At 37.4% G+C, this 57,671-nt stretch carries 59 protein-coding genes and 1 tRNA gene (1 of these 60 running past the window's edge); 29 read left to right on the top strand and 31 right to left on the bottom strand.

All coding sequences use genetic code 11. The annotated features are described in order from the left end of the window. Positions 1-169, top strand: the 3' portion of a protein-coding gene (locus G525_RS0118190) for an HIT family protein (RefSeq protein WP_027127407.1). 221 nt of this gene lie to the left of the window's left edge; only the last 169 of its 390 coding nucleotides appear in the window; its start codon lies beyond the left edge, outside the window; its stop codon occupies positions 167-169. 9 nt (positions 170-178) lie between these two features. On the opposite strand, the gene G525_RS0118185 is transcribed toward G525_RS0118190, so the two are convergent. Both G525_RS0118185 and G525_RS0118180 read right to left on the bottom strand, forming a co-directional pair. Beyond that, the gene (locus G525_RS0118185) at positions 179-526 is read right to left on the bottom strand and encodes a hypothetical protein (RefSeq protein WP_027127406.1); all 348 of its coding nucleotides are present in this window, start codon (positions 524-526) and stop codon (positions 179-181) included. Between the two features lie 9 nt (positions 527-535). Continuing rightward, positions 536-1,687, bottom strand: a complete 1,152-nt coding sequence (locus G525_RS0118180) for a sensor histidine kinase (RefSeq protein ID WP_027127405.1) — start codon at positions 1,685-1,687, stop codon at positions 536-538. A 181-nt stretch (positions 1,688-1,868) separates the two neighbouring features. Here G525_RS0118180 and G525_RS0118175 point away from each other — a divergent pair, with 181 nt between their 5' ends. From G525_RS0118175 to aat, 3 genes are all read left to right on the top strand, one after another. Beyond that, complete coding sequence (locus G525_RS0118175; protein ID WP_027127404.1) at positions 1,869-2,738, top strand: flavin reductase family protein; 870 nt, start codon at positions 1,869-1,871, stop codon at positions 2,736-2,738. A 50-nt stretch (positions 2,739-2,788) separates the two neighbouring features. After that, entirely contained in the window at positions 2,789-3,163 is a 375-nt protein-coding gene (locus G525_RS0118170; RefSeq protein WP_027127403.1) for a DUF3127 domain-containing protein, read from the top strand. A gap of 130 nt (positions 3,164-3,293) precedes the next feature. Further along, positions 3,294-3,929 carry a leucyl/phenylalanyl-tRNA--protein transferase gene (gene aat / locus G525_RS0118165; protein WP_027127402.1) on the top strand — a complete coding sequence of 212 codons (636 nt, stop codon included), beginning with the start codon at positions 3,294-3,296 and terminating at the stop codon, positions 3,927-3,929. Between the two features lie 71 nt (positions 3,930-4,000). On the opposite strand, the gene G525_RS0118160 is transcribed toward aat, so the two are convergent. Continuing rightward, a complete protein-coding gene (locus G525_RS0118160) occupies positions 4,001-4,585 on the bottom strand; it encodes a DNA-3-methyladenine glycosylase I (protein ID WP_027127401.1) in 585 nt (194 codons plus the stop codon). Positions 4,586-4,675: 90 nt separating this feature from the next. On the opposite strand from G525_RS0118160, the gene G525_RS0118155 reads away from it, so the two are divergent. Beyond that, positions 4,676-5,299 (top strand): thioredoxin family protein, encoded by a 624-nt coding sequence (locus G525_RS0118155; RefSeq protein ID WP_027127400.1) that lies wholly within the window; start codon positions 4,676-4,678, stop codon positions 5,297-5,299. Between the two features lie 49 nt (positions 5,300-5,348). Here the strand turns inward: G525_RS0118155 and G525_RS0118150 are convergent, their stop codons facing one another. The 6 genes from G525_RS0118150 to tyrS form a co-directional block, all read right to left on the bottom strand. After that, on the bottom strand, positions 5,349-6,134 hold the full coding sequence (locus tag G525_RS0118150) for an energy transducer TonB family protein (RefSeq protein WP_051210014.1): 786 nt from the start codon (positions 6,132-6,134) through the stop codon (positions 5,349-5,351). A gap of 68 nt (positions 6,135-6,202) precedes the next feature. Further along, on the bottom strand, positions 6,203-6,745 hold the full coding sequence (locus G525_RS0118145) for a hypothetical protein (RefSeq protein WP_027127398.1): 543 nt from the start codon (positions 6,743-6,745) through the stop codon (positions 6,203-6,205). A gap of 34 nt (positions 6,746-6,779) precedes the next feature. After that, positions 6,780-7,475 carry a tRNA pseudouridine(55) synthase TruB gene (truB, locus tag G525_RS0118140; RefSeq protein ID WP_027127397.1) on the bottom strand — a complete coding sequence of 232 codons (696 nt, stop codon included), beginning with the start codon at positions 7,473-7,475 and terminating at the stop codon, positions 6,780-6,782. Then, complete coding sequence (locus G525_RS0118135; protein ID WP_027127396.1) at positions 7,475-8,287, bottom strand: undecaprenyl-diphosphate phosphatase; 813 nt, start codon at positions 8,285-8,287, stop codon at positions 7,475-7,477. The genes truB and G525_RS0118135 overlap by 1 nt, the downstream gene beginning before the upstream one ends. An 80-nt stretch (positions 8,288-8,367) precedes the next feature. Further along, positions 8,368-8,631, bottom strand: coding sequence for a DUF3098 domain-containing protein (locus G525_RS0118130; RefSeq protein ID WP_027127395.1), 264 nt, complete (start codon positions 8,629-8,631; stop codon positions 8,368-8,370). A gap of 326 nt (positions 8,632-8,957) precedes the next feature. Beyond that, positions 8,958-10,268, bottom strand: coding sequence for a tyrosine--tRNA ligase (gene tyrS, locus G525_RS0118125; RefSeq protein ID WP_027127394.1), 1,311 nt, complete (start codon positions 10,266-10,268; stop codon positions 8,958-8,960). Between the two features lie 91 nt (positions 10,269-10,359). Between tyrS and G525_RS0118120 the strand changes: the two genes are divergently transcribed. Then, a complete protein-coding gene (locus G525_RS0118120; RefSeq protein ID WP_027127393.1) occupies positions 10,360-11,385 on the top strand; it encodes an NAD-dependent epimerase/dehydratase family protein in 1,026 nt (341 codons plus the stop codon). Here the strand turns inward: G525_RS0118120 and G525_RS0118115 are convergent. The 3 genes from G525_RS0118115 to G525_RS0118105 form a co-directional block, all read right to left on the bottom strand. Continuing rightward, complete coding sequence (locus G525_RS0118115; RefSeq protein WP_027127392.1) at positions 11,382-11,816, bottom strand: DUF4296 domain-containing protein; 435 nt, start codon at positions 11,814-11,816, stop codon at positions 11,382-11,384. The genes G525_RS0118120 and G525_RS0118115 overlap by 4 nt on opposite strands. Then, positions 11,813-13,159 carry a dihydroorotase gene (locus tag G525_RS0118110; RefSeq protein WP_027127391.1) on the bottom strand — a complete coding sequence of 449 codons (1,347 nt, stop codon included), beginning with the start codon at positions 13,157-13,159 and terminating at the stop codon, positions 11,813-11,815. The genes G525_RS0118115 and G525_RS0118110 overlap by 4 nt, the downstream gene beginning before the upstream one ends. A gap of 91 nt (positions 13,160-13,250) precedes the next feature. Further along, complete coding sequence (locus G525_RS0118105; protein WP_027127390.1) at positions 13,251-13,973, bottom strand: polyprenol monophosphomannose synthase; 723 nt, start codon at positions 13,971-13,973, stop codon at positions 13,251-13,253. 87 nt (positions 13,974-14,060) lie between these two features. Here G525_RS0118105 and G525_RS0118100 point away from each other — a divergent pair, with 87 nt between their 5' ends. Next, positions 14,061-14,714: a DUF4271 domain-containing protein gene (locus G525_RS0118100; RefSeq protein ID WP_035480175.1), complete on the top strand. Its 654-nt coding sequence runs from the start codon at positions 14,061-14,063 to the stop codon at positions 14,712-14,714. A 15-nt stretch (positions 14,715-14,729) separates the two neighbouring features. After that, positions 14,730-15,479 carry a uroporphyrinogen-III synthase gene (locus G525_RS0118095; RefSeq protein WP_027127388.1) on the top strand — a complete coding sequence of 250 codons (750 nt, stop codon included), beginning with the start codon at positions 14,730-14,732 and terminating at the stop codon, positions 15,477-15,479. A 76-nt stretch (positions 15,480-15,555) separates the two neighbouring features. Here G525_RS0118095 and pckA read toward each other — a convergent pair whose 3' ends face one another. Further along, complete coding sequence (pckA, locus tag G525_RS0118090) at positions 15,556-17,172, bottom strand: phosphoenolpyruvate carboxykinase (ATP) (protein WP_027127387.1); 1,617 nt, start codon at positions 17,170-17,172, stop codon at positions 15,556-15,558. A 63-nt stretch (positions 17,173-17,235) separates the two neighbouring features. Continuing rightward, positions 17,236-17,628: a DUF423 domain-containing protein gene (locus tag G525_RS0118085; RefSeq protein WP_027127386.1), complete on the bottom strand. Its 393-nt coding sequence runs from the start codon at positions 17,626-17,628 to the stop codon at positions 17,236-17,238. A gap of 86 nt (positions 17,629-17,714) precedes the next feature. Here G525_RS0118085 and G525_RS0118080 point away from each other — a divergent pair, with 86 nt between their 5' ends. Continuing rightward, positions 17,715-19,079, top strand: coding sequence for a saccharopine dehydrogenase family protein (locus tag G525_RS0118080; RefSeq protein ID WP_027127385.1), 1,365 nt, complete (start codon positions 17,715-17,717; stop codon positions 19,077-19,079). Between the two features lie 98 nt (positions 19,080-19,177). After that, positions 19,178-19,648, top strand: a complete 471-nt coding sequence (locus G525_RS0118075; RefSeq protein ID WP_027127384.1) for an Lrp/AsnC family transcriptional regulator — start codon at positions 19,178-19,180, stop codon at positions 19,646-19,648. A gap of 138 nt (positions 19,649-19,786) precedes the next feature. Here the strand turns inward: G525_RS0118075 and G525_RS0118070 are convergent, their stop codons facing one another. From G525_RS0118070 to G525_RS0118060, 3 genes are all read right to left on the bottom strand, one after another. Continuing rightward, positions 19,787-20,512 carry a Bax inhibitor-1/YccA family protein gene (locus G525_RS0118070; RefSeq protein ID WP_027127383.1) on the bottom strand — a complete coding sequence of 242 codons (726 nt, stop codon included), beginning with the start codon at positions 20,510-20,512 and terminating at the stop codon, positions 19,787-19,789. A 98-nt stretch (positions 20,513-20,610) separates the two neighbouring features. Then, positions 20,611-21,318 (bottom strand): zinc metallopeptidase, encoded by a 708-nt coding sequence (locus G525_RS0118065; protein WP_245577828.1) that lies wholly within the window; start codon positions 21,316-21,318, stop codon positions 20,611-20,613. A 196-nt stretch (positions 21,319-21,514) separates the two neighbouring features. Continuing rightward, the gene (locus G525_RS0118060; protein ID WP_027127381.1) at positions 21,515-24,526 is read right to left on the bottom strand and encodes a leucine--tRNA ligase; all 3,012 of its coding nucleotides are present in this window, start codon (positions 24,524-24,526) and stop codon (positions 21,515-21,517) included. Positions 24,527-24,726: 200 nt separating this feature from the next. Between G525_RS0118060 and G525_RS0118055 the strand changes: the two genes are divergently transcribed. Continuing rightward, complete coding sequence (locus G525_RS0118055) at positions 24,727-25,605, top strand: cell division protein FtsX (protein WP_027127380.1); 879 nt, start codon at positions 24,727-24,729, stop codon at positions 25,603-25,605. Between the two features lie 515 nt (positions 25,606-26,120). On the opposite strand, the gene G525_RS0118050 is transcribed toward G525_RS0118055, so the two are convergent. After that, entirely contained in the window at positions 26,121-27,101 is a 981-nt protein-coding gene (locus G525_RS0118050) for a LuxE/PaaK family acyltransferase (protein WP_027127379.1), read from the bottom strand. A 199-nt stretch (positions 27,102-27,300) separates the two neighbouring features. Then, positions 27,301-27,633, bottom strand: a complete 333-nt coding sequence (locus G525_RS0118045; protein WP_157491983.1) for a T9SS type A sorting domain-containing protein — start codon at positions 27,631-27,633, stop codon at positions 27,301-27,303. A gap of 195 nt (positions 27,634-27,828) precedes the next feature. Here G525_RS0118045 and G525_RS0118040 point away from each other — a divergent pair, with 195 nt between their 5' ends. Further along, positions 27,829-28,512: a response regulator transcription factor gene (locus tag G525_RS0118040; RefSeq protein WP_027127377.1), complete on the top strand. Its 684-nt coding sequence runs from the start codon at positions 27,829-27,831 to the stop codon at positions 28,510-28,512. Continuing rightward, on the top strand, positions 28,512-29,555 hold the full coding sequence (locus G525_RS0118035; protein WP_027127376.1) for a sensor histidine kinase: 1,044 nt from the start codon (positions 28,512-28,514) through the stop codon (positions 29,553-29,555). Before G525_RS0118040 ends, G525_RS0118035 begins: the two co-directional genes overlap by 1 nt. On the opposite strand, the gene G525_RS0118030 is transcribed toward G525_RS0118035, so the two are convergent. Then, positions 29,529-30,584 (bottom strand): glycosyltransferase, encoded by a 1,056-nt coding sequence (locus G525_RS0118030; protein ID WP_027127375.1) that lies wholly within the window; start codon positions 30,582-30,584, stop codon positions 29,529-29,531. The two genes, G525_RS0118035 and G525_RS0118030, sit on opposite strands and share 27 nt — an antisense overlap. A gap of 261 nt (positions 30,585-30,845) precedes the next feature. Here G525_RS0118030 and trmB point away from each other — a divergent pair, with 261 nt between their 5' ends. From trmB to G525_RS0117995, 7 genes are all read left to right on the top strand, one after another. Then, complete coding sequence (gene trmB, locus G525_RS0118025; RefSeq protein WP_027127374.1) at positions 30,846-31,520, top strand: tRNA (guanosine(46)-N7)-methyltransferase TrmB; 675 nt, start codon at positions 30,846-30,848, stop codon at positions 31,518-31,520. Positions 31,521-31,522: 2 nt separating this feature from the next. After that, positions 31,523-32,152, top strand: a complete 630-nt coding sequence (locus tag G525_RS0118020) for a LysE family translocator (RefSeq protein WP_027127373.1) — start codon at positions 31,523-31,525, stop codon at positions 32,150-32,152. Next, on the top strand, positions 32,149-32,478 hold the full coding sequence (locus G525_RS0118015) for an MGMT family protein (RefSeq protein WP_027127372.1): 330 nt from the start codon (positions 32,149-32,151) through the stop codon (positions 32,476-32,478). Before G525_RS0118020 ends, G525_RS0118015 begins: the two co-directional genes overlap by 4 nt. Positions 32,479-32,772: 294 nt before the next feature. After that, on the top strand, positions 32,773-33,909 hold the full coding sequence (locus G525_RS0118010) for an Mrp/NBP35 family ATP-binding protein (protein WP_027127371.1): 1,137 nt from the start codon (positions 32,773-32,775) through the stop codon (positions 33,907-33,909). Positions 33,910-33,959: 50 nt separating this feature from the next. After that, entirely contained in the window at positions 33,960-34,205 is a 246-nt protein-coding gene (locus G525_RS0118005) for a NifU family protein (RefSeq protein WP_027127370.1), read from the top strand. 200 nt (positions 34,206-34,405) lie between these two features. Continuing rightward, positions 34,406-35,467, top strand: coding sequence for an NAD(P)/FAD-dependent oxidoreductase (locus tag G525_RS0118000; RefSeq protein ID WP_027127369.1), 1,062 nt, complete (start codon positions 34,406-34,408; stop codon positions 35,465-35,467). A gap of 157 nt (positions 35,468-35,624) precedes the next feature. Next, a complete protein-coding gene (locus G525_RS0117995; protein WP_027127368.1) occupies positions 35,625-35,957 on the top strand; it encodes a 2Fe-2S iron-sulfur cluster-binding family protein in 333 nt (110 codons plus the stop codon). 310 nt (positions 35,958-36,267) lie between these two features. On the opposite strand, the gene G525_RS0117990 is transcribed toward G525_RS0117995, so the two are convergent. The 4 genes from G525_RS0117990 to G525_RS0117970 form a co-directional block, all read right to left on the bottom strand. Next, positions 36,268-37,446, bottom strand: a complete 1,179-nt coding sequence (locus G525_RS0117990) for an acyl-CoA dehydrogenase family protein (RefSeq protein ID WP_027127367.1) — start codon at positions 37,444-37,446, stop codon at positions 36,268-36,270. A 111-nt stretch (positions 37,447-37,557) separates the two neighbouring features. Then, a complete protein-coding gene (locus tag G525_RS0117980) occupies positions 37,558-38,271 on the bottom strand; it encodes a tRNA1(Val) (adenine(37)-N6)-methyltransferase (RefSeq protein ID WP_027127366.1) in 714 nt (237 codons plus the stop codon). A 42-nt stretch (positions 38,272-38,313) separates the two neighbouring features. Next, positions 38,314-38,838, bottom strand: a complete 525-nt coding sequence (rimM, locus tag G525_RS0117975) for a ribosome maturation factor RimM (RefSeq protein ID WP_027127365.1) — start codon at positions 38,836-38,838, stop codon at positions 38,314-38,316. A gap of 207 nt (positions 38,839-39,045) precedes the next feature. Then, on the bottom strand, positions 39,046-39,600 hold the full coding sequence (locus G525_RS0117970) for a 30S ribosomal protein S16 (RefSeq protein ID WP_027127364.1): 555 nt from the start codon (positions 39,598-39,600) through the stop codon (positions 39,046-39,048). Positions 39,601-40,012: 412 nt separating this feature from the next. Between G525_RS0117970 and G525_RS0117965 the strand changes: the two genes are divergently transcribed. After that, positions 40,013-40,498: a DUF6252 domain-containing protein gene (locus tag G525_RS0117965; RefSeq protein ID WP_027127363.1), complete on the top strand. Its 486-nt coding sequence runs from the start codon at positions 40,013-40,015 to the stop codon at positions 40,496-40,498. A 133-nt stretch (positions 40,499-40,631) separates the two neighbouring features. Here the strand turns inward: G525_RS0117965 and G525_RS0117960 are convergent, their stop codons facing one another. Beyond that, complete coding sequence (locus G525_RS0117960; protein WP_027127362.1) at positions 40,632-41,696, bottom strand: lactonase family protein; 1,065 nt, start codon at positions 41,694-41,696, stop codon at positions 40,632-40,634. Between the two features lie 497 nt (positions 41,697-42,193). On the opposite strand from G525_RS0117960, the gene dnaE reads away from it, so the two are divergent. The 6 genes from dnaE (at position 42,194) to G525_RS0117925 (ending at position 50,718) form a co-directional block, all read left to right on the top strand. After that, a complete protein-coding gene (gene dnaE, locus G525_RS0117955) occupies positions 42,194-46,582 on the top strand; it encodes a DNA polymerase III subunit alpha (protein ID WP_027127361.1) in 4,389 nt (1,462 codons plus the stop codon). A 339-nt stretch (positions 46,583-46,921) separates the two neighbouring features. Beyond that, a complete protein-coding gene (gene trxA / locus G525_RS0117945; protein WP_027127359.1) occupies positions 46,922-47,239 on the top strand; it encodes a thioredoxin in 318 nt (105 codons plus the stop codon). Between the two features lie 161 nt (positions 47,240-47,400). Further along, positions 47,401-47,946, top strand: coding sequence for a ClpP family protease (locus G525_RS0117940; RefSeq protein WP_027127358.1), 546 nt, complete (start codon positions 47,401-47,403; stop codon positions 47,944-47,946). A gap of 240 nt (positions 47,947-48,186) precedes the next feature. Then, on the top strand, positions 48,187-49,116 hold the full coding sequence (locus G525_RS0117935; protein ID WP_027127357.1) for a DUF58 domain-containing protein: 930 nt from the start codon (positions 48,187-48,189) through the stop codon (positions 49,114-49,116). 80 nt (positions 49,117-49,196) lie between these two features. Beyond that, a tRNA-Asp gene (locus G525_RS0117930) sits at positions 49,197-49,270 on the top strand. Positions 49,271-49,497: 227 nt separating this feature from the next. After that, on the top strand, positions 49,498-50,718 hold the full coding sequence (locus G525_RS0117925; protein WP_027127356.1) for a site-specific integrase: 1,221 nt from the start codon (positions 49,498-49,500) through the stop codon (positions 50,716-50,718). A 575-nt stretch (positions 50,719-51,293) separates the two neighbouring features. Here the strand turns inward: G525_RS0117925 and G525_RS0117920 are convergent. Further along, complete coding sequence (locus G525_RS0117920) at positions 51,294-51,770, bottom strand: DUF6155 family protein (protein ID WP_027127355.1); 477 nt, start codon at positions 51,768-51,770, stop codon at positions 51,294-51,296. A 338-nt stretch (positions 51,771-52,108) separates the two neighbouring features. Here G525_RS0117920 and G525_RS0117915 point away from each other — a divergent pair, with 338 nt between their 5' ends. Beyond that, entirely contained in the window at positions 52,109-52,936 is an 828-nt protein-coding gene (locus tag G525_RS0117915) for a tyrosine-type recombinase/integrase (protein ID WP_245577827.1), read from the top strand. Further along, positions 52,936-54,075, top strand: a complete 1,140-nt coding sequence (locus G525_RS0117910) for an IS91 family transposase (RefSeq protein ID WP_027127353.1) — start codon at positions 52,936-52,938, stop codon at positions 54,073-54,075. The genes G525_RS0117915 and G525_RS0117910 overlap by 1 nt, the downstream gene beginning before the upstream one ends. Positions 54,076-54,381: 306 nt before the next feature. Here the strand turns inward: G525_RS0117910 and G525_RS0117905 are convergent, their stop codons facing one another. From G525_RS0117905 to G525_RS0117885, 5 genes are all read right to left on the bottom strand, one after another. Next, positions 54,382-54,930, bottom strand: coding sequence for a hypothetical protein (locus G525_RS0117905; RefSeq protein WP_027127352.1), 549 nt, complete (start codon positions 54,928-54,930; stop codon positions 54,382-54,384). Then, positions 54,920-55,411: an RNA polymerase sigma factor gene (locus tag G525_RS0117900; RefSeq protein ID WP_027127351.1), complete on the bottom strand. Its 492-nt coding sequence runs from the start codon at positions 55,409-55,411 to the stop codon at positions 54,920-54,922. The genes G525_RS0117905 and G525_RS0117900 overlap by 11 nt, the downstream gene beginning before the upstream one ends. After that, entirely contained in the window at positions 55,408-56,259 is an 852-nt protein-coding gene (locus G525_RS0117895; protein WP_027127350.1) for an alpha/beta fold hydrolase, read from the bottom strand. Before G525_RS0117895 ends, G525_RS0117900 begins: the two co-directional genes overlap by 4 nt. A gap of 150 nt (positions 56,260-56,409) precedes the next feature. Beyond that, positions 56,410-57,261, bottom strand: coding sequence for an IS3 family transposase (locus G525_RS0117890; protein WP_027127251.1), 852 nt, complete (start codon positions 57,259-57,261; stop codon positions 56,410-56,412). Beyond that, entirely contained in the window at positions 57,261-57,632 is a 372-nt protein-coding gene (locus tag G525_RS0117885; protein WP_027127250.1) for a transposase, read from the bottom strand. The genes G525_RS0117890 and G525_RS0117885 overlap by 1 nt, the downstream gene beginning before the upstream one ends. Positions 57,633-57,671 lie beyond the last annotated feature (39 nt).

The following is a 57,671-nucleotide window of genomic DNA, read 5'->3' as shown; positions in this document are numbered from 1 at the left end:
GGTACCTTGCTTACGCGTAGGAATGGCGGTTGTTGGGTTGGAAGTACCTCATGTACATGTGCATCTGATTCCTTTACATACGATGGACGATATCCGATTTACGAGCAAAGTGAAATTAAAAAAGGAAGAATTTGAGGCTATTGCAAAACGGATTTCAGACCGAATGTAATTTTATTTCTTAAAACACATCGAAAACAAATAACATAGAAAATAGAACTAGTGTTATTAAAATTCCAATAAGCATCCACCCTTGTGTTTTTAATTTAAAGGAGGCAGGCCTTGGTGGTGAAGCGCGTTGTTGGTATTTAAAAACTCTTTCTATGTCTTCAGTCCATCGGATGGGGAAGATTTTGGTTTTGCATACGTCACAAAATAAGGAGTGCGCAGTTTCTGCAGTGATGGCTTTATAGAAAAAATTGTCAATAAACCGTTGTTTAAAAGTCAGTTTTAATCCTTGCCTCGAAAAGCATTCGGGACAGTTATTATTTAATTCGACCTCACTTAAAGTGAAAAACCTTTCTTCCATGCTTCAAATTTACGGAATTAATTTTAGTGAAATTTGCATGGTAGTGCCTTTGTCTATTTCTGAATGGAGTACTTTTATTTTACCTTTGTGGTAATCTTCTACAATACGTTTGGCGAGTGAAAGTCCCAATCCCCAACCTCTTTTTTTGCTGGTAAAACCAGGTTCGAAAATTTTAGTGAATAAACTTTTTGGAAGCCCCTTGCCGGAATCTTTCACGGTAATTTTAACCTCTTTGTCACTCTCTATGATGCTCACTTTTAGGTTGCCTTTGCCTTTCATGGCATCAATGGCATTTTTCACGATATTTTCAATCGTCCAGCTGTAGAGTTGTTGGTTTAAATCGACATAAATGGGATGTTCTGGAGCTTCAATGGTAAAGCCTATCAATTTGCTGGAACGCGCTTTTAGATATTCGTAGGAATCGATAGTTTCTTGAACAATATCAACTCTTTTAAGGGTTGGCATGGATCCAATTTTACTAAAACGATCTGTGATGGTCTGCAAACGCGTAATGTCTTTTTCAATTTCCAAAAGATAGGAGCGATCGACATCTTCAGAACGTAAGATTTCTGTCCAACCTATCAAAGAGGATAGCGGCGTGCCAATTTGATGGGCAGTTTCTTTGGCCATGCCCGTCCAAAGTTTGTTTTGTGCTGCAATTTTTGAACTGCGATAGAAAAAATAAACCACAGCAGCAAAAAGTACGATAATGAGAAGCAAAGCTAAAGGGTAATATTTGAGCTTATTGATCAAGGGAGAATTACCGTAATAAATGGTATAATAAATTTCCTTGTCATAATATACTTCAATGGGCCTGTTTTCGCTCTCGAATTTAGCCATGAGGTTTTTGACTGAGATAGGATTACTGACTTTCTTTTTATCAATATTTTTAAAGGTGCCTAAACTGCCATCTTTAGTAATGGCTATCATGGGTGTCGTGTGGTTGCTTTCTAAAATTTTAAGGGTAAGCTCCACATTCTCATCAGCATCAGATTTTAATAGTTCAGATTGGGCAAATGACCAATTTTGCATTTTGATGCGCTCTTCTGCTTTGAAATTCTGAAAGAAGATGTATGTATTCCATAAAATTAAAGAGATAATAATAAAAGAAGAAGCAATAATGATCCACCGTAAAATATTTCGGTTCATAGCGTAAGGCATCAATACATTTGTAATTTTAAATATACTTAAAGAAATCAGCAAATAGGAAATCTTTTTTGCTATAATTTATTAGCACTACTTAACTAATGCTGTTATGTTGATATTATTGTTTGATTCTTGCTCTAATTCATTTTTATAGGTATAACAATATGTTTACATTTGCATCTAACAAATTTTTAAGATGGTAAGTTTTGAGCCTAAAGACCTGTCTACGGGCAAATTACATGGATATTTGCTAAGTGCAGTGGCGCCACGTCCCATTGCTTTTGCGAGTACTATGGATACTGATGGTAATCCAAATTTATCACCTTTTAGTTTTTTTAATGTGTTTAGTGCAAATCCGCCAATACTCGTTTTTTCACCGGCAAGACGTGTGCGTGACAACAGCGTAAAGCACACCTTGAATAATGTGGAAGCCACTAAAGAAGTAGTAATAAATGTTGTTAATTATGATTTGGTGCACCAAGCGTCTTTAAGTAGTACAGAGTACGACAAAGATGTTAATGAATTTGAAAAAGCTGGTTTGACCATGTTAAAATCAGATCTTGTCAAACCGTTTAGGGTTGCAGAGTCTCCAGTTCAAATAGAGTGTAAGGTCAACGAAATTATTAAATTGGGAACAGAGGGTGGTGCTGGAAATTTGGTGATTTGTGAAGTGGTAAAAATCCATATCACAGAAGAAGTTTTGGATGACGATCAAATTATCATTCAAGAAAAGCTGGATTTGGTAGCCAGAGCAGGTGGCGATTATTACAGCCGAGCAAAAAATGGTTTCTTTGAGGTGCCAAAACCTTTAAGAACACGTGGGATTGGTGTAGACGCTATGCCAGATGCGGTTAAAAACAGTATGATCTTTACAGGCAGTGATCTCGGGATGTTAGGTAATATTGAAGCGTTGCCAACAACCGCGGCTATTGCTGATTTTGCAAAGACCATTGGAGAACATCATGCAGACATTACTGAAATGAGTCATCGTGAAAAACATAAAATGGCCAGAAATTACTTAAGTTATGGCGATATTGACAGTGCATGGAAGTTGTTACTGTCTTAAATTTAGAGAAAAATAGTATTAAATAATAGAGAACACTAAAAATTAGTCAAATGGAAGTACAAGGAAAAATCAAAATGGTAGGAGAAACTCAAACTTTTGGAAGTAATGGGTTCAGAAAAAGAGAGGTGGTAGTGACTACAGAAGAGCAGTATCCTCAGCATATTATGGTTGAGTTCGTACAGGACAAGACCGATTTGTTGAACAATTATCAAGTTGGTCAAAATGTAAAGGTGAGCATCAATTTGAGAGGAAGAGAATGGGTAAACCCACAAGGTGAAACTAAATATTTTAACTCTATCCAAGGATGGCGTATTGAGAGTTTGCAAGAAGGTTCAGCTCCAGGGATGCCTCCTGTAGCTCCAGCAGAAGCCTTTCAACCAGCAAACGATTTAAACGAAGAAGATCACGACGATTTACCGTTTTAAGTCAATAGAATTTTTCTTCTTTAGAACATTGAGCTTGTCTAAATGTTTATAGCGGAAATCTTATAAAAAGCCTCAATGCTATCAACATTGAGGCTTTTTTGTAATATTTTATTATATATTAAATGCTTTTATGATATTTCTGACCGATAAACTTGAGTTTCCCAATCCCATTGAAGCCGACCCAGATGGGTTGTTGGCAATTGGTGGCGATTTGTCAGTGGAGCGATTGCTTTTGGCTTATAAAACTGGAGTTTTTCCCTGGTTTAATGATGACGAGGATTTGATTTTGTGGTGGTCTCCAGATCCGAGATTTGTTCTATTTCCTGAGCGGTTGAAAGTCTCAAAAAGTATGGCTAAAACACTTCGAAATAAAGATTTCACGGTCACCATCAATAGTGATTTCGAAACAGTGATTTCAGAATGTTCAACTGTTAAAAGATCAGGGCAAGCTGGTACATGGATTACCAATGAAATGATTAAAGCCTATACCAAACTTCATTACTTAGGGTATGCGATGTCTGTTGAGGTATGGCAAGCTGGTGATTTGGTTGGTGGTTTATATGGCCTAGATATGGGCAATGGTGTGTTTTGCGGTGAGAGTATGTTTGCTAAAGTAAGTAATGCAAGTAAAGTGGCCTTCATCACTTTTATCCAAAATATGAACTACAAACTTATTGATTGCCAGGTTTACACACATCATTTTGCCAGTTTAGGTGCTGAAGAGATAGAACGAAGTAAGTTTTTGGAATATTTGAGAGCGCATTAGTTTAAAAATTCCAAAATCAAATTTGAAGTTTATCTAATTCTAACCATTTGACAGCTTTTGTTAATTGTTAATCAAAAATCATGTTTAGGATTATTTATCTCCCCATACCTAAAACAATTTACTTCATGGTCATTCACCATTCCCACGGCTTGCATATAGGCGTACATAACTGTGGATCCTACGAATTTAAAGCCTCGTTTTTTCAAATCTTTACTAATCGCATCACTTTCCACGGTAGTTGGGGGTGCTTCTTTGTAGTTTTCGACTTTATTTGTGATTGGTTTATCATCTACAAATCCCCAAATATATTTTGAGAAAGATCCAAATTCCTTTTGAACCTTTATAAAGGCTTGTGCGTTGCAAACCGTGGCATAAACTTTCAGTTTGTTTCTGACAATGCCGGCATCCTGAAGGAGATGGTCAGTTTTATCTTGATCATATAATGCGATTTTCTTGTAGTCAAACTGATCAAAAGCTGATCTGAAATTTTCCCGCTTCCTTAAAATGGTAATCCAGCTCAATCCCGCCTGGAAGGTTTCCAAAACCAAAAACTCAAATAGTGTGGCGTCATCTTTTACCGGAACACCCCATTCTTTATCGTGATACGTTATATAAAGTTGATCTCCCGCGCACCAGCCACATCTCTGTTTATCCATTGTATAAGATATTTGTGTTTGAACTACTAATGTAACATCTGTTACCCAATATCACATAAAAATGGGCTAAATTTGCAAAAAATTATAGTCATGGAAACTACCACACAAATCGAATTGGCCAACATATTGAACGAAAGCTTGAACAAAAGTATGTCTTATCAGGACTACAGAATGTTAATGGATGAATTGGTGAAAACTCAATCTACAACAGGGTTGGATCAAAGCGTTGCTATGGTTGCTTATACACTTTTGAATGAGCAGCGCATGAAACGTTGGGACAAGACCATTAAAGTTTCTGAGGAGGCTCAAAATAAAATAGCCGCATTTAAAGGAGATGTCACTTGGTTGGTTCTTACGGAAAGCTGGTGTGGCGATGCTGCCCATGTCATTCCAGTGATCAATAAAGTGGCAGAGTTTAATGAAAATATCACTTTGAAATTGGTATTGCGTGATGATAACGATGCACTTATGCAACACTTCTTGACTAATGGTGGAAAATCAATTCCTAAGTTGATTATGCTGGACAATGCCTCTCAAAAAGTACTGAACACTTTTGGTCCGAGACCTGCTGCTGCTACGCAATTGGTTAAAGATTATCTTGCTGAACATGGCACGATTACAGAAGAATTTAAAGAAATTTTACAAGGTTGGTATAATAAAGATAAAGGGCAACACACGATTGGAGATTTAATAACACTTTTAGAACGTTCTTAAAAACTTAAAGCCAAAGTGGATCGTTTGATCTTTTGACTGTCTAGCCAATCTAATATTTCCCTTTAAAAAAGTAGGTAATAGAGCCAATCTGCTTGGTTTTAGAAGCGTCAGGACTAAAGCGTGCCTCATTGGCATACTGGAGTGCACTTTCTATCAAACAGGCATTTTTTGAAGTGGATGAAGAATTGAGATACGCATCTGTGACTTCTCCTGAACTATCTACGGTAATATTAATCACAATTTTTCCACTTTCTTCACAAAGATATACCGGAGGTGGTAAATGTTTGTCCTTTCTGTTGACCAAACTATAAGACACACTACTATTGGTATTCAAAGCAGAATTGTTGGCTAAATTGTTGGTGGAATTATTACCGTTTGATTTGGACGATTGACGCTTTTCGGCAGAACGCATCGCAATGACATCCTTTATTTTACTATAGGACGATAATTCATTTTCATTAATGGAATAATCTTCTGTTGCAGGTGTGTTCTCTCCATCCGTAACTTCTTCAGGGGTTTCAATGTCCTCAGTTTCTGTTTGTTTGGCATTCTTGTCAAAATCATTCGAGTTCACTGATTTGAAATTCCTCATCATCTCTTTAAACTCATTCGTTGAATTGAAGGCTTTATTGGTTTCTGCAACATTAGGATCGTTCATGGCCAATTCTTCAAGCAGTTGCTGTTCTTCAGGGGTAAGAGGTGGTGGGAGCTCATAGTAACTTTCAGCCATCACCTCAGTTTGCTTTTTAATCCCGAGCGCAAACATAGCAAGCACTAAGGTGCTGCTTATTAAAATGGTGATGATTAAAGCTTTATGTTTTTCAATGATTTCCAAAAATGTAATTTTTAAAAGATTTACAATGCCATAGGCATGATTATATAAGTCAAATTAAGCAAAAAAGATTAAAACACCATAAATTCAAAAAAGATAGAAAGGCTTGAAAGCTTTTCCTCTTGTTTATAACCAAAGCGTTTTCTGTTGAAATCAAAACCTATCAGCCACGAATTCCTAAAGTTATCATCAAAGGTCCTGTAGCCAACTCCTAATTTATACATGGTGCCATTTTCAAAATTTTTCCCAGCATCTATAAGTTTACCATATCCAGCCCTTATGAAAAGAACGTCATCAAAATCTAGTATATTATAATTAAAACCTAAATGAACCGGTAAAAAATTAAAAGCTTGTCGCAAATAATGATCATATTCAACATTGAGATCTATGCTTGTACGGTGGTCAAACTGATAACCCAATGAGTTGTTGATAAAGACGCCATTCAAATCAATAAATGTATGGCCTTCATCATTGCCTATAGTATAGTCTTCATTATTGGTCAGCGTAGCCCCCAAGGAAATCTTATAGAATAGGCCGTTAGTTTTTATGGCATCTTGTGCTGATAGGTTAAATAATGTACCACACAACAAACAACTTAGTACAATCGATTTCATAAAGCAGTACTAGGTACTTTAATTTTATCAAAAACTATTCCGTAGGAAGCGCTTTAATAAACTCTTCAACGCTTACGGCATTCTCAACATCAAAATCGCCTATTTTGGTCCGTCTTAAAGCCGATAAATGAGCTCCAGAATTAAGCGCTTTTCCGAAATCATGTGCTAAAGAACGGATGTAGGTTCCTTTGCTGCATATTACCCTGAAATCAACTTCTAAATTGTTGATTTTTGTGATTTCAAATTCCGAAATATGGACTTGACGTGAAGGGATTTCAACTTCTTCACCGGCGCGTGCAAATTCATACAGACGCTTGCCATCTTTTTTAAGTGCAGAAAATACCGGTGGAAATTGCAAAATCTCACCAATGAACTGATCGGTAGTATTCCGGATTAATGCTTCTGTTAAATGTTCGGTAGGATAGGTGTGATCAATCTCGGTTTCTAAATCATAAGATGGCGTAGAACTTCCTAAAACAAACGTACCCGTATATTCTTTGATCTGTGCTTGAAAACTATCAATGTTTTTGGTCATTTTACCGGTGCAGATGACCAATAAACCTGTTGCTAAAGGATCTAATGTTCCGGCGTGTCCAACTTTTATTTTTTTGATATTAAAGGCGCGACGTATTTCCCATCGCAATTTGTTGACCACTTGAAATGAGGTCCAATGCAAGGGTTTGTCGATCAATAAGACTTGGCCAGAAAGATAATCGTCGGTTGAGAGCATTAGATGGTTGTTAGACTGTAAATAAAATAATGAATCACTAATAGTGCTACGCCTAAAACAATTCTGTAGTAACCAAAAAGCTTAAAGCCATGCTTGCTTAAATATTCTATAAAGGATTTAATGGCAATAAATGCGACAATAAATGCAATAATATTTCCTATGATCAGATAGTTTACTTGATCACTGCTCAATTCAAATCCTGCTTTAAAATAATCGTAGGTTTTTTTTGCTGTTGCACCAAACATGGTAGGTACTGCAAGAAAAAATGAAAATTCTGCCGCCGTTTTGCGATTCAGTTTTTGAGTCATCCCACCAACAATGGAAGCGCCACTTCGAGAGGTGCCAGGAATCATTGCCAAACATTGAAAGAATCCAATCTTTAAAGCGGTTGCATAACTGATTTTAGTATGGGCGTCAGGATTGGCCTCGTCATAAACTTCATTAGACTTAAACCATTCGTCAACTTTCAATAAAATAAAACCACCTATAATTAATGAAATCGCAACCGTCACAGGGCTTTCTAATAAATCATCAATAATATCGCTTAAAAGCAACCCTAAAATGACCGCCGGAAGCAGGGCAACCAATAGTTTAAAGTAAAAATCCAAACTTTGAAAAAAGCGTTTCCAGTAGAGTGCTACAACTGCTAAAATGGCCCCCAGTTGGATAACAATGGTAAATAATTTTGTAAAATCATCAGTAGCAATACCCATAAATGAAGAGGCGATGATCATATGACCCGTTGAAGAAACCGGTAAATACTCTGTCAGGCCTTCAATAATGGCTAAAATAATGGCGTCAATTAAATTCATAAGGAGGTCAATTATCTAATTTCAATACCCAGATGTAAATAAAATTAAAAGGGTAAGGATTATAATATGGAAGTTTAATATTAAGAATTTTTTCTTTTGTCTGGATTCAACAAAATAGCATAGACTTGAAATCCAAAGCCAATTAACACCAAAGTGGGCGCCAAATGGATGCGTCTCCAATTAAAAATTTCTGGATTGAAAACATTCGGGTCATCACTCCCGCCACCAGACATTAGGATGAACCCCAATGCAATAATACCCAAACCGATGAGCATGAACGTGTAATTTTTTTTGCCGAAAATAAAATTGTTATTAGCCCTTTCTTTGCGTTTTTTTTCTCCCATGACGATTGTAATAGTAATAGGCTGCAAATTAACGGTTTTATTTAAATCTTTTCGTTAATTGTATCTCAAAACTTCGAAATTGCTAAGCTTTTTGAAAGTTTTACGCCATGAAATTGGAAGTTAAGCAGTTGGTCAAAAGACTGTTTTTATTAATTATAATTCTTTCTCATCACTATAGGGGTTAATCAACTCTTCAAACCCTTAAATAGGCCATCAAACATCTATAAAAAAAATAGAGGCTATCTTAATGTTAGATGGCCTCTATCCATAATAATATAATCTTTAGACAAGTTGATGAAATCAACCGCCAAAGCCAAAAAAGGATATTATGCGTTTACTTTTATGATATATGTGTTTTTCTTTCCTTTATTAAGAATGATGTATTTGCCATTGATGAGGTCTTCCGCACTTAAAAGATAGTCCTCAGCAACTTTTTCCTTATTTACAGAAATTGAGTTCTCTTTTAAGGCGCGACGCGCTTCGCCGTTGGAATTCAAAAAATTTGTTTTTGCGGCGAGTGCGGCAATCATGTCTATACCTTCATCAAATTCAGACTTAGAAAGTTCTGCTAAGGGCACACCTTCAAAAACTTCCAGAAACATGGCTTCATCCAGGGTTCTTATATCTTGTTTAAAAGTGTGGCTAAATAAAATATTTGAGGCACGTTCGGCATTTTCAAAATCTTCTTTGGAATGTACAAATGTAGTCACTTCTTCAGCCAATCGTTTTTGTAAAAGTCTCAAGTGAGGTGCTTCCTTATGTTCGGCAATCAGCTTCTCAATGGTTGTTCTATCTAAGAACGTAAATATTTTGATATATCTATCGGCATCATCATCGCTGGTATTCAGCCAAAATTGGTAGAATTTATAAACTGAAGTTTTATCGGCATCTAACCAGATATTGCCACCTTCGCTTTTGCCAAATTTGGAGCCATCCGCTTTGGTTATCAATGGACAGGTCATGGCGTAAGCCTTTGCTTCTTCGCCAACATTCATACGTCTTACCAACTCTGTTCCTGTGGTAATGTTACCCCATTGGTCACTGCCTCCCATTTGTAAAAGAATATTGTGATGCTTGTGCAGATGATAAAAATCGTAGCCTTGAATCAGTTGGTAGGTAAATTCAGTAAAAGACATGCCAACGTTGCCTTCTTCGCCAGAAAAACGTTTTTTAACGGAGTCTTTTGACATCATATAATTAACCGTAATACGTTTACCAACATCTCTTGCAAATTCGATAAAGGAGAAATCCTTCATCCAGTCATAGTTGTTTACTAAAACGGGCGCATTTTTAGCAGTTGAATTGAAATCCAAAAATCGAGATAACACTGATTTAATTCCAGCTACATTTTTGGCCAATGCAGCCTCGTCAAGTAAATTACGCTCATCACTTTTTCCTGAAGGATCACCAATCATGCCAGTAGCGCCACCCACCAGAGCATAAGGTTTGTGCCCAACTTTTTCGAGGTGTACCAATAGAATAATGGGAACTAAGCTTCCAATATGCAACGAATCAGAGGTAGGATCAAAACCAATATAAGCACTGGTCATTTCTTTACTGAGTTGTTCTTCTGTTCCGGGCATGATATCATGTACCATTCCTCTCCAACGTAAATCTTCTACAAATGCGTTCGTCATGAGCTTAAAGTTAATTTTATAAATTTTCTGCAAAGATAAACATCAAAGAAGAATTAGGAATTAATATCGATTAATTCTTTATTTTAGTGCTATGATATTAGTTACTGGAGGTACAGGATTGGTAGGTTCACATTTGCTTTACAAGTTGTTGCAAACCAACACTTCCGTTAGAGCAATTTACAGAAGAGCACACAAATTGGAGTTGGTAAAAAAGGTCTTTTCTTATTATACCGCAGATGCTGAAGCGCTTTATCAAAAAATTGAATGGATTGAAGCTGATATTACAGACGTGCCATCATTGGTTGTCGCTTTCAAAAATGTAGATCATGTGTACCATTGTGCCGCTTTTGTAAGTTTTGAACCTGACAAATACCACCAATTACGAAAGATTAATATTGAAGGCACGGCCAATGTGGTCAATTTATGCGTATCGCATCGCATAAAAAAACTGGCTTACGTTAGCTCAATTGCGACGATAGGCCATCATCAAAATCCACAAGAATTAATTGTTGAAGACACCAATTGGAATCAAGAAGATGACAATAGCGTGTATGCCATAACCAAATATGGAGCGGAAATTGAAGTTTGGCGAGGTACTCAAGAAGGTGTGGATGCCGTAATTATAAATCCTGGAATAATTATTGGACCAGGATTTTGGAACAGCGGTGGCAGCAGTAGCCTGATTAAGAAAATATACAAAGGCATGCCCTATTATACGCATGGGGTTACCGGTTATGTTGATGTGACTGACGTCGTGGACGCTCTAGTGTTATTGATGCAGAGCGCTATTAAAAATGAACGGTTTATTGTGGTCTCAGAAAATTTATCGTTTAAAAAATTTCAGGAACTAACCACGTCTGCATTAGGAATAAAACCAGCCTCAAAAGAAGCAACACCATTTATATTAGCCATTGGCTGGCGATTGGATTGGGTGTCCCAAATGCTTACGGGCAAACGCAGGCGACTATCAAAACAGATGACAAAAAGCGCCAAAAGCATCACGAAATTTGATGCCTCCAAATTGATAAACACTCTGGATTTTGAATTTAAACCGATGGCAACTTCCATACAGGAAACTTGTCAGTTATTTTTGGAAGATTTGAAGAAGGATTCTTAATTGGGTTGACTCTCTTCAAACACTTTTAGTGAATCTTTTGCTTTCTTCTTATTGGCCGCCTTTTCAGCATCACTTTTTTTTTGGTCTTCATTGTTTAACTTCTCATAAACATCTTTTTCTTTTTGAAGCCTTGCTTCTGTTTTGTCTATAAGGGCAGAGTAGGTCTCGGTGTCATATGCATAATATGTATTGCTTTGAGCAAATTGCAGACTGTCGATGCCATGTTTTTTATAAATATAATCTACAGGCATAATGCCATTGAGTTCCAGCAGTTTTCGATTTACACCCTTGGCTGCATTAAGGATATATAAATCATACATAATGTCTGACATTTTGGCCTTCGTAATTAAGTTTTCTGGTTTCGTAGGTCTATCAACACTGTTGCAGCCCACAAAAGAAATCAGAATAAGGATGTAGAAAAAATGTTTCATCTGTCAAAAGTTAATCGTTTTCCTGCTTTAACGTTTAAAAACTTGAAATTTTTATACACTAAAGCACCATTCACAAAAGTATGGGTGATTCGCGATTTAAATAAAACGTTCTCAAACGGAGACCATCCGCATTTGTATAGAATGTTCTCTTTTTTTACCGTCCATGGACTATTGATGTCCACGATGGCCAAATCCGCATAGTAGCCTGGTCTAATAAATCCACGTTTTTCTATCTGAAATAATATGGCCGGATTATGACACATTTTTTCGGCTATTTTCTCTAAGCTTATTTTTTCCTTATGATATGCTTCAATCATAGCCACTAAAGCGTGTTGAACGAGAGGGCCACCTGAAGGGGCATCAGTATATACGTTTTGTTTTTCTTTTAAGGTATGTGGAGCATGGTCAGTGGCGATGACATCAATGCGATCATCTAAAAGTGCTTTCCAAAGTTCATCTCGGTCGTTGGCTGTCTTTACCGCAGGATTCCACTTGATTAAAGTGCCTTTTTTCTTATAGTCTTCATCGCTGAACCATAAGTGATGAATGCACACTTCAGCCGTGATTTTTTTGTCTTTAAGCGGAATTTTATTCGTGAATAGTTTGGTTTCCTTTCCAGTGGATACATGAAAAATATGTAATCGCGCTCCTGTTTTCTTAGCTAGTTCTATAGCTTTTGAAGATGAGATATAACATGCTTCTTCACTCCTTATTATGGGATGACATTCCATTGGGATATCATTTCCGTATTTTTCAATATGTGCTTCAAGATTTTGTTTGATGGTGGCTTCATCCTCACAATGTACAGAAATCAACAAATCTGTACTTTTGAAGATGTTTTCCAAAACCTCAGTGTTATCAACCAACATATCTCCCGTTGATGATCCTAAAAACAGCTTTAGGCCCGCAACATTTTTGGCGTCAACCTTTAAGATCTCATCGAGATTGGTATTGGTGCCACCAAACATAAACGAGTAATTGGCATAAGAGCTACTTGCCGCAATCTTGAATTTTTCCTCAAGCTTTTCAATAGTAGTGGTTTGCGGAACCGTATTTGGCATCTCAATAAATGAAGTGATGCCACCTGCAACTGCTGCCTTAGACTCTGATTCTATAGTTGCTTTATGGGTCAACCCAGGTTCTCTAAAATGCACCTGATCATCAATCACTCCAGGGAATACGTAAGCGCCTTCCACATCAACAATCATCACATCCGCAGTTTTAGCACTGATAGATTCTGAAATATCCTTGATGAATTCGCCTTCTATTAAAATATCACCTTCAAAAATCTGTCCTTCGTTAACAATTTTGGCATTTTTAATAAGTACCGTTTTTGCTTTCATGTGTTTATTTTTATTGTTTTTTAACGGGCGCATGCTGTTCGCACGTAATTATTCCCACGGAAGGAAAATTTTTTGGCATGCTCGTTTCATATTATTTGCCAAATAGGCTTTTTAACTTCATATTAATAACTCCAAAAATAGCTTCAGAAATAATACCTCCGCTCATTTTTGATTTTCCTTTTGCTCTATCCGTAAAGATCACCGGAACCTCAACAATTTTAAAGCCTGCAAGATGGACTTTAAATTTCATTTCTATTTGAAACGCATAGCCAACAAATTTAATGGCGTCTAGGTCTATGGTCTCTAGTACTTTCTTTTTGTAACATACAAACCCTGCGGTGGTATCCTGAATAGTCATACGCGTAATAAAACGTACATATTTTGAAGCAAAATACGATAAAAGTATTCTGTTCATTGGCCAATTGACTACATTAACACCTGTTATATATCGTGAACCAATGGCAACGTCAGCATCTTCCTTGGCACAGGCCTGATAAAGTTTAATCAAATCGTCAGGATTGTGGGAGAAATCAGCGTCCATTTCAAAAATATACTGATAATTCTTTTCAATACTCCATTTAAATCCGTCAATATAGGCCGTGCCCAAACCCGTTTTGTTCTGTCGTTGGAGTAAAAATAAACGCTCAGGAAACTCAGTTTGTAATGATTTTACTTTTTCAGCCGTTAAATCTGGTGAGTTGTCATCAACTACAAGCACATCAAACGCTTTATCCTGGGCAAAAACCGCAATGATAATCGCTTCAATGTTTTCAATTTCATTGTAGGTTGGAATGATGACAATAGCATCTTTCATTGGTAAAAATTTTAGCAAAAGTAAGTTTTTTTGAAAGATTAAATTTATTGAAATGGAGAGATTAAATTTTCTTTATAATTTAGCGGCATGATGAGAGAGATTATATCTTATGAATGGTTTACCATCTTCATGGTTTTAGGATTGGTTTTCATAACTATTGCTAAAGTTTTGTTTACCAATCGCTTTCTTGATTTCATAGGTGTTTTGGGCAACTCTAAGTATTTGAAAATCTATACAAAAGATCAAAAATTTATTGATTTTTTCGATGCCCTGCTTTTCTTTAACTTGGTCATCTCATTTTCTATTTTCTCTTATCTTGCTTACCTTACTTTAGTACCCACCCAAACTTTTGAACTGGATATATTTTTGAAATTTATTTTAGGCATTACGGCCTTATCACTCATAAAGATTTTAGTAGAGCGCCTAGTGGGGAGCTTATTTGAAATTGACAAAATAATTGATTCTTATCTGTTTCAAAAAACCAGTTATAAAAATTTTAGTGGATTTGTGCTTTTGATGATTAATGCGCTCTTACTCTACACCATAAACCCTTCAAAACCTATTCTTTTAGCAGTAGTTTTAGTGATGGCCTTAATTAATCTTATGGGTTTTATGACTTCCTTTAAAATTCACCAAAAGACTTTGACAAACAACATATTCTATTTTATTTTGTATCTTTGCGCACTTGAAATTGGGCCTTATCTAATTTTATATAAATTAATCGTCGAATATAAAGCATAAAACTATCCAAAGCCTATGAAAGTGAAAACAATTTTAGTGTCTCAACCCGAACCTAAAATCGAAAATTCGCCTTACTTTGATCTCCAGGAAAAACAAAAAGTAAAAATTGACTTTCGTCCATTTATCCATGTTGAAGGTGTTGCTGCCAAAGATGTAAGACAACAAAAAGTTGATTTAAATACATTCACGGCTATTATTTTAACAAGCAGAAACTCAGTAGATCATTTTTTCAGAGTGGCAGATGAAATGCGTTTTAAAGTGCCAGATACTTTGAAATATTTTTGCCAGAGTGAAGCAGTGGCCTTCTATCTGCAAAAATATGTGGTGTATAGAAAACGGAAGATTTATGTTGGAAAGCGGAATTTTGAAGATTTAATACCTTTGATCAAAAAATATAAGGATGAAAATTTCTTATTGCCAACAACTGATAAGTTGAAGGATGAGGTTCCTGAACTTCTTAATTCATTAAATATTAATTGGAAGGAAGCGGTTTTTTATAGAACGGTAATCAGCGATCTATCTGATCTTGCCGATGTGTTTTATGACATTTTAGTATTTTTCAGTCCGTCGGGAATTGAATCGTTATTTCATAATTTTCCAGACTTTAAGCAGAACAAGACTAGAATTGCGGTTTTTGGAAGTACAACGTCAAAGGCTGTTGAAGAGCACGGCTTGAGAGTGGATATTTTGGCTCCAACTCCAGATACTCCATCCATGACCATGGCCTTGGAAAAGTATATTGAAAAAGTGAATAAGGGAAAATAAAATCTTTACTCTCGAATAAATAAAAAAGGCGATTCAAATTTTTGAATCGCCTTTTTTTTTATTATATGAATTTTAATTAAAATGCATAACGCTGCGGTCCACCCCGTCTGATTTCTTCACTGGCAATGCTTTCAAATTTCTTGAAGTTTTCTCTGAATGCATTTGTCAATTTAAAGGCAGTGGTATAATAAGCTTCATCATCGTTCCAAGTCGTTCTTGGGCTTAATACTTCAGAAGGTACCCCAGGACAAGATCTTGGCTGTGCTACTCCAAATACAGAGTGAATATGGTAATGGTCATAGTCATAAAGACCTAAATCGCCATTTAATACGGCATTGATCATTGCTCTTGTATATTTTAATTTCATTCGTGTTCCAACACCGTAAGGACCACCTGTCCAACCCGTATTCACCAACCAAACGTTAACGCCGGTCTCTTTCATTTTTGTGCTCAACATTTCGGCATATTTTGCAGGATGCAAAGGCATAAATGGCGCTCCAAAACATGCAGAAAAGTTTGGTGTAGGTTCTACAATGCCAGCTTCAGTTCCGGCAACTTTTGCAGTATAGCCAGAAATAAAGTGATAAGCCGCCTGTGCCGGTGTCAATTTTGAAATTGGAGGCAAAACACCAAAAGCATCTGCGGTTAAAAAGAAAATGTTCTTGGGGTTTTTACCTATAGAAGGCACTGCAATATTGTCAATATGATCAATAGGATAGCTCACGCGTGTGTTTTGGGTGATGGAAATATCATCAAAATCAACATTGCCATCTTTACCTAAAATGACATTTTCTAAGATGGCACCTTTTTTAATCGCCTTAAAAATATCTGGTTCGTTTTCTTGACAAAGGTTGATTACTTTAGCATAACATCCGCCTTCAAAATTAAATACGGTGTTTTCTTCTGTCCAGCCATGTTCATCATCTCCAATTAACCGTCTGTCCGGATCAGCTGATAAGGTGGTCTTTCCAGTGCCTGAAAGCCCAAAGAAAATAGCCGTGTCATCGTCTTTTCCGATGTTTGCGCTACAATGCATGGGTAAGGTGTTCTTGAAAACTGGAAGGATAAAGTTCAAAGCAGAAAAAATTCCTTTTTTAATTTCTCCAGTATATCCAGTTCCTCCAATAAGTGCTATTTTTCTGGTGAAATCTAAAATAGCAAAGTTATGTTGGCGTGTTTTATCCACTTTAGGATCTGCCATAAAACCAGGGGCATTGACAATCGTCCATTCTGGAGTGAAATTTTCTAATTCTTTTTCGGTTGGTCGCAAAAACATATTGTTGGCAAATTGATTGCTCCAAGAATATTCAGTGATTACTCTAATATTCAGCTTGTAATTTTCATCTGCACATGCAAAGCTATCCCGAACATAAACTTTCTTTCCAGAAAGATAGTCGGTCACTTTCTCATAGAGTTTTTGAAAATCGTTGGGATCAAACGCAATGTTCACATTTCCCCACCAAACACGGTCTTTGGTAACATCATCTTTAACAATAAATCTGTCCAATGGCGAGCGTCCTGTAAATTCTCCAGTGTTAACTGCCAGAGCACCAGAAGATGCTTCAACGCCTTGCCCAGCGGCAATTGCAATATCATGAAGCTTTTCTGGAGATAGTTGGTAATGTACTTCGGCATTTTTAATACCGTACTCATCTAACGAAATCGATTTCGTAGGTTGGGTGTTATTGGCCATAATAATAGTGTGTTGTTTGTTGTGCAAAATTAAACATTATTTTAAAGTGGGCACCTATTTTCGTTAATTATCCCGTTTTTGGTTAAAAAAGTTTATGAACATCACAGCCCAAGCGGTAATGAGTAACAAACCTCCAATAGGGGTTATAAAGCCGATACTTTTGAAGTTAATGCCACTGATTTCCATAGTTGCCAATCCGTATATGGAGCCTGAAAAAAATAAAACACCAACCAGCGTTAAGACAAAAATGGACTTCTTTGATTTTTCAGTGAGAAGCGACGTGCCACCAATAAATAATAACATTAGTGCATGATACATTTGATACCTGACTCCTGTTTCAAAAATTTGCTGTGCCTCAACAGAAATCAACTGCTTTAAGCCATGTGCACCAAAAGCACCAAGTCCAATAGCGATAATGCCTAAAATGGCTGCCGTGATCAAAATTGTTCTACTCATATATTTATGTTTTTTGGCTTCACTAACCGAGAGTTATTTAGTAATTTCGTGTTTTACAACAACAAAACTACTCAACAATTCCCATTATGCGAAAGATTTTAGTCATAGGTTCAGGAAAATCTTCATCTTACCTTATTAAATATTTATTGGATAAATCAACGGAAGAAGATTTACACATTATTGTTGGTGATATTGATATCAGAAATGCCCATAAACTCATCAATGATCACGAAAACGGACAAGCGATTACCTTAGATGTTTTCAACAAACAGTCTCGTAAAAACGCCATTGAAAATGCTGATATTGTCGTATCCATGCTCCCGGCGAGATATCATATAGAAGTGGCAAAGGACTGTATCACGTTTGGTAAAAATATGGTGACGGCATCCTATGTAAGTAAGGAAATGGAAGATCTTGATACTGCCGCCAAAAATAAAGGTTTGGTATTTATGAACGAGATTGGTGTAGACCCAGGTATTGATCATATGAGTGCCATGAAAGTGATTGATAGTATTAGGGCAAAAGGGGGTAAAATGGTGCTTTTTGAATCTTTTGCTGGCGGTTTGGTAGCTCCAGAAAGCGATAATAATTTGTGGAATTATAAATTCACCTGGAACCCTAGAAATGTGGTAGTGGCAGGTCAAGGGAGCGCCGCAAAATTTATTCAGGAAGGCAATTATAAATACATCCCATACCATCGGTTATTCAGAAGGACTGAGTTTTTAGATGTGGATGGGTTCGGACGCTTTGAAGCTTATGCTAATAGAGACTCTTTGAAGTATCAGAGTGTTTACGGTTTGGACCATATTAAAACCCTATATCGGGGCACGATGCGTAGAGTGGGGTTTAGCCGCGCTTGGAACATCTTTGTACAATTGGGAATGACCGATGATAGTTATACTATTGATGATAGTGAAAACATGAGTTACCGCGATTTTGTAAATGCTTTTTTACCTTATAGCCATACCGATTCTGTAGAGCTCAAATTCAGATTGTCGCTCAAAATTGATCAGGATGATATTGTTTGGGAAAAGCTTGAAGAACTTGATCTATTCAATCGGGATAAGATGGTAGGCCTTAAAAAAGCGACACCAGCCGAAATTCTCCAGAAAATATTGATGGATAGTTGGATGTTAGCAGACCATGACAAGGACATGCTGGTTATGTACCATAAGTTTGGTTATGAATTGGATGGTGAGATGCATCAAATAGACTCTACTATGGTAACTATTGGTGAAGATCAGACCTATACTGCCATGGCAAAAACCGTTGGTTTGCCCGTAGCGATGGCAACATTAGCTATTTTGAATGAAAAAATTGTAACTCCAGGGGTTCAGATTCCTATCAATAAAGAGGTCTATGGCCCTATTTTGGATGAATTAGAAGAATTTGATATCAAGTTTACTGAAAAGGAAATGCCTTATTTGGGATATAATCCCTTGAATTTGTGAAAAAACTGGAAGCTAGAAGTTGGAAGCTAGAGGATTGAAGTTGGACGTTTAAAATTAGTATTTAAAGCAATGAGATTCCCGTTCCCGGGGAAGTGCACATGAAAATAGTCAATCAAAATATTCAAATTGATGGTATCGACAAAAAGATACTGCGTGCATTAATGGCTGATGCCAGAACGCCTATTCTGGAAATCGCGAGAAAAGTGGGGATTTCAGGCGCTGCGATACACCAACGTTTAAGAAAGTTGGAAAAATCGGGTTTGATATCGGGATCAAAGTTTGTGATCAATCCCAAGGTGCTTGGGTATACCACCATGGCTTTTGTAGGTATTTATTTGGATAAGGCCATGAGCAACCCCGAGGCCGTGAAGCAACTTCAAAAAATTCCTGAAGTTTTGGAATGCCATTATACTACGGGGAACTGGAGTATTTTGATAAAAATATTATGTAAGGACAATGAGCATTTAATGCATTTGCTCAACAAGGAAATTCAATCCATTTCGGGTGTGTCACGAACGGAAACTTTTATATCCTTAAATCAACAGATTGATAGACAGATTCAAATTTAGTCAACAGTCTTCAGTTGGCAGTCTTTAGTCTTCGGTCAATGCACTTACAGTAAAGGGTTAAACCGAACTATTAGAGGTATTCACCAACAAAAAAGCTTCTGAATTTTCAGAAGCTTTTTTGTTGATAATTTGATGAATTTAATCTCTCGACATAAATATCTGAAGCACATACCAGAACAATAGCATTAAGGATGCAAAAAGTCCTAAGGCGGCCGGAATATAGTCATCCGTTGAATATTTGTTCACCAAATTGGAAGTTTGGTATAAAATTGAACCACCAGCCAAAAGACACATGCCCACAGAAAACCAGAGTCCAAGATTAAATCCGAATAATGTGCCAGCAATAATCAATCCGATGGCTATAAAAAATCCAACGGTCAATCCGGTTTTAAGAAAAGAAAAATCCTTTTTGCTTAAAAATACTACGGCAGATAAACCTGTAAATAACCCTAAAGTGACAATAGCGGCTTGATTTAAGATCTCCGCCCCTGAATCCATATAATAGGCCGCAATATAAATTAGTGGCACAAAAATAAATGCCTGTGCCAAAATATAGAGGCCGAAGGCTAAATACTGTTTGTTCTTATCAGGCGATTTCATAGTCATTCTCTCAGCATAACTGGTAATAAACATAAAGCCCCCCAACATGAGCAGCCATTTGTAGCCCTCAGTCATTGACAACGCAAAACTGACGATGGTCTCACTTTGCAATAATAAGTATTCGAAAATAATAAAAACCAAGACGCCGCCAGCAACGTGTGCGTAGGTTTTTTTATAAAAATCGACGCGCTCTGCATCAGAGCTGTGCACCAATAGTTTTGCGTCAAAACTATTAAAAGGACTTTCAGTAGGTTGTTGTTCCATAGATCTGTTAAATTTAATTAGGAGATAAAAATAGAGAAAAAAACAAACCGAACGACAAAAGTTTGCGTCCGGTCTATCGATATTATAATTATGTAAAATTAATCTCTTCCGCCAAAGACTTGCATTGCCCAATAAAGCAAAGAAGCCAAAGCACCAATGGCAGCAACCAAATAAGTTCTGGCGGCCCATTTAAGTGCGTCCTCTGAGCCTTTATATTCTTCTGGAGTCAGCATATTCTTTCCTTTTAACCATGCTAATGCCCTGTTACTGGCATCATATTCCACTGGCAAGGTAATGAAGCTAAACAGGGTTGCAAAACTCATAAAAACCAATCCAGCAACTGCAATATAGTAGCCAAATCCTGCACCAGCAGCGGCACCAAGAATCAATCCTCCAATGACTAACCATTGTGACATTCCTGAAGTTACACTCACTACAGGCACTAAGGCTGAACGCAGTTTTAATGCGCTATAAGCTTGTGCATGTTGTACGGCATGGCCACATTCGTGGGCAGCAACGGCAGCCGCAGCCGCGTTACGTTGTTCGTAAACTGATTCACTTAAATTAACCGTCTTATTTGCTGGGTTGTAATGGTCAGTCAATTGTCCTTTTACGGAAATGACTTCTACATCAGTAATGCCATTATCGGCCAACATTTTCTCAGCAATTTCTTTTCCGCTCATGCCATTTCTTAAATGGACTTGCGAGTATTTTTTAAACTTTTGTTTTAATTGATTGCTTACCAGCCAGCTTACCAGGGCAATCCCGCCAATTAAAATCCAATAGCCCATACCTATTCCTCCCATGTGTATTCTTATTTTAAATTTGAACTAAAGATAACAAAAAGTACGCCAATTAATTGTTAGGTAATTTTGTCAGTTTTTTAATACTATCTCCCTAAAAGAGCATGTTATAAGCCAGCGCATTGACCATTCGACAGATAGGGCCGCATTTTTTTAAACATATAAAACAATAAATGGAGCCAATTCTTTTTGATAAAGTTTAGCCTACAATATTTACAATTTTTCCTGGAACAATAATGACTTTTTTAGGTGTACGGCCATCAAGTTGTGCGATTGTTTTCTCATGTGCCATCACCGTCTTTTCAATATCCTCTTTACTCATATCCATAGGTAATTCTAAAGTGAACTTCATTTTTCCATTAAAGGAAATTGGATAGTTTTTACTGCTTTCTACCAAATGCTTGGCATCAAATACTGGGAAAGCTGCTGTTGATATCGAGTTGTCATGACCCATCTGATGCCATAATTCTTCGGCAATATGCGGGGCATAAGGGGATAATAAAATCAGCAACGGCTCTAAAATGTCCCTATGATCACATTTTAGAGCTGTCAATTCATTCACTGCAATCATAAACGTGGAAACGGAGGTGTTGAAGGAGAAGCTTTCAATATCTTCTTCAACTTTTTTAATGGTTTTGTGAAGGGTTTTTAATTCCTCCCCTAACCCCTCCGAAGGCGTGGCACTGTTGACGTAAAAACTGCCATTCTCCCCTTGGTGGTATAATTTCCATAGTTTTTTAAGAAACCCGTTAACGCCTGAAATTCCTGCGGTATTCCATGGTTTTGCTTGTTCTAATGGCCCTAGGAACATTTCGTACATACGAAGACTGTCTGCACCATATTGTCCACAAATGGCATCAGGGTTGACGACGTTATATTTGGATTTTGACATTTTTTCGACTTCGCGAGAAACTTTAAAGACCTCTCCTAAATCCTCTCCTGAGGAGAGAACTTTCCCACTTTCACCTATGAAAATGGCGTCTTTGTAGTCTTCACCAAATTCTTTATCGTTTTTCAATCCTTCTATATCCAATTCATCAGAAGAGTTTATATATTGAACTTTGACATGAAGCGGCGAAATTCCTATAAAGAATGGCTTTGAAAAATTTTCTATTTTTTTATCAACGAGATAATACTCTTTAATTTGTTGTTTGATTTTTTTTGCGATTTCAGAACTAGATAGAATTAGTTGAGAATATTTTTCTGAAACAAAAAAATCAGTATGAAATGTGCTAACTTCTTTTGTTTCATTAAAATAACCTGTTGCTACAACTCTATGTGCAATAGCACTCGTCCCCAAAATCATCCCCTGATTGATCAGCTTTTTAAAAGGTTCTTCAATACCTACAAAACCTCTATCTTTCAAAAATTTTACCCAAAAACGTGAGTAAAGTAAATGACCTGTAGCATGTTCACTGCCTCCAATATATAAATCGACGTCTTTCCAATATGCTAAAGCTTCTTCACTGGCAAATGCGTCATTATTTTGAGCGTCCATATATCTGAAGAAATACCACGAACTTCCTGCCCAACCTGGCATAGTGTTTAATTCGAGAGGAAACACAGTTTTATGATCAATCAACTGATTACTGACTACTGAACACTGTTCTACGTCCCAAGCCCAAACATCGGCGCGTCCTAAAGGCGGCTCGCCGGTTTCGGTTGGTAAATATTTTTCTACTTCTGGCAAACGGATCGGCAAATGCACTTTGTCAATCATTTGTGGCATACCGTTTACATAATACACTGGGAAAGGTTCACCCCAATACCGTTGACGTGAGAAAACAGCATCACGTAAGCGATAGTTTGTTTTACCTTGACCTTGATTTAATTTTTCAAGTTCAGAAATGGCTTTTTTGGAGGCTTCTTTATAGGGCAATCCGTTTAAGAAATCAGAATTTGTAATGACAACATTGTCTTTTGAGGCATAGGCTTCTTCAGAAATATCAATGCCTTCAAAAATATTAGGAATCGGAATGTTGAAGTGTTTTGCGAAATCATAATCCCGCTGATCACCACAAGGGACAGACATTACTGCGCCGGTACCATAACCTGCCAATACATAATCGCCAATCCAAACAGGAATGGGCTCTTTTGTAAAAGGATGTTCCGCATAAGTACCTGTAAATGCACCAGTGATGGTCTTTACATCAGACATGCGGTCGCGCTCGCTACGTTTTGCAGTGGCTTTTATATAGGCTTCGACTTCTGGTTTTTGAGCGTCAGTGGTTATTTGCGAAACTAAATCGTGTTCTGGCGCAAGTGTCATAAAAGAAACTCCAAAAATAGTGTCGGGACGAGTCGTAAATACAGGTATTTTGAACTCTGAATTCTGAACTCTGAATTTGACTTCCGCACCAATCGATTTCCCAATCCAGTTACGCTGGCTTTCCTTTAACGACTCTGTCCAATCAATGTCATTCAGGCCTTGCAATAGGCGCTCTGCATAGGCAGAAATCCGCATGCTCCATTGCGTCATTTTTTTTCTGACTACCGGATGGCCGCCACGTTCTGAAACGCCATTAATAATCTCATCATTCGCCAAAACAGTGCCTAAAGCCGGACACCAATTGACTTCAGTTTCGGCCAAATAGGTGAGTCTATATTTTAAAAGAATTTCTTGTTGTTTTTTTGAAGAGAAGGCGTTCCATTCTGATGCAGTAAAAGTTTCCGTATGATCATCACAAACTGCATCCACTTTAGCGTTTCCTACAGAAGTAAAAATGGCAATCAACGTATCGATTCCTTCGGCTTTATTAGAAGTATTGTTATACCAAGAGTCATACAGTTGGATGAAAATCCATTGCGTCCATTTGTAATATGACGGATCAGAAGTCCGAACTTCCCGGCTCCAATCAAATGAAAACCCAATCTGGTCTAACTGACGGCGATAGGTTGTAATGTTTTCTTCAGTAGTGACTGCTGGATGTTGTCCTGTTTGAATGGCATATTGTTCCGCAGGCAATCCAAAACTGTCATAACCTTGAGGATGCAAGACGTTAAAACCTTTGTGACGTTTGTAACGCGTATAAATGTCACTTGCAATATATCCTAATGGGTGGCCCACATGAAGTCCGGCACCACTTGGGTAAGGAAACATGTCTAAAACATAATATTTTGGCAGATCACTATTGTTTTTGGCTTTAAACGTTTGATTTTTAGCCCAATAGTCTTGCCATTTTTTTTCTATCTCGTTGAAATTGTAGTACATAAAACTTAATATCATTGCTCTATCCCAAAACGGAATTGACGGGACGCTAGTATGGAGATAAAAACTTTGCCATGTAGCGTCTTGTTGAGCATTATTCAGATCGCAAATTTAAACTTATTATAACACTATTGAAATTTAAACGTTGTAAACCCTAAGAGAATAGATTTCTTTCATATTTTTACAACTTCAACTAAAATTGTATGAGTTCATCTTTTGACAGGTATCAGAAACGGAAGTTAATTTCGTCCTATTTTTCTGTGGTTATCAGTATTGCATTGGTCCTTTTTTTATTGGGCTGCTTAGGTCTTTTGGTCTTAAATGCTAAAAAGGTGGCGGACCACTTTAAAGAACAGGTGGTAGTGACCATTTATTTGAATGACTCTGCAAAGGAAGTTGAGGCCAATCAGCTTGAGAAAAGTCTGGCCATGGCAGAATATACCAAAAGCACCCAATATGTTTCCAAGGAAGCGGCGGCCGAATCAATGAAAGCAGAAACAGGTGAGGATTTCATGGACTTTGTCGGTTATAATCCACTACAAAACTCTATAGATGTGCATTTGAAAGCCGATTATGTAACTACTGAAACGCTAAATGAAATTACCGAAGAATTATCCAATAAAAAATTTATCGAAGAAATTCGTTACGACAGCGATTTGGTGGAATTGATGCACGACAACGTTAAGAAAATTACGTTTTGGGTACTCGTTATTAGCGGTGTATTTACCCTGATTGCCGTATTACTGATTAATAGTTCTATCAGATTGGCAGTTTATTCCAAAAGATTCATTATTAAAACGATGCAAATGGTGGGCGCCACCAAAACCTTTATCCGCAGACCTTTTGTGTTTAAAAGTGTGCAATTGGGAATCATTGGCGCGATTATAGCCTTGATAGGCATGGGCATTGTGCTCTATTATCTCAACCAAACTTTTGTGGAACTCCAATTGCTTTCCAACCCTATTCTCATTGGTGGTTTGTTTGTTGCCGTTTTCTTGTTGGGAATTCTTATTACTTGGGTCAGTACCTTTATTGCCACCCAGCGTTTCCTGAATTTAAAGACAGAGGCTCTATATTATTAGGTATTGGTGATACAGTTTAACACTTAGGAATTCATTCCTCTATTCGATTTTAGGAAAAGGATGTTATTCGTTGAAAGACATTTCGAAATTTTGAAATGACTATAAGATCGCCTCATTTTCAAGGTGGAGTGAGGGCTACTTCAGTAATGAATCAAACAGACGAGGTCATTCATCAAGTCTTAATTATTGGGTCTTTCAAAACTGCACTTTCTTTATTGACTTTTTAAGTGAAGATGTTTTCAGATGAAGACCCGCTGTTGGGAGGATTAGTTTAGCTACGTAATTTTTATATTATTACAAAGCAACTATGAAAAATTACTGCTTCATTAAAAAAACGCCTGAGGAAGTAAACTTCGCCCAGGCGCTAAAAAACCAACCAATCAACTTAAAAATTTCTCTTTTTCAATTATAGAATACTTTTTTTTTTGGTTTCCCAAAAAGTCAGCTTTATTATACATTGCTTTAGTCGAATAACATCCAGTTAGATTACGGAGATTGTAGACTTTAACACAGTTTTATAATACCATGAGATTACAGCCTCTGATATCAGAATTGTCAAAGCGGCCAATGATTTCAAAACGATTATTGGTTAACGTTTTCCCTAAATCTTGGGTGGCAATAAATGCACAGGAATTAATATTGGCTAAATCAATCACATTAATGCCTCCTGTTTTGTAGTGTGGAAGGATGGTCAATGCATCTTCGGTGTCTCTGGTTAGAATTTGCATCCAGCTAGGGCATTCAAAGACACCATTCCCGTTTGAATAGGCCTGACTCAATAGTTCGGTCATGCCATATTCACTATGAATACTGCTGACTCCAAAACCGTGTTTTAGTTGGTCATGAAGTTCCTCTCTAACCAATTCCTTACGTCTGCCTTTCATGCCGCCAGTTTCCATAATGATGGTGTTTTTAAGATGAAATTGATGTAATTCCACTAAATCCAAGAGCGCAAATGACACACCAATGAGCAGCACTTTACGGCCTTCGGTATCCAATGCGGTCAGAACATCTTTTAATTCGAAAAGATTATGGAGATAAAATCCGCTTTCCTGGTAATGCGATTGCTGGATCAAATCTTCCACCATATAAATTAATGAAGAGCCTTCACGTTCTAAATAGGAAGGTAAAAGAGCTAAAACAACATAATCTTCAATAGCACCATAAAAATGGATAAATGCCCGTCTAAAACTTTCTTCGTAAATTTTTATATCCGTGACTTGATGTTTACTGGTGAGGGCACCCGTAGTTCCTGAACTAGTAAATAATTGTTGGACTGGATCGGTAGTGCTTAAAACAGCATGTGATTTAAAGAACTGAATGGGAAGAAATGGTATATCTGCAATGCATTTAACGTCACTTGGATGGGTGTAAAGTAAATCACAAAACGAACGGTAAATCTGATTGTTCTCAAATTGAAATTTGAATACCTCCAAGCTTGCCTTTTCAAATTCGGCCTGTGTTTGAATGTTGAAAATTGTGTCCATTGCAACCATATCACAAAAATATAGAAAATAAAAAAAGCGTTATCTTATATAGATGGCGCTTTTGGATAATTTCCGAAATAATGATTTATTCAATCATTAATTAATTCAATCATTAATTAAATGATGTTACTATAATATATGAAATTGCATATCTTTATTTTTAGAGGTATATCCTTTAAAACTATGGGATTGAGAATTGAGATAGGAATTACTTGACAACTAATTTTCTCGTGGCAGAATTGCTGCCTTCCTTTATCTTTAAAATATAAATGCCTGAAGTCAATTTTGAAATGTTCAATTCTTTACCAAAGAGAGAGGTGGCAAGAATCTTTTTGCCCAGAACATCATAAATTTCAACATCTTTGGTCAAGTTCTCTTTGGTGGTAATATAGATTTTACCATTACTTACAGGATTTGGATAAATGGAGAGATCAACAATGCCTTCAGCTGCAGATGTCTTAGAAGGATCAATTTGTGCATAACTCGTTGCGCCACAACCCATACCGATTATAAAAAAAAGAATATAAAAGTAGTTTTTCATCAAATAAAAGCATTTTAATAAAGATAATGAATTATTGCAAATCTCGTACCAAAAGTATGTTAAACAAATCAAATTTTCGACAAAAGGTTAAAAGAGTATTTTCCCAAGGTTATTTTAATGTTATCAATGCCAAGTTCCCTTTAACTATTTGGTAATAACCCTATCTTTACAGTATAATATTTTGAAAAACACCTAATGAAGAAAAAGGATATCAAAATTCTATTAGTTGATGATGAGCCAGATATATTGGAGATTATTGGTTACAATCTTTCAGCAGAAGGGTATCAGATTATCACTGCGGAAAATGGAATAAAAGCTATTAAAAAGGCCAAGAAGGAGCATCCGCAACTTATTATTTTAGATGTCATGATGCCTGGAATGGATGGTATTGAAGCTTGCGAACAAATACGTAAGATTCCTGATCTTTCTAATACCATTATTACGTTTTTAACGGCAAGAGGGGAGGATTACTCCCAAATGGCTGGATTTGATGCCGGTGCCGATGATTATATTACAAAACCCATCAAACCAAAAGTCTTGACCAGTAAGGTGAAAGCGCTACTAAGACGTTTGAAAAAAGAGGAAACTTCGGAAGCTGTCCTCGAAATTGGCGACCTGATCATTAATAGAGAAGAGTATAAAGTTCTTAATAATGGCATTGAAATTGTTTTGCCAAGAAAGGAGTTTGAACTGTTATATTTATTGGCAACCACTCCTAATAAGGTGTTTAAACGTGATGAGATTTTAGATAAAGTTTGGGGCAATGAAGTTGTAGTTGGAGGGCGTACCATTGATGTCCATATTAGGAAATTACGAGAAAAGATTGGCGACGATTGCTTTAAAACTGTCAAGGGTGTAGGTTACAAGTTTGTTGACTGATGCAAAATAAAATAAAAAAATCTTACAAATTTGCTACGAAAACCTCAGTGTATATTACTTTGGTTTTAACCGTGTTGATTACTTTATTCTCTCTTCTCAACACTACTTTTAATATTTGGGCAATCTTAGGTTTCCTTACGGTGTCTTATGCCATTTCTTTTTTAATAATCCAATATCGTGTGGAGCGCTTTATTTATAAGCGTGTTAAAAAAATATATGACGATTTGACATTGTTGGAGTCGGCATCCCTTCGCAAACAGCCCATTACCACTGATATGGCTACTTTAACTCAGGAAATCGATAAATTCGCTAAGGATAAAAAACTTGAGATTGAAGCTCTTTTAATAAGAGAGGAATACCGAAAAGAGTTCTTGGGTAATATTTCACACGAATTGAAAACGCCTTTGTTTACCGTTCAAGGCTATATTTTGACCTTATTGGATGGGGCGATGAACGACGAAAATATTAGGGAAAAATATCTTGAGCGTGCAAATAAGGGCGTGGAACGTTTAATTTATATCGTTCAGGATTTGGACATGATTACCAAATTGGAGGTTGGTGATCTGAGCTTAAATATTGAGCCCTTTGATATTGTAGAAGTGGTGGACAGCGTGTTTGATCTCCTAGAAATGAAATCCGCAAAGAAAAAAATTACTCTAACCTTTGATATGGACTATCCAAATCCAATAATGGTCAAAGCGGATAAGGAGCGCATCCGGCAAGTATTGACCAATCTGGTGGTCAATTCCATAAAATACGGACGTATTAAGGGGACGACTGAGATCAGTATCGAAAATCTAATAAAAAACAAAGTCATTGTGCGGGTCACAGATAACGGAGAAGGCATCGCCAAAGCCAATTTTCCGCGGCTTTTTGAGCGCTTTTATCGCATCGATAAAAGTGGTTCCCGTAAAGAAGGAGGGTCAGGACTTGGCCTATCCATTGTCAAACATATTATTGAAGCGCACGACGAAAAGATATACATCGAAAGTGAATTGAGTGTGGGCAGTGAATTCTCATTTACCCTCGAAAAGGTGAAATAAGCTCTTAAAGTCATGGTTGTAGTGAAAGGTCTCTAAACCTTTGAACTCCTCAATTCTTTTGAGTTGCTCTAAGGTAAAATCATCTTGTCTACAAAATGGTGCCGCTTGATCTGCTTCCATTTTTCTTGCCAAATACTCCTGCTCAAATTGTCCAGGTGTGGGAATGAAAAATGCCTTTTTTCCTAATTTAGCCAAATCCATCAGGGTGGTATACCCAGAACGTGCCACAATTAACCGACTTTCATTTAGGGACTTTTCTAATAAATTAGTGGCCATAAAATTGTAGATAGTGAGATTTTTAGAGGTATGAACCGTCTGTTCTTTCTCCATAACACCTCTAACAAAAAGCACCTTGCCTTTAAAGCTTTTAAATTGCTCTAATAGTTTTTTTTCTAAAATTTCGCGTTGTGGCTCGGGGCCAGATAATAAAATCATCACGTCATAGATTGGATCCATAAGAATTTTGTGAAATCTGCTTAACGGCCCAATATATTTAAGGTTTAACCTTGAATTGTCAATATGTCCCATTTCGCCACTTAAATTGGGCTGCCCAAAACTGTCAGGAATCCAACATTCATCAAATCGTCTGATGGTATTTTCATGGATTTTTGTGCTGAACCACGTCGTATTGCCACTTAGAACCTTTAATTGATGGGTGATAAAAACTGAAGGCAGAGTCTCATGGTAAGCGCCAAACCTGCTGTCGGAAATAATCCCATCAATACGCTGTGTTTTTATAAGCGTTCTGACCGCTTTTTGTTCTTCGCCAATTGCTTTCAGGATGTGAGGTGCATCGTTGAGAAGCTTAAGTTTTAGCAACGCTCCCTTCTTGGGGTATCGGATGTTATAAGATGGTAATTCCAGCGCCTCCAAGTCTGGAAATTCTTTGGCCAACAGTAAAAGTGCGTCCCCGTCACTTGCAATGGTTGGGGTGTAGTTGTTTTGTAATAAAGCCTTAATAATCGGGATACAACGTGTGGCATGACCCAAACCCCAGTTTAAAGGCGCAATAAGGATTCTTTTAGTCATAATTTTTTGGGCGTGCCCCTTTGGGTCGGGTTTTTCGCTATATCTTTTTTTGTCATTTATAAGAGTACCATTTTTTGGTCAATTATAGGGCAAAAAAGGATGCCGCTGCAACCCCTCACGCGAATCAGCAGCACATTAAAAAATCTGCTGATATTCAAAGGTAAGAATTTAATAGCTTCCATATATTTCCTTAATTTTGCAAATTCTTAAAAGTCAAGCCCATTTGGCCAGACTCAAACCATAAATTAGAAACAATACAACGTGGGAAGCAAAAATAAACTCAAAAGATTTAAGGAAAATGAAACCTTTTCAAATGTATATCAGCCAACTCGGGATAAGCTGGTCACCGGCGATTTTGAGTTAAAAGGACTTTGGAACACCACTGTTTTTAAGAACGAAAATCCTTTGGTATTGGAACTGGGCTGTGGAAAAGGTGAATACACGCTTGGATTGGCAGAACGCTATCCTAATAAAAATTTCATAGGCGTAGATATCAAGGGCGCGCGCTTTTGGAGAGGTGCAAAAACTGCGGTTGAAGAGGGCACTTCTAACGTTGCATTTTTAAGAACCCAGATTGAGCTGATTGACCATGCTTTTGGTCAAGATGAAGTAGACGAAATTTGGATTACGTTCCCAGATCCGCAAATAAAATACAAGCGTACCAAGCACCGTATGACCAATGCTGATTTTTTGGAACGCTACAAATCCATTCTTAAGCCAGAGGGCATTATGCATTTAAAAACAGATAGTGAGTTCATGCATGGTTACACCTTGGGCTTGCTTCATGGCGCTGGGCATGAAGTACTTTACGCCAACCATAATGTCTATAAGCAAGAAGGAAGTCCTGCTGAAGTAACAGAAATTCAGACGTATTATGAAGGACAGTATTTAGAAAAAGGCAAAGCAATTACTTATATTCGTTTTAAAATCAAATAAACTTGAATATTACTGTCATATTTTTTGTTGGAATGGTGATCGCACTCGTGGGTGTTATTCCTCCAGGCCTGTTAAATATGACTGCCGCAAAAATAAGTTTAAAAGAAGGCCATGTAAGAGGAATTATGTTTTCCATTGGTGTATGCGTTGTTGTTTTTCTACAGACTTATATTGCAGCCATGTTTGCTAGATATTTGAGCAATCACCCTGATGTGGTTGAGATTTTACAACGAGTGGCATTTGTTATTTTTGTGTTGATTACGGTCTATTATCTACTCATCGCTAAAGCTACTTCCAAAACAGAAGTCGAACCGGAATCAAGAAGTAAACACAGTCGTTTTTTTCACGGCATGTTCCTGTCGGCAATCAATGTTTTTCCCATTCCGTATCAAGCTTATATGGCTACTACTTTGGCTTCTTTTGGCTATTTGGAGTTTAATAATACCATGATTGTGACGTATGTCTCAGGAGCAGTGACTGGTACTTTTGTGATGTTATATATGTATATTTTCTTTTTTGATAAAATCAAGAACAAAAACCTGACTTCTCAAAAGAACATGAATTATATTATTGGTACCATTACAGGGGTTATAGCAATCGTCACTTTAGTAAATATCTTGGCAGAGTTATGAAACCTGAAACGCTTAACTTTTTTGAAAAGGTATACGTGGTCGTAAAGAAAATTCCTTATGGGCGTGTCACCAATTATGGCGCTATTGCGAATTATCTAGGCGCAGCGCGAAGTGCAAGAATGGTAGGTTATGCCTTGAATGGTTCCATTAAATCTGAGGTTCCTGCCCATCGTGTGGTCAATAGAAAAGGCTTGCTTACTGGAAAACATCATTTTGAAGGCACCAACTTAATGCAACAATTATTGGAAAGTGAAGGGGTTGAGGTAAAGGACAACCAAGTTCAAAATTTCGATAAATTGTTTTGGGATCCTATTCAGGAACTCTAAAATTCCCAACCTAAAGTTGCCTTGCCATATTTCAGATTATTGCTGTGTTTTCTCAATAGCAATTTAATAGTGGGATATGTTATTTATTGATTTCTGAGCTCTTCAAATGCCACAAAAACTAGTGATAGACCAGTTCAATCCTATCATTAAAAACTTCATGCTTCCAGCTTCCTTCTTCCAGCTATATTATTTATATTTGCACTTTAGAATGATTCTTAATAAAAACAAGAAAATAATAATACTGATGGATTCATTCAGCCATCTTTGTTCTTTTTCTTTTAGTATCTCAAAACAATGAAATTACATAAACAAGATATCCTTAAAGCCTTAGAAAGTATTTCTGCTCCGGGCGAAGGACAAAATATGGTAGAAAGTGGTGCCGTAAAGAATGTTGTCACTTTTGCGGACGAAGTGATCGTCGATATTACCATAAATAATCCGACACTTCAGGCCAAAAAGAAAACTGAAGTAGAAATCATGAAAACCATTCATGATAAAGTCTATGAAAAAGCAAAAATTACAGTCAATGTAAAAGTGGACGCGCCAGCAAAACCTGTGACCAATACGATCAAAGGTAAAGCAATTCCTGGAATTCAGAACATTGTTGCCGTAGCTTCTGGTAAGGGTGGTGTAGGAAAATCTACGGTTACCGCTAACTTGGCCATCACTTTATCCAAAATGGGTTTTAAAGTAGGTATTCTTGATGCTGATATTTATGGACCTTCTATTCCCATCATGTTTGATGTAGAAGCAGAACGGCCAACAACCGTCAACGTGGACGGAAAGTCTAAAATGAGACCCATAGAAAGTTATGGCGTTAAGGTATTATCCATTGGGTTTTTTACACAACCAGGTCAAGCTGTGGTTTGGCGTGGACCAATGGCGGCAAAAGCTTTAAATCAAATGATTTTTGACGCCCATTGGGGTGAATTGGATTTTCTGCTTATTGATTTGCCTCCAGGAACTGGAGATATCCATTTAAGTATCATGCAATCCTTACCAATTACTGGTGCTGTTATTGTGAGTACGCCACAAAAGGTAGCTTTAGCTGATGCCCAAAAAGGAGTAGCAATGTTCCAACAGGACAGCATCAATGTTCCAGTATTGGGAATTATTGAAAACATGGCCTATTTTACCCCTGCTGAATTGCCGGAAAATAAATATTATATTTTTGGGCAAGAGGGCGCCAAACATTTGGCTGAGGATTTGAAAGTGCCGTTTTTAGGCGAAATTCCTTTAGTTCAAAGCATTCGCGAAGCAGGAGATATAGGCCGTCCTGCCGCAATGCAGACTGGAACACCATTGGAACATGCTTTTGAGAAACTGACACAAAATGTAGTTCAAGAGGTGGTCAGACGTAATGATGATTTACCACCAACTGAAGCAATAAAAATCACAACCATGGCTGGATGTTCAGCGGTTAAAAAATAAAAATGGTGCACTGAAAGCGGTGGTATCGAGAATATCTTAAAACAAGTAATATGACCAGTGAAGAACTTAGATTAAATGTTGAAAAAGCACTTGACGAGATCCGTCCGTTCCTTCAGAGTGATGGTGGCGACATTGCCCTATTGTCCATTGAAGACGACAAATTGGTCAAGGTGCAGCTAGAGGGGGCTTGTGTGGGATGTTCAGTCAATCAAATGACATTAAAGTCTGGGGTTGAAATGACCATTAAAAAATATGCGCCTCAAATTGAAGAGGTTATTAATGTTAAGCCAGATTAAGGTTTGACCGCAATCCGAATGGCTATTGGAATTGCTCATTTCTCTCATTTTTATGAAAGCGACCAATAGAGTACGTCGGTCACGCAGCTGACAAATATCATAAAAATTAGATTTTATTATTCGGATTTTTGTGTATTAAAATAAGTTGAAATAATTTAAAAAACACTCTCCTTGCCATAAGACAGGTTGAGACTATTTATATGATTAAAACAGATATACTGATTATCGGTGCAGGACCAACAGGACTTTTTGCTGTTTTTGAAGCCGGATTATTGAAAATGAAATGCCATCTTATTGATGCTTTACCACAGCCAGGAGGACAATGTACGGAGCTTTATCCAAAAAAACCCATCTACGATATCCCTGGCTTTCCTGAAATATTAGCAGGCGATTTAACCACCAATCTTTTGGAGCAATGCAAGCAGTTTGAACCTGGATTTACTTTAGGCGAGCGAGCGGAAACAATTGAAAAACAAGAGGACGGAAGTTTTATTGTCACTACAAATAAAGGTACAAAACATCAAGCGCCAGTCGTCGCTATTGCGGGTGGTTTGGGGAGTTTTGAGCCTCGTAAGCCTTTGATTGCCAATATTGGCTACTTTGAAGATAAAGGGGTGGAGTATTTTATAAAAGACCCAGAAATCTATAGGAATAAACGTGTGGTCATTTCGGGTGGAGGCGATTCAGCATTGGATTGGAGTATTTTTCTTTCCGATATTGCTTCAGAAGTTACTTTGATCCATAGACGTAATGAATTTAGAGGTGCTTTGGATTCTGTGGACAAAGTTCAGGAATTAAAAGATCAAGGAAAAATAACTTTGGTGACACCAGCCGAGGTAATCAATGTGGTGGGCGATCATAAGGTAGACGCTGTAGTGGTTACCCAATCCCATAATATTGAGAAGGAATTTGAAATTGAGTGCGACCATTTTATTCCCTTGTTTGGATTATCTCCTAAGCTCGGGCCAATTGCAAAATGGGGTCTTGAAATTGAAAAGAATGCAATAGTGGTGAACAATGCTTTAGATTATCAGACGAATATTCCTGGTATTTTCGCCATTGGCGATGTGAACACCTATCCCGGAAAATTGAAGTTGATACTTTGTGGTTTCCATGAAGCAACGCTCATGTGTCAAGCAGCGTATCAGATTATCAATCCTGGAAAGCGCTATGTTTTAAAATATACCACTGTTAGCGGGGTTGATGGTTTTGACGGATCAAGAAAAGAAGCGCCAAAACAAGTTGTAAAAGCAATAGATTAAATTGTAGGCATTCAACAGAAGAAAGAAAGCAGTAGCAAGTAGTATTGGCAATTCTTGGGTGGACAGGATTATTCTTAAAGGTTTCCAAAACCTCCTGTAAGGTTTTTAAGGCCCTGGAGGCATAATATATATAGGCATTAGAATTAAAGATGACTTCATGGAACAAGACGTAAAAATTAGAATCACAGATAGAGAAGGAGTTACCCATGAGGTTTTGGCGCCTACTGATATGGCCATGAACTTAATGGAGGTGGTTAGAAGCTATGAGCTTGCTCCGGAAGGAACTATTGGTACCTGTGGAGGAATGGCCATGTGCGCCTCTTGTCAATGTTATGTGGTGAGCGATACAGAGCTTCCAGAAATGCAGGATGATGAAGAAGCCATGTTATCTGAAGCGTTTTATGTCAAAGATAATTCACGATTAGGGTGTCAAATTCATATCACCCATGCTTTGGAAGGATTGGAAGTGGAATTGGCGCCGGAGTCTTAATAAAATTCCTGAGAAGGCTCTAATATACTGCTTTGATTGGTTATTTTTCTTCTAAATGTATTCTCCGTTAGCGTCAAGCAAAAGACATCCCATTAGGTTCAGGTTTTCAAGATGATTTTACTGAAATCGTTTGGCATATCGAATGAGCAGGTTGCTGGTTCTTTGAAACTTCATAAATCCGAGCGTCTTCTTTCAGTTAAAACAACAAAAAAGCGAGCTTTTGTAGCTCGCTTTTTCTATTCGGAAGGAATGACCATATTTTCCTAACTCCTCTATTGTCCGAGTGAAATAATTAAAGGCCACTTAGTGTCTATTTAAAAGCGTTGAGACCAGTAATGTCCAATCCTGTAATTAATAAGTGGATGTCATGTGTGCCTTCATAAGTGATCACACTTTCAAGGTTCATGGAGTGGCGCATAATGCTGTACTCGCCAGTAATGCCCATTCCACCTAACATTTGACGTGCATCACGAGCGATTGTAATGGCCATGTCCACATTATTACGTTTGGCCATTGATATCTGCGCTGAGGTTGCGGTTCCATTTTCACGCATAACGCCAAGTCGCCATGCCAACAACTGCGCTTTGGTGATTTCAGTAATCATTTCTGCCAATTTCTTTTGTTGCAACTGAAACTGTCCAATCGGTTTACCAAATTGCATACGTTCTTTACTGTAGCGTAAAGCAGTGTCATAGCAATCCATGGCAGCGCCAATGGCGCCCCAAGCAATGCCGTAGCGAGCAGAGTCCAAACAACCGAGTGGAGCACCCAATCCCGATTTATTTGGCAATAAATTTTCTTTGGGAACTTTAACATTATCAAAAATAAGCTCTCCTGTTGAAGAGGCTCTCAAAGACCATTTGTTGTGGGTCTCAGGCGTTGAAAAACCTTCCATACCTCGTTCAACAATCAAACCGTGAATACGTCCTTCTTCATTCTTGGCCCAAACCACTGCTATTTGGCAAAAAGGCGCATTTGAAATCCACATTTTGGCCCCATTTAAAAGGTAGTGGTCCCCCTTATCCTTAAAATTGGTGGTCATGCCTGCTGGGTTGCTACCGTGGTCGGGCTCTGTTAGTCCGAAACTTCCCATCCATTCGCCGCTGGCGAGTTTTGGAAGGTATTTTTTGCGTTGTTCTTCGTTGCCGTATTTCCAAATTGGATACATGACTAACGACGATTGCACCGAAGCCGTGCTTCTAACGCCAGAATCGCCACGTTCAATTTCCTGCATAATTAAACCATAAGAAATCTGATCAAGACCAGCGCCTCCATATTCAGCGGGAATATAGGGTCCGAAAGCCCCTATTTCAGCAAGTCCATCGATGATTTGTTTAGGGAACTCTGCTTTTTGGGCATATTCTTCAATTATAGGCGAGACTTCGCGCTTTACCCATTCTCTTGCCGCATCGCGTACAAGACGGTGCTCGTCATTAAGTAACTCGTCTATATTATAATAATCTGGTGCTTGGAACAAATCTGGCTTCATGCTTTTTGATTTAATGTTTGACTTTCCCCTTCCATAAGCTTAGGAATCAGTCCTGCAAGCTCGGGGTTCAATGCAAAAGTAACGAAATCGATTTCAGGGAACAATTTAAAACTACATTTTGAGATAGAAATCTTTGGTCAAATTAATATAGGCATCAGTGTAGTCATGTCGAGCGGTTTCAATGATAAGTTCCTTAGGGTTTATAGCGGTTTCCTGAAATGAAAACGTTAGTAGACTGCGTTTGATTTCGGAATGAATCGTCCCTTTAACTCTTAAAATCCGGTTTGGAAAAAGATGTTCTTTTGAAGCCAATACGATAAAGTCTTTTTCTTCGGAATACGGAATGACAACAGAAAAAATGCCTTGTGGGGACAATAATTTCGATACACTTTCAATAAGCTGTCTGAATGGCATGGCATCAACAAAGCGCGCCAAATCGCGTTGCTCATCGCTGCTTTTAAAAGTGTCTGAATAAAAGGGTGGGTTGGAAATAATTAGATCGTACTTTTCTTCAATCTCATCAACAAATTCTTCTAAAGACGCATGATAGCAAAACAATCGATCTCCCCAAGGGGACTGTTCAAAATTATCCACACATTGTTCATAGGCCGCATCGTCAATTTCAATGGCATCAATAAGCTCTGCACCGCTGCGTTGGGCTAACATTAAAGACAAAACACCAGTGCCGGCGCCAATATCTAAGATAGCATCTGGATTTGTATCTAAAGACGTCCAAGAACCAAGCAACACTGAATCTGTGCCAATTTTCATGGCACATCGGTCTTGGTTAATTGTAAATTGTTTGAATTTGAAGGGTTTGTTCATGGCAGTGGAAGTCCTTCCCTTTGGGAAGAGTTTAGGATGAGCTTAAAGATAAAGATCAATCAACCCTTCCGGCGTCTCTACCAAAATTGTCTTATTCTTTTTATCTACGTTCTTGATAAAAGCATCGTGCATCGGAATTAAAATTTCAATCCCGTCACGATCAATTTCAAAAAGCGCTTGGGCTGTAGAGTCGTTAATGGATTTCACAACACCAACTTTTCCGAAATTAACGTCTTCAATTGTAAATCCGATAATTTCGTGGAAATAAAATTTATCATCCTCAAGCTTAGGAAGAAATTCCAAAGGAAGATAAAGATCACATTTTAAAAGGGCATCAGCATCCTGTTCAGTATCTACATCTTCAAATTTGACTCGTAGCAATTCTGATTTGTGTAATTGTGAAGATTCTATAAAAAAAGGCACTAAATTATTACGAAGATCTACAAAAACGGAGTCCATGTCTTCGTAAATTTCTGGCTCGTCCGCATCCAATTTTATTAATAATTCACCTTTAAAACTGTATTTCTTTACAATTTTACCAACGTAGAAACAGTCTTTTTTTTGCATTGATTTGTGATTTCTTTAAACTTTAACTTAACTAATGTAATAAGATCCATGTTAATAGAAAGAAGGAATTTGAAAAACTATTTGTGAGATCCCGCATAAAGCGGGATTTGTTCAATACCAAATTCTTTTTATTTAAAAATAATGCTATTTCACAAAAAAAACTCCGATAGGTCATATCGGAGTTTAAAAGTATAAAAAATAAATTCTTTATTCTTCTGTTTTTGTTTCAGCATCTTCAGCAGGAGCCTCTTCAGTAGCAGCATCTTCAGCAGGAGCATTTGCAGCAGCCTCAGCAGCTTCTGCATCGGCAATAACCTGTGCAGCATCCGCTTCACGCTTAGCATTTACTTCTTTTTCAGCTTCTAGAGCTTTTGCTTTAGCATCTGCACCAGCTTTTGCTAAACCTTCTTTCTTAGCGTCAACTTTACCTGCTTTTTCATCTAACCAAGCAGCAAATTTAGTTTCTGCTTGCTCTTCTGTTAAAGCACCTTTTCTAACACCACCTGCAAGATGATTTTTCAACATGGCACCCTTATAAGACAAAATTGCTCTTGCCGTATCTGTAGGTTGTGCGCCATCCTGTAACCATTGCACAGCCAAATCAACATCTAATTCAATAGTTGCTGGATTTGTAGTTGGATTGTAAGCACCTATTTTCTCTAAGTATTTACCATCTCTTTTTGATCGTGCATCAGCTGCAACAATCCAGAAATAAGGTTTCCCTTTTTTTCCGCGTCTTTGTAATCTAATTTTAACTGACATAAAAAATTAATTAGTGAGGTTCGCGACCTCTATTATTAATAAGTCCCTGCCCGACATAAACAATTTATATCATTCAGGCGGGCGCAAAGATACTACAAATATTTTTTTATTATCAAATATTTTATAGTAAATTAATTACTGTGACAATTACTCGCAATTGTCTAAAATTCAAGATTGCAGGTCTGTTTAGGTCGGTTATGGAAGGTAACTTAAAATAATGAGATTGTTTTATATGAATTATAAATGAACTGTGCCCATTTATTGCCTCTAATAGTTGAAATTTGTATCCATTAAAAAAGAGGAAAGTGGTATGCAATTAGTTCTTGGCATGGATAATTGATTAAATCTCTTGTCATTTTAGTTGCGAAAGGATTACTATTTTGTTTTTAATTAGTTATTTAAATTTGATGAAATGAAGAAAATTGTCGCAATTTTAATTACAATGGCTACCTTTTATGGATGTAGTGACGAGGTGCAGTTCAACACGCCTGCACTTCAGGGAAATAAAAATTACGAACTATGGCGCGCAAGTTATTATGGTGCCGTTCTTAAAGAAAACAATCAATTAACAATTAAAGCGGGCGACAATAGTGAGAAAATGACTATTACATTATCGTCCATGGAGGAAGGAGCCTTTAATCTGTCTAACAAAAGTGCTTCAAGTATTGATTTTAGAGATGCTGACAATGTATTATATTCCACAAGAAATATTCCAGAACAAGAAAATAGTCTATCTTTTGGAAATGGAAAAGTGACCATCACGAAAATAGAAGACAACACGATATCTGGCGATTTTAATTTTTTAGCTTTTACTGAAGATGGTCTGAATTCTATAGGTTTTAACGATGGGGTCATTTATAAAGTGCCCGTGAAATTAGATAAAAAGCTCACTGAATAATTTATCACGCCGTCTTTTTGGGCTGCGTTTTTATATAGAACTTTTTATAACGGATATACTTAGTTAATTGAGCAGGTTCGTGACCTTTATTTTTACTAGGTGCAAGAGGCTCTTTTTTAGCTATAGTATTTGGTTAGAATAATAAACATACTGGTGATGGCAATTCTACCTCATGTAAAAAGCGAAGTTCTCCATTGGTTTTGTCCACTTTAAAAACGGCTATATTATTACTTTTTTGATTGGCTACTAATATAAATTTGCCTGTAGGGTCTAGAGTGAAATTTCGAGGCCAATCGCCATTAACTTGAATGTTCTGAATTCTGTTGAGCGCTCCTGAAGTTGCATCTCTTTTAAAAACAACAATGGAATTTTCGCCACGGTTGGAGCCGTATAAAAATTGCTCATCTTCAGAGAGGTGAATATCTGCACAATAACTTTCGCCTTTAAAATTGGGATCTAAAGTTGAAACCGTTTCAATACGTTCAAAACCGTTTTCTATTTTTCTTGCAGCGGTAATTGTACTCGAAAGTTCATTAATAATGTAAATAAACTTCCCGTCTTTCGTCAGTGAAAAATGGCGAGGACCAGAGTTGTCGTCTATTTCAACAATTGAAGGCGCTATCAATTCATAAGTATTGTTTGATAATCGATAATTAAAGACAGCGTTGCGTCCCAAATTCGAAGTGTATAGCTCGTCGTTATAAAATTGCGCAGAATGTGCGTGCGAGACCATACTGTCGGTGGTTTGGTCCAGGATCTGAAATGCTTCGGTTAAAGTGCCATCATTTTTAACCGTATATAAAGCAAAATTTCCACCAGTATAATTTGAAACGACAGCTTTGTTTCCGTTTTCGTTAAGTGCAACATGACAAGGGTTTGCGCCATGGGTAGAAGCTTTATTTATAAAAGATAACGCGTCATCGGACGCCACTTTAAAAGCAGATACTGCCCCGTTGTCAGTTTCGTTCACCGCATAAAGGTATTTTTTATCAGGAGAGTAGGTGATAAACGAAGGGTTTTCAGATATTGTAGCCAATTGTTTGTTGGTTAACGCACCAGTTTCAGAATTAAATTGAAATTGATAAATGCCTTCGCTATCACCATCCGTATAAGTGCCGACATATAGAGTGGTTGTTTTTTGCTCACAGTTTAAAAAGCAAAGTACAGTAAGAAATATTAAGGGGAAATGAATTTTCATACGACTAAAGTTTTAGGACGTCTAAATTATGATAATTTACTCCATTTTAAGTTGAAGTGATTAAAGTTTCTTAAATACGGCTTAACCACCTGAGAAATCATGCACTTATTTAAACTCAGGAATTGCGAAACTTTATCACAGTTTTGAACCACTAATATTTTTCAGGTATTTAGATGTTGGGCATTGGTAGAAGTCTTTATAAGTTTCATCAAATTTATAGGATATATTCTCTATCAAGCTGTGGTATTAGGGTTTCAAAAGTGTTTTCTATTTTTTATAATTTTCCTTTTAGAAAGGCGTTTATTATATGTAATTTTATAAACTTTTCTTTTTGAGAAAAAGCCTAGTAATTCCAGCCATTTTAAGATCAAACATTAGTGTATTTGTGGCGATTAAAGCCATCACTCACTTTTAAATGAGGATTTTTCAGGGAAGTAAAAGACAGCAACTAATTTATAACAGTTTCTCCCGCTTGGGGAGATTAAGAGTGGATTTTTATGTACTTAATATTCGATACCGAAACAACAGGACTGCCAAAACGTTGGGATGCACCCATTACCGATACTGAGAATTGGCCAAGATGCATCCAAATTGCATGGCAATTACACGATGATATGGGAGTTTGTATTGAGCATCAGGATTATTTGGTAAAACCTGACGGTTTTAATATTCCTTATGATGCTGAAAAAATTCACGGAATTTCCACGGATTTGGCCCAGCAACAAGGTGTGCCATTGGCTGAAGTTTTGGAAAAATTCAATGCGGCATTAGCAAAAACTAAATTTGTGGTAGGTCAGAATGTTGGTTTTGATCTCAACATTATGGGTGCGGAATTCCATCGTGAAAACGTTACCAATAGTTTACAGGAACTTCCTGTTTTGGATACCTGTACAGAACATACCGCTGGTTTGTGTCAACTTCCTGGGGGACGCTACGGGAGGTTCAAATTACCCACTTTGACTGAATTGCATGAGTTTCTTTTTAATGTGCCTTTTTCGGAAGCACATAATGCGACTGCCGATGTTGAGGCGACGACACGTTGTTTTTTAGAATTGATAAGACGCGAAGAATTTACCAAGGAACAGTTGGAGGTTTCTTCTGAATATTTTGAGGATTTTAAAGAAGCAAATCCTGAGACGATTCAGCTGATTGGGTTAAAGCACATTAATCTTAAGGCAGAAAGCGCAAAAATAAAACGACAGATTGAAGCGCTGCAAGCCTCTGATGAGCCTTCAAAAACGGAGATTGCCCAAAATATTAAAGAACTTAAAGATGTTGAGTTTGTTCATTTGCACAACCACTCTCAATTTTCTGTTTTACAGTCTACCATTAGTGTTCCTAGTTTGGTGGCGGTAGCGGCCGAGCAAAATATGTCTGCGGTGGCACTTACCGACCATGCCAATATGATGGGTGCCTTTCACTTTGTAAAAGCAGTCGGCAATCATAATAAAGGTGTTGAAGCTAAGAATAAGGCAGCAGAAGAACGCGGTGAAGTGCCTACAGGAAAACTAATCAAACCTATTTTAGGGTGTGAGTTTTTTGTATGCGAAGATCATTTGGATAAAAGTAGAAAAGATAACGGGTACCAAGTTGTGTTTTTGGCGAAGAATAAAAACGGCTATCATAATTTGGCAAAATTATCCTCGCACGCCTTTGTGAACGGATTTTACTATTTGCCTAGAATTGATAAAAAACTGATTGAACAATACAAAGAAGATCTTATTGTATTGACCGGAAATCTCTATGGAGAAATTCCTAGCAAGATTTTGAATGTGGGTGAAAACCAGGCGGAGGAGGCTTTGATCTGGTGGAAAGAGACTTTTGGAGACGATCTTTATATTGAGTTAATGCGGCACAATCAGGAAGATGAAAACCGGGTAAACCCTGTCCTGATTGACTTTGCCAAAAAGCACGATATCAAACTGGTGGCCACCAATAATACCTATTATTCCAAGAAGGAAGATGCCAATGCGCACGATATTCTATTGTGTGTTAAAGATGGAGAAAAGCAGGCAACCCCAATAGGTCGTGGCCGAGGTTACCGCTACGGTTTGCCTAACCAGGAATATTATTTCAAGTCGGGCGAAGAGATGAAAAAACTTTTTAAAGACATTCCCGAAGCCATTTTCAATATTCAGGATGTGGTTGACAAAATTGAAGCCTTTGAATTGGCAAGAGATGTTTTATTGCCTGCCTTCGGAATTCCTGATGAGTTTAAACATGAAGACGATTTAAAGGATAAAGGCAAACGCGGAGAAAATGCCTATTTACGTCATATAACCTACGAAGGGGCTAAAAGACGCTACGCTGAACTTACGGACGAGATTAAAGAACGTATCGATTTTGAGTTGAGTGTTATTGAGAACACCGGATATCCTGGATATTTCCTGATTGTTGAAGACTTTATTAGAGAAGCGCGGAATATGGATGTTTCCGTGGGGCCAGGTCGTGGATCTGCTGCCGGATCTGTGGTTGCTTATTGTTTGAAAATTACCAATATTGATCCCTTAAAGTATAATTTGCTTTTTGAGCGTTTCCTGAATCCGGACCGTATCAGTATGCCAGATATTGATATCGATTTTGATGATGAAGGTCGAAGCCGGGTCATGGACTATGTGATCAAGAAATATGGGAGCAATCAGGTGGCGCAGATTATTACTTATGGTACAATGGCTGCCAAATCATCCATTCGAGATACAGCAAGGGTCTTGGATTTGCCACTTTTTGATGCCGATAGGATTGCGAAGTTGATTCCAACCATGTCTAAATTGAGCAAAATCTTTGGTTATGACGAGAAGCAGTTGAGCAAAGCGTTTAGATCTGAGGATTTAGAAAAAGTAAATGAGCTGCTCAATATTGCCGATGGTTCCGGGCTAGAATCTGAAACACTTAAATTGGCAAGAATTCTTGAAGGTTCGGTTAGGAATACGGGAATTCATGCCTGTGGGGTGATTATTACACCAGATGATATTACCAAATTCGTACCGGTCTCAATCGCTAAGGATTCGAATTTGTATGTTACTCAATTTGACAACTCGGTTGTAGAGGATGCAGGTTTGCTGAAAATGGATTTCTTGGGATTAAAAACCCTGACCTTAATTAAGGATACCGTTAAAATCGTGAAAGCCAAACACGATATATTACTTGATCCGGATACATTTCCATTAGACGACCAATTGACTTACGAGCTCTTCCAAAAAGGAGAAACCGTTGGCGTATTTCAGTATGAATCGCCTGGGATGCAAAAACATCTTAAAGAATTAAAGCCTACGGTTTTTGAAGATTTAATTGCCATGAATGCTTTGTACCGTCCGGGGCCAATGGAATATATTCCAAGTTTTACCAGGCGTAAACACGGCGATGAAGAGATTGATTATGACCTTCCGGCCATGGAAGAATATTTAAAGGAGACTTACGGAATTACGGTGTACCAAGAGCAGGTGATGTTGCTTTCACAAAAATTGGCAGGTTTTACCAAAGGTGAAGCCGATGTGCTGCGTAAAGCGATGGGGAAAAAGCAAATTGCCGTATTGGATAAGATGAAACCACAGTTTGTTACCCAAGCCGCTGCAAACGGGCATGATGCTAAAAAACTGGAAAAGATCTGGAAAGATTGGGAAGCCTTTGCGAGTTATGCCTTTAATAAATCACATTCTACCTGTTATGCTTGGATTGCTTATCAAACGGCATATTTAAAGGCACATTACCCGGCAGAATATATGGCTGCGGTTTTGAGTAATAATATGAACGACATCAAGCAGGTCACGTTTTTCATGGAAGAATGCAAGCGCATGAAATTGAATGTACTTGGGCCAGATGTGAATGAGTCTTATTATAAGTTTTCTGTAAACAAGGATTATGCGGTACGGTTTGGAATGGGTGCCATTAAAGGTGTTGGCCATGGTGCGGTAATGACTATTGTGGAGCACCGTAATAAGGATGGACAATACAAATCTATTTTTGATTTAGCAAAGCGCATCGATTTGAGAGCGGCGAATAAAAAAGCTTTTGAAAACTTAGCTTTGGCGGGTGGATTTGATTGTTTTGGCGACACACACCGTGCGCAATATTTTCAGGATGAAGGCGATGGAATTACCTTTTTGGAGAAAGCTATTAAATATGGTAGTAAGCATCAAGAAAACGAAAATTCAGCACAGGTGAGTTTATTCGGTGATGCCAGTGATGTTCAAATAGCAGAGCCATTAGTGCCTCCTTGTGAAGAATGGGGTACTATGGAGAAATTGGCCCAAGAAAGGGAAGTTGTGGGCATTTATATTTCTGGTCACCCGTTGGACGATTTTAGAGTAGAAATGAAAACTTTTTGTAATGCTACTTTAGCCCATTTTGTAAACCTGGAGCCTTATGTTAACCGCGAAATGACCTTTGGTGGCGTGGTCACTAATGTGGAGCACCGTGTGAGCAAACAGGGTAAAGGGTGGGCCATGTTTACCATTGAAGATTATACGGATAGTTTTGAGTTCCGCATTTTCGGCGAAGAGTACTTAAGATTTAGACACTTTTTGGTAAGAAGTTCTTTTGTATATGTTAAGGTGTATGTAAAGGAAGGTTGGACTAACAAAGATACAGGCAAGAAAAGTGAACCGAGATTGCAGTTTACAAGTTTTCAGCTATTGCATGATGTGATGGACACCTACGCCAAGAAGTTATCCATTCAGTTGGAGATAAAAGACTTGAAAGCGAATAAAATTAAAGCGCTTGATGATATATTGAGAATGCACGAAGGAAACCATGCCTTGAACTTTTTAGTTTATGATAATGAAGCAAAAATGAAATTACACATGCCGAGTAGAAAACAAAAAGTGAGAATTTCGCAAGAACTCCTGGACGAATTGTCAAATCAGGATGTTTATTTTAAGTTGAATTAACGAAGGCGTCACAGTTGAGAAGACCAAAATCATAGGTTTTCAGTGTTTCATGACAAAGTATTGCGATGTTTTTTGGAGGCTTATAAAAATTGATGTTAAAATGCGAAAATTTGCGCAAGGGATTGCAGTGACATCCTTTTTATGGTGTGGGCTAAGCGCAGCGAAAGCCAACACTATAAAAAGATATAACGGAAAGCCCGGTTTATGCGCCCAAAAATGCGTCATAACCATCGCACATCCTACGATAACCAAAACAAATGTTAAGCGTGTAAGGATTAGTGAATATTTTGACTAATTTTGTGCATTGAACTGAAGTAGAACAATTAAAGTATAGAAAATATGGCATTAGAAATAACAGATGCAAACTTTGAGGAAATGGTTTTGAAAAGCGATAAACCTGTAGTAGTAGACTTTTGGGCCGCTTGGTGCGGACCATGTAGAATGGTTGGACCGATCATTGACCAAATAAGCGATGAGTACGAAGGTAAAGCTGTAGTTGGAAAAGTAGATGTTGATGCAAATCAGGATTTTGCTGCCAAATATGGTGTGCGTAACATTCCAACAGTATTAGTATTCCAAAACGGAGAGGTTGTTGGAAGACAGGTTGGTGTAGCTCCTAAAAATGCTTATACTGACGCTATTGATGCGCTTTTATAGTCATTAATTAGAGTAAACAGCCATGCTTTAGCGCCTAAAGAAATATCGGGTAATAGGGTGATGTGTTGTCTGTGGTTTAAAAACATAGAATAATCAGATAAAATGATGAAAGGTTTGCTGTAATGGTAAACCTTTTTTTATTTTAGTTAAAAATTTAGAAAATGAGTGATAAAATAAAAATACAAGATGCGATTGATCGCAAATTGATAGAAGAGCGTAAAGTATTTCTTTGGGGTCAAGTGGATGACAAATCCGCAAAACATGTGATTGACCGATTGATGTATTTGGACGCTATTGATACCAAGGATATCCATTTATACATTAACAGTCCGGGGGGGTATGTCACCGCAGGATTTGCTATTTATGACTGCATGAAATCCTTAAAGAGCGAGGTTTCAACCATTTGTACGGGTTTTGCAGCCTCAATGGGCTCAATTTTATTGTCAGCAGGAGAAAAAGGAAAGCGTTTTATCCAACCCCATGCCCGTGTGATGATTCATCAACCGAGTGGTGGCGCAAGAGGACGAGCGAGTGATATTGAAATTACTGCGCAGGAAATTTTGAAAACGAAAGAATTAAGCGCAAGATTGTTGGCAGAAAATTGTGGACAAAGTATTGAAAAAGTAATGAAAGATTTTAACCGCGACCATTGGATGGGAGCTGACGAATCTATTGCTTATGGAATTGTGGATAAGGTAAGCTCCTAACCCCATAAGAGGGAATTGAAGGTTCCTTTCCCCCCAATGGTGGAATTCTCATTGATGTAATTACCACATTGGTGAGAAAATATGCAACTTTAGAATTAAGGTTTCATGAATGTTTTTGTCTGGAGAGAGATAAGAATTCTCGAAATCCCGAAAGCAGAAAGAGCATTCTATTAATACTAATAAAAAATATTTAATTAATAATCAAGCCTTCCTCCCCTTCGGGGAGGTTAGGAAGGGATCATGGATTTACAAACAGAACTCAATAAAACAGGAGGTTTTAAAAACCTCGAGCTCCTCGCCAAACAAGTGGTTGAGGGTTTTATTGCTGGGATGCACAAGAGTCCGTTTCACGGATTTTCTGCCGAGTTCGCTGAGCATAAAATTTATAATCAAGGGGAAAGTACAAAGCATATTGATTGGAATTTATACGCTAAAACAGACAAGCTGTTTACCAAAAGGTATGATGAGGAAACCAACTTGCGTTGCCATCTGATTATTGATAACAGTAGCTCCATGCATTATCCCGAAATGAAGGCGTTTTCCATCAATAACCTGAACAAAATAGCCTTTTCCGCATTGGCTTCAGCCAGTTTAATGCATATTCTTAAAAAGCAGCGTGACGCCGTAGGCATGAGTATTTATAGTGATGCTTATGATTATTATGCGCCCGAAAAAGGTAGTGAGCGCCACCATCAAATGCTATTGAGTGAATTGAACAAAACCGTAGTTTCAAAACCCGTCAATAAGCAAACAGAAACCTATACGTATCTGCACCAAATAGCGGAGAAAATAAAAAGACGGTCTTTAGTTTTCTTTTTTACGGACATGTTTCAAACCACAACGGACCAAGCAAAACTATTTGAGGCACTCCGTCATTTAAAGCATAAAAAGCACGAAGTAGTTTTGTTTCATGTGTTTGATAAAGATAAGGAACTGACTTTCGATTTTGATAATACGCCCAAACGTTTTGTAGATGTTGAAACAGGTGCGTACATTAATTTGTACCCCGAAACGATAAAGGAAGCTTATGAAGCGGCTGTAGGTAGTTACTTTGATGAGTTACGACTTAAATGTGGCCAATATCAAATTAAATATGTGGAGGCAGACATTACTAAGGATTTTGATAAGATCCTGACAACATACATGGTAGCGCGTGGGAAGTTTAAATAATCAATTTTTTTTTAAAAATCATCGCAAAATGTTTGCGATATTGAAAATGCAGTGTATATTTGCACTCGCATTAACGCAACGGTCTGGTAGTTCAGCTGGTTAGAATGCCGCCCTGTCACGGCGGAGGTCGCGGGTTCGAGTCCCGTCCAGACCGCGGAAGAGGTTATCAAAAGCCTTCAAAACCCTGTAAATCTTATGATTTACGGGGTTTTATGCTTTTTAGGAAATCATATAATTTGGTTCTATTTGATTCTGAAAGGTCACAAATCGTCAACATCTTTGATTCTCGTGAATTATGTTGACAGAATGATGTATCTTAATCCTACGCTTAGTTGATTTGACTTTCGTCTATACAATGTTTAACCATTAAAGACGACAACTATGAGAACTTCTTCAACATTTTCAGTACTGTTTTGGGCATACGGTAAACGCGCCGTAAATGACAAAGCAAACATTTACGTGCGTATTACTTCAAACGGTAAACGTGTCAACATAAGTCTTAAAAAGAAAATCAATGTTTCTACTTGGGATGAAAAGTCTCAAAGAGCAAAAGGGAAAGATAAGGATTCGCGTATTTTAAATTTATATTTGAATGAAGTGCAATCAAAAATCTATCGGATTTATGAAGAACTAAAAACAGCAGAGAAACCCTTTACCTCTCAAATGATTAAGGCTAAATTTCTGGGAGAGGATAAGAAGCACTTTACATTTCGAGGTCTTATTGATTATTATAATAATAAGATGCAGCACAAACTGCACATAAATACGAGAGGCCAATATAAAACTAGCCAACAGTATATGTTATTGTATATTTCTGATGAATATAAGTTAACTGACTTGCCTCTTTCAGACCTTGATTATGGCTTTATTATAGGTTTTGAGAATTTTCTTCGTTCCTACATCCCAAAGATTGGACAACCCAAAATTGGAAACAATACAGCAATGAAGCACATTAAACGTTTGCGTAGAATGGTGACTCTTGCTTATAGAATGGAATGGATTGATAGAGACCCATTTGTCAATTTTAAAATAAAGATTGAGAAGAAAGAAAGAGGTTTCCTTACAAAGACAGAACTACAAGCTGTTGAAGATTTAAATTCCTCAATTGAACGTCTGGTTGTTGTTCGAGATTTATTTGTTTTCAGTTGCTACACGGGTATATCCTATAGTGATATCATAGCATTGACAAGTAAAAACATTATAAGTGGAATAGATGGTAATCCTTGGATAATGGCTAAGAGGATAAAGACTGGCACTCCTTTTAAAATCCCGTTATTAGCAAAGGCTGGATATTTAATCGATAAATACAGTGAGCATATAAGAACTTGTGGGACGGATAATCTTTTACCCAAACTGTCCAATCAAAAACTGAACAGCTATCTTAAGGAAATTGCAGATCTCTGTGGCATTAAAAAGAATCTTACCTTTCACATGGCGCGACATACTTTTGCTACGACTGTTACCTTAAGTAATGGAGTCCCGATTGAGACAGTATCTAAATTATTAGGTCATACGAAATTGGCAACAACCCAAATCTATGCACAAGTAGTTGAAAAAAAGGTAAGCCAGGATATGGAAAAACTGAAATTGATATTGGAGTGAACGTTTCAAGGTCAATTAATGCATGTAGAGAAATTCATGAGCGGAGAGTAGCAAAGGGAAAGAGCAAAAAAATGGAGTCATCAGCAATGTTCTCTCACTAGGCTCTTAAAGCAGATTTCTAATTGCGATTTGGAACCCTTGAAGCACCTTAGTTGAAAACTGATACATTTCACTTACTTTTCAACACATTACTTGAATAGTCGCGATGACAAATATCTAAAATACTACACATTGACCGAACCAGTGGAAAATTCGTAGGATTTTCCAAATAGGCGAGGACAAGCCATTGCTTATGCACACTATTGTGCCGTCGTACTTTATCTAATCATTATTTGTCACTATACTTTTACCAGTCTTTTCATTACCATAAATATCAATGTTCTCTGACTTTGAATATTTTTTCCATTCCCTTAATAGCTTATTAAATTCATCATTTTCGCACACCTTAAATCTTTTAAGAGAGTAATACTTTCCTGTTATTGAAACATCAGAAAATCTTGAGCGATGTCTCTTTTGGCAATTCGGACACCACATCATATACCACAGTACTTTGTTAGCCACTGGCTTTACTCGTTCTAATATTCAAGTTCTATTCCGAATTCACTCGCTTTATGAGATAGATTTTTTATTCGCTCGAGATACTTTTCTTGAATTCCCATTTCATTTATTCCGTTTAACGCATTGTCAAACATTTTTCCCATTGCTAAATAATAGTTTTCATCCCAATATCCAAAATCTTCAATAATTTCTAAACAACAACTTACATAATGTAATTCCAGTTCGACATTTAGTTCTGTAATATTCATTTTGCGAACTGTGCGAATTATTTTTCGCGCCTCAGTTTCACGTAAATCCATATTCCTCCCATTTGGATAAATATATCTTTCAACTTCTCTTTTATATTTTTCTGTCAGCTTTTGAATATCGCCTGTTGTGAAAATATCTAAGTAATTTTTAGCATCAGGAATTTTTTTATACATCTCCAAAATCAACTTAATGATTTCAGTTTTGTCCATTTGGTTTAATTCCTTTTTTAATTCTCTAAGTGCCATATTTAGCTCGGTTTTTCAGCTGGTGGCTAACGTTTCGTATAAGGAAAGTTGCGTGTTTGTGTGTGAGGATTTTCCGAAGGAAAATCAGAAGTTAGCAAACGAGCAACTAACTTTGGATTAGCTAAAACCAGCAATTTTTTTATACTGTGTTGAACGAATCCTCCCTACCGGTCGGAAGCCCGCCTGAACAGTTCAGATTGGATGTCCCTACCGTAAATGTAATAGATTTATTAATTTGTAGCTAAATTTTAAATCTAATATCATGTTTAAAAAAAAGTAGAACCATTGCCCAGCGCGCTTTTGAGGAAGTAGCAGGCTTCCGCACACTCCAGAACAGATTGGAGCAGAGCTTTTCCATCAATGGCAAGGCCAAAAGCACCCTGAACAATTATCTCCGGTGCCTGGCCCACCTCGCTTTGCACTACAAACAAAGCCCGGAAACGCTCTCGGTTGAAAATATTGAGGCGTATCTGTACCATTGCCAAAAACTCCACAAAACCCCTTCCGAAAGTTTCTTCAAGCACACCATTTTTGGGCTCAGGGCCGACTACAAAGTCATGGGCATGGAGGCCAAGCGCGTGGCTTTGCCCCAGATCAAACGGGACTTGAAACTGCCGATTGTTCTAAGCCAGGAAGAAATGAAGCGTCTTTTAAAAGCGCCGAAGTATCTTAAGCACCGTTTGATTATTGGGATGCTCTATGGCTGTGGCCTTCGCAGCTACGAACTGTGCAACCTCAAGTTGGCAGACATCGACTTTGATCGAAGAACGGTCTTTGTTCCCAAGAAAAAAGGTAAGATCGACCGTTATGTTCCCTTGAGCGCATATTTGGTCAGAGGACTAAAGACGTATATCAACACGGAAAATCCGCAGTGTTATCTTTTCAACAGTCAGGTCACCAAAGACGGGGAGTCGCGTGGGCTGACCACCAATGGCATCCGTTGGGTGATCAAGGAAAACCGCAGTAAAATCGGTAGTTCCAAAAAGATTACGGCCCACACCTTGCGGCACACCTTTGCCACCCATTTGTTGGAATATGGGGTTGATATTGTCAGCCTAAAGGAACTTTTGGGCCATGCGCATATCGAGATGACCCTGACCTATCTGCATGTGGCCAATCTGCCCAGTGGTTCCAAGTTTTCCCCACTGGACAGGCTCTACGGGTAATGCGCCCCAAACATACGGTCGCTGACATTTTAGAAATGGAACAGCTACAGCTCAAAAACTTGAGCCTGACCTCCTGGCATTACCGTGCCCTGCAGACCATAAAGAGGTGCCGGACCAAGGCCATGGGCGGGCATATTGATAAATGCGATTGTTGCCACGGGCTCCACATCAGTTACAACAGTTGCAGGAACAGGCATTGCCCAACCTGTCAGGGACACAAGCGAGAAGAGTGGATCAGGGCACGGGAGAACGAGCTATTGGACGTCCCCTACTTTCATGTCGTGTTTACACTTCCAAGCGAGTTTAACAGCTATGCCCTGAGCCACGGCAAAATCCTGTACGGCAGTCTGTTCAGGGCTGCCTGGCAGACCCTGCAGCAATTTGGTGACAATCCCAAGCATCTCGGTGGCAGGATGGGGATGATTGCGGTGCTGCATACCTGGGGCCAGAACATGAGTCTGCACCCACACCTGCACTGCATTGTGCCAGGCGGTGGTCAGAGCCAATCGGGACAATGGAAAACTGTAAAGAATAAAGGCAACTACTTGTTCAATGTAAAATCAATGAGCCAAGTGTTCAGGGCAAAATATATCGCAGAGCTTAGAAGGAGTGGCTTAAAGATCCCTCAGAAAATTTACAATGAAGTGTTCCGTAAAAAGTGGGTGGTCTATGCCAAACAACCTTTTAGAAGTCCAAAATATGTCATTGAATACCTGGGCAGATATACCCATAAAATAGCGATCAGCAACCATCGGATTACGGATGTCGATCGTAAAAACAGAAGTATAACCTTTACAGCCAAGGATTACCGTCGTGCAGGCAAGAAAGTCAATTTAACGGTATCGAGTGTAGAATTTATCAAACGTTTTTCCCTGCATATTTTACCCAAGGGATTTACCAGGATACGGCATTATGGTATGTTGAGCAGCAGCTGGAAAAAGGAGAAATTACCAAAACTACAGGCAGAGCTGGCTAAGGTAAAAAAAGAAGCTGTCAGTACAATACAGCCGCTTTTACACCGTCGATGTCCTGTCTGTAAAAAAGGGAGACTGCATACGATTCTGCTGTTCAATGATCGTGGGCCTCCCGAGAATTGGCGTGTTTTGCTAAAAGATAGAAAATTGAATAGGAGCAACTAAAAATTATTCTGCATATGCGGACGGGCTGCGCTATGTCTTGACTTTAAAAATTAAACGATAAAAACCACATATCGTAAATTGAAACCACTAAAAAGCCACGGAAAATGTTATAAAATAATCGACTTCTATGCTTCTTGACCACACGAATACCAGCGTAACCTCCAAAAATCCTTCCCTTAACTTAACGTTTTACCCATAGACGGCAAATCAACCGGATTCGTCAACACAGGATTCAGCTCTGGCCTATCGGCGAGCCGAATCCTTAGTTATTGTGCAACGTTTTTTTACTCTAATTGATATTTTTTATTATTTATGCAATTGTTTTAAAAAGCGTTGTTCTTTGAAAGTGCTGTTAATTATAATAGCAATAACAACAATAAGAGAAAGAATACCTGAAATTACAATGTAATTATAAAATGATTGGGAAAAGTACTCCTTAAAATAAGGCAACAGCAAATAAAATCCAAATATGTAAACTGTTATACAGATTGGTGTAATAATATAATTTATAATTTGGCGGGTTTTGTAATACTTTTTCAGATAGGCGAGGTAAGATTTTTGAGTCATCGAAATGAGTTGCTTTTCTTTGCGATATAACGAATGAAACTCCAAGACAATTCGGAATGTAAGACTTGAAATCATAAGAATTAGACCTAGATTAAAGGTATTCCATTGATTGAATGCATAATAAAAAGCATAGATAGTTACTATAATCACTGCTAAGGACATAACAGTGATACTCATATATTGTCCGTTGCGTTGTTTCTTTGCTTTTGTAATTATTTCTTTGGGATTAAAGTTTGAGCTATCATTAGCTTGCATCTCCCATAATTTATTTAAGTTGTCATTTTCCATTTTTGATACATTTTAAAAGTGATTTTCGAATACGACTCAAACGTGTTCGTAATGTTCCGTGTGCTAAACCAACAGTATCTGCAATAGTAGCTTGTGGTATGTTCTCTAGTTCTAATAATATTAATGCTCTATTTTGCGCGTTAAGTTGGTCAATACAGTGATAAATTTTTTTGATATTTTTTTCATCATCGTGTTTGTTTTCATCATTGTCACTATTTGACACTAAGTCTTCGTTTATAGTGATGCTTTTTCTAGATTTACGTAAATCACCTAAACATATATTTACTGCAATTCTATAAATCCAAGTGTCAATAGAAGACTTTCCTTTAAATGAATTTCTATGTGTCCAAACCTTTATAAAGGTCTCTTGAAGCCATTCATTGGCAAGTTCAATATTGCCTGATGCATAGCCTAAACATAACCTATGGACTTTAGAAGCATATGAATTATAAAAGTTCGTAAATTCCTGTTCTGTAATCATACTTTAGATGATAAAATCATTTGTATTTGTTCTAAAAACCAATCAGGTTTGTCTAACATTATAAAATGGGCACTATCTTCGGCTATAATAAACTTGTAGTCTTTTAAATTTGCATATTGACTTTTATAGGTTTGTTTAACCATTTCTGTACCGTAAGGCTTTGTAGCTGCAATTATAGTAACAGGAATCGAAATGTTTTTTAAATCTTCTCTGAGGTCTAATTTAAGATAATCGGTATATCCATAAACATATGTTTTTCGGTCAGATTCTAGCATCCAGTTTTTAATTCTTTCTTGTTCGGATTCTTTGGTGCTCATTCCTTTCGACATTGCTGTGGCAGTTTGCTCAAAAGTTATATCATCCATTGCTAATTGTTGATTGTTATATGGGCTGTCATAAGCTAGGTTTTCAGGGTCAAAATCGGGAATCATTAATGCACCAGAAGCAGGAAGCGCATCAATTAGTATGATTTTAGAAAGTTTTAAATCATTTTGTGCAGCAAGCCAAGTGGCAATCGTACCGCCCAAACTGTGTCCAATTATGGTAGCATTTTGTAAATCATTTTTTAAGACATATTTTTTTAGAGACTCGTTGACTTTAGGTAACCAAGGGAATTCTATTGGTTCTATTCCTCCAAAACCAGCTAAAGTTACTATATGGCATTCGTAATTCTTTTCAAGTTTCTTTACTAGTGGATTCCAAACATTTCCAGGAACTGTAAAGCCCGGAATTAATACGATAGGCTTACCTTTTCCTGTAACTTCTACACTGATAGGTTGACTTTCATTTTTTGCGTAAATTGATAAAGAAAATACGAATGAGATGAATAATAAAATAAGATTTTTCATTGTTTTTAAGTTTTGATTTCCCTTTAGATGCGGAAATCAAAAAATGTTACATCTTATTTTGAAAGTGACATAAAATAAGGTCAATTTATTCTTCGATAATGCTTGGTCAAAATGTCTTGTCCTGAAATATGGCTACAGGTTAAAATTGAATTAAGCTGATAATTGATATACCATATTCGGTGTTTTATAATCTAAAGATAAATGTAATCTTATTTCATTGTATAAATTAATTGCACTTTTTGCAGCTCTTTTAGCGTGTTGCACGTCAGTAAAGGTCTGGTCTAGGTAAAACTCATCTTTCAGGATGCCATTTACCCGTTCTGCCATGGCATTTTCGTAACAATGATTTTCTTCAGTCATGCTAATATCTATCTTTTTCCTTTTTAGTATTTGTGTATACACATTACTACAGTATTGTATTCCTCTATCTGAATGATGTATGAGTCCGCTAATATTTTTAGCTTGATTTATGGCTTTATTAAGTGCTCTCACGCATCCTTTTAGTTCCAGGCTATCACTTAGGTCATAACCCACTATTTTCCTAGAATACATATCTGTTATCAAAGCCAAGTAACAAAAGCCTTTTACTGTTCTAATATATGTAATATCAGATACCCAAACTTGGTTAGCTCTAGTAACTTTTAAGTCTTTAATAATGTTACTATACTTATAAAATCGATGATAAGAATTGGTTGTTCTAGCACTAGTTTTCTTTCTAAGTGTAAGCATATTATATTTTCTAAGGACATTAAATAAAGTATCTCTACCGACTTTTAAGTTAGCTTTTTCAAAATCGTCTTTCAATGATTTATCGAGTTTACGCACACCTTCTCTAGGAAGGGATTTGCGTCTTTTTTTAACTATATCAATAATCTGTTGCTCTAGTTTTAAACGTTTATCAGCTCTTTTTTTATGCTTGTAATAAGCATCACGTTTAAGTCCAAAGCAATGATTTATAGTTGTTAAAGAAGCAAATCCCTTAGATTTTTCTTTAGCTTTGATTAAGGCTTTATACTTAACTTTTTTTTTAGTTCAGCAATAGATTTATAACCAAGATCTTCTGCAGCAACTTCTAGATAGGATTCTTCTACCATAGCATCCAGATCCTTTTTAAGAAGCAATTTTTTAAGCTGTTCAATTTCCTTTTGAAGTGCTTTAATTCTAGATATTTCGTCTTTTGTTTCCACTTTTACTCTGGTATTCATTAAGTCTTTACGATTGTACTTTTTAATCCACACATTCACTGTTGTAGGTGCAATAGAATAGAGTTTGCATAATTCACTCTTGGTGTGTTTTCCGATTGTAAGTTCTGCTAAAATTTTTAATTTGAAAGGTTCGCTGTAACGTCTAATTACTTTGTCATTTTTGTACATAATGTTTAAAATTATGTAGCCTTTATTCAGGACGACTCA

This window comes from Gelidibacter mesophilus DSM 14095, assembly GCF_000423005.1.
GTDB classification, from domain to species: Bacteria; Bacteroidota; Bacteroidia; order Flavobacteriales; family Flavobacteriaceae; genus Gelidibacter; species Gelidibacter mesophilus.
The sequence above is the reverse complement of the archived record's forward strand: the minus strand, read 5'-3'. Positions and strand labels throughout refer to the sequence as shown.

Bases quoted from the DNA above. Each gene is read 5' to 3' on its own strand.
- G525_RS0118185 (WP_027127406.1), bottom strand. From the start codon at position 526: ATGGAAGAAAGGTTTTTCACTTTAAGTGAGGTCGAATTAAATAATAAC.
- G525_RS0117970 (WP_027127364.1), bottom strand. From the start codon at position 39,600: ATGTCAGTTAAAATTAGATTACAAAGACGCGGAAAAAAAGGGAAACCT.
- G525_RS0117925 (WP_027127356.1), top strand. From the start codon at position 49,498: ATGAGAACTTCTTCAACATTTTCAGTACTGTTTTGGGCATACGGTAAA.
- G525_RS0118180 (WP_027127405.1), bottom strand. From the start codon at position 1,687: ATGCCTTACGCTATGAACCGAAATATTTTACGGTGGATCATTATTGCT.
- G525_RS0118155 (WP_027127400.1), top strand. From the start codon at position 4,676: ATGGAAACTACCACACAAATCGAATTGGCCAACATATTGAACGAAAGC.
- G525_RS0118055 (WP_027127380.1), top strand. From the start codon at position 24,727: ATGAGTTCATCTTTTGACAGGTATCAGAAACGGAAGTTAATTTCGTCC.
- G525_RS0118170 (WP_027127403.1), top strand. From the start codon at position 2,789: ATGGAAGTACAAGGAAAAATCAAAATGGTAGGAGAAACTCAAACTTTT.
- pckA (WP_027127387.1), bottom strand. From the start codon at position 17,172: ATGGCCAATAACACCCAACCTACGAAATCGATTTCGTTAGATGAGTAC.
- G525_RS0118045 (WP_157491983.1), bottom strand. From the start codon at position 27,633: ATGAAAAACTACTTTTATATTCTTTTTTTTATAATCGGTATGGGTTGT.
- G525_RS0117910 (WP_027127353.1), top strand. From the start codon at position 52,936: ATGCGCCCCAAACATACGGTCGCTGACATTTTAGAAATGGAACAGCTA.
- aat (WP_027127402.1), top strand. From the start codon at position 3,294: ATGATATTTCTGACCGATAAACTTGAGTTTCCCAATCCCATTGAAGCC.
- G525_RS0118065 (WP_245577828.1), bottom strand. From the start codon at position 21,318: ATGGGAGGAATAGGTATGGGCTATTGGATTTTAATTGGCGGGATTGCC.
- dnaE (WP_027127361.1), top strand. From the start codon at position 42,194: ATGTACTTAATATTCGATACCGAAACAACAGGACTGCCAAAACGTTGG.
- G525_RS0117885 (WP_027127250.1), bottom strand. From the start codon at position 57,632: ATGTACAAAAATGACAAAGTAATTAGACGTTACAGCGAACCTTTCAAA.
- G525_RS0117900 (WP_027127351.1), bottom strand. From the start codon at position 55,411: ATGATTACAGAACAGGAATTTACGAACTTTTATAATTCATATGCTTCT.
- G525_RS0118000 (WP_027127369.1), top strand. From the start codon at position 34,406: ATGATTAAAACAGATATACTGATTATCGGTGCAGGACCAACAGGACTT.
- G525_RS0117965 (WP_027127363.1), top strand. From the start codon at position 40,013: ATGAAGAAAATTGTCGCAATTTTAATTACAATGGCTACCTTTTATGGA.
- G525_RS0118035 (WP_027127376.1), top strand. From the start codon at position 28,512: ATGCAAAATAAAATAAAAAAATCTTACAAATTTGCTACGAAAACCTCA.
- G525_RS0118100 (WP_035480175.1), top strand. From the start codon at position 14,061: ATGATGAGAGAGATTATATCTTATGAATGGTTTACCATCTTCATGGTT.
- trxA (WP_027127359.1), top strand. From the start codon at position 46,922: ATGGCATTAGAAATAACAGATGCAAACTTTGAGGAAATGGTTTTGAAA.
- G525_RS0118005 (WP_027127370.1), top strand. From the start codon at position 33,960: ATGACCAGTGAAGAACTTAGATTAAATGTTGAAAAAGCACTTGACGAG.
- tyrS (WP_027127394.1), bottom strand. From the start codon at position 10,268: ATGACGAACGCATTTGTAGAAGATTTACGTTGGAGAGGAATGGTACAT.
- G525_RS0118010 (WP_027127371.1), top strand. From the start codon at position 32,773: ATGAAATTACATAAACAAGATATCCTTAAAGCCTTAGAAAGTATTTCT.
- G525_RS0118130 (WP_027127395.1), bottom strand. From the start codon at position 8,631: ATGGGAGAAAAAAAACGCAAAGAAAGGGCTAATAACAATTTTATTTTC.
- G525_RS0118095 (WP_027127388.1), top strand. From the start codon at position 14,730: ATGAAAGTGAAAACAATTTTAGTGTCTCAACCCGAACCTAAAATCGAA.
- G525_RS0118070 (WP_027127383.1), bottom strand. From the start codon at position 20,512: ATGGAACAACAACCTACTGAAAGTCCTTTTAATAGTTTTGACGCAAAA.
- G525_RS0118015 (WP_027127372.1), top strand. From the start codon at position 32,149: ATGAAACCTGAAACGCTTAACTTTTTTGAAAAGGTATACGTGGTCGTA.
- G525_RS0117995 (WP_027127368.1), top strand. From the start codon at position 35,625: ATGGAACAAGACGTAAAAATTAGAATCACAGATAGAGAAGGAGTTACC.
- truB (WP_027127397.1), bottom strand. From the start codon at position 7,475: ATGCTCTCAACCGACGATTATCTTTCTGGCCAAGTCTTATTGATCGAC.
- G525_RS0117920 (WP_027127355.1), bottom strand. From the start codon at position 51,770: ATGGCACTTAGAGAATTAAAAAAGGAATTAAACCAAATGGACAAAACT.
- G525_RS0118060 (WP_027127381.1), bottom strand. From the start codon at position 24,526: ATGTACTACAATTTCAACGAGATAGAAAAAAAATGGCAAGACTATTGG.
- G525_RS0118105 (WP_027127390.1), bottom strand. From the start codon at position 13,973: ATGAAAGATGCTATTGTCATCATTCCAACCTACAATGAAATTGAAAAC.
- G525_RS0118115 (WP_027127392.1), bottom strand. From the start codon at position 11,816: ATGAAACATTTTTTCTACATCCTTATTCTGATTTCTTTTGTGGGCTGC.
- G525_RS0117980 (WP_027127366.1), bottom strand. From the start codon at position 38,271: ATGAACAAACCCTTCAAATTCAAACAATTTACAATTAACCAAGACCGA.
- G525_RS0118085 (WP_027127386.1), bottom strand. From the start codon at position 17,628: ATGAGTAGAACAATTTTGATCACGGCAGCCATTTTAGGCATTATCGCT.
- G525_RS0118080 (WP_027127385.1), top strand. From the start codon at position 17,715: ATGCGAAAGATTTTAGTCATAGGTTCAGGAAAATCTTCATCTTACCTT.
- G525_RS0117895 (WP_027127350.1), bottom strand. From the start codon at position 56,259: ATGAAAAATCTTATTTTATTATTCATCTCATTCGTATTTTCTTTATCA.
- G525_RS0118075 (WP_027127384.1), top strand. From the start codon at position 19,178: ATGAAAATAGTCAATCAAAATATTCAAATTGATGGTATCGACAAAAAG.
- G525_RS0117905 (WP_027127352.1), bottom strand. From the start codon at position 54,930: ATGGAAAATGACAACTTAAATAAATTATGGGAGATGCAAGCTAATGAT.
- G525_RS0117935 (WP_027127357.1), top strand. From the start codon at position 48,187: ATGGATTTACAAACAGAACTCAATAAAACAGGAGGTTTTAAAAACCTC.
- G525_RS0118110 (WP_027127391.1), bottom strand. From the start codon at position 13,159: ATGAAAGCAAAAACGGTACTTATTAAAAATGCCAAAATTGTTAACGAA.
- G525_RS0118050 (WP_027127379.1), bottom strand. From the start codon at position 27,101: ATGGTTGCAATGGACACAATTTTCAACATTCAAACACAGGCCGAATTT.
- G525_RS0118030 (WP_027127375.1), bottom strand. From the start codon at position 30,584: ATGACTAAAAGAATCCTTATTGCGCCTTTAAACTGGGGTTTGGGTCAT.
- G525_RS0118175 (WP_027127404.1), top strand. From the start codon at position 1,869: ATGGTAAGTTTTGAGCCTAAAGACCTGTCTACGGGCAAATTACATGGA.
- G525_RS0117940 (WP_027127358.1), top strand. From the start codon at position 47,401: ATGAGTGATAAAATAAAAATACAAGATGCGATTGATCGCAAATTGATA.
- rimM (WP_027127365.1), bottom strand. From the start codon at position 38,838: ATGCAAAAAAAAGACTGTTTCTACGTTGGTAAAATTGTAAAGAAATAC.
- G525_RS0118160 (WP_027127401.1), bottom strand. From the start codon at position 4,585: ATGGATAAACAGAGATGTGGCTGGTGCGCGGGAGATCAACTTTATATA.
- G525_RS0118120 (WP_027127393.1), top strand. From the start codon at position 10,360: ATGATATTAGTTACTGGAGGTACAGGATTGGTAGGTTCACATTTGCTT.
- G525_RS0118135 (WP_027127396.1), bottom strand. From the start codon at position 8,287: ATGAATTTAATTGACGCCATTATTTTAGCCATTATTGAAGGCCTGACA.
- G525_RS0117960 (WP_027127362.1), bottom strand. From the start codon at position 41,696: ATGAAAATTCATTTCCCCTTAATATTTCTTACTGTACTTTGCTTTTTA.
- G525_RS0118040 (WP_027127377.1), top strand. From the start codon at position 27,829: ATGAAGAAAAAGGATATCAAAATTCTATTAGTTGATGATGAGCCAGAT.
- G525_RS0118145 (WP_027127398.1), bottom strand. From the start codon at position 6,745: ATGAAATCGATTGTACTAAGTTGTTTGTTGTGTGGTACATTATTTAAC.
- G525_RS0117990 (WP_027127367.1), bottom strand. From the start codon at position 37,446: ATGAAGCCAGATTTGTTCCAAGCACCAGATTATTATAATATAGACGAG.